The 54,599-nt window shown below is 67.1% G+C and carries 58 protein-coding genes, 1 tRNA gene and 1 riboswitch (1 of these 60 only partly in view); of the genes, 34 read left to right on the top strand and 25 right to left on the bottom strand.

The features are described from left to right. Positions 1–244 precede the first annotated feature (244 nt). The gene (locus NFL01S_RS17705) at positions 245–1,042 is read left to right on the top strand and encodes an HAD family hydrolase (protein ID WP_062976708.1); all 798 of its coding nucleotides are present in this window, start codon (positions 245–247) and stop codon (positions 1,040–1,042) included. Positions 1,043–1,549: 507 nt separating this feature from the next. Next, the gene (locus tag NFL01S_RS17700; RefSeq protein ID WP_174555697.1) at positions 1,550–1,969 is read left to right on the top strand and encodes a pyridoxamine 5'-phosphate oxidase family protein; all 420 of its coding nucleotides are present in this window, start codon (positions 1,550–1,552) and stop codon (positions 1,967–1,969) included. Positions 1,970–2,252: 283 nt separating this feature from the next. Here the strand turns inward: NFL01S_RS17700 and NFL01S_RS17695 are convergent, their stop codons facing one another. After that, positions 2,253–2,456: a hypothetical protein gene (locus NFL01S_RS17695; protein ID WP_157116624.1), complete on the bottom strand. Its 204-nt coding sequence runs from the start codon at positions 2,454–2,456 to the stop codon at positions 2,253–2,255. A gap of 98 nt (positions 2,457–2,554) precedes the next feature. Next, on the bottom strand, positions 2,555–2,818 hold the full coding sequence (locus NFL01S_RS35545) for a hypothetical protein (protein ID WP_157116623.1): 264 nt from the start codon (positions 2,816–2,818) through the stop codon (positions 2,555–2,557). Positions 2,819–3,132: 314 nt separating this feature from the next. On the opposite strand from NFL01S_RS35545, the gene NFL01S_RS17690 reads away from it, so the two are divergent. Continuing rightward, positions 3,133–4,452 carry an NsdA family TPR-like regulatory protein gene (locus tag NFL01S_RS17690; protein ID WP_503826395.1) on the top strand — a complete coding sequence of 440 codons (1,320 nt, stop codon included), beginning with the start codon at positions 3,133–3,135 and terminating at the stop codon, positions 4,450–4,452. Between the two features lie 74 nt (positions 4,453–4,526). Then, positions 4,527–4,820 carry an MTH1187 family thiamine-binding protein gene (locus NFL01S_RS17685; RefSeq protein ID WP_062976590.1) on the top strand — a complete coding sequence of 98 codons (294 nt, stop codon included), beginning with the start codon at positions 4,527–4,529 and terminating at the stop codon, positions 4,818–4,820. Between the two features lie 77 nt (positions 4,821–4,897). On the opposite strand, the gene NFL01S_RS17680 is transcribed toward NFL01S_RS17685, so the two are convergent. The 7 genes from NFL01S_RS17680 to NFL01S_RS37650 form a co-directional block, all read right to left on the bottom strand. Next, positions 4,898–5,380, bottom strand: coding sequence for an NUDIX hydrolase (locus NFL01S_RS17680; RefSeq protein ID WP_062976704.1), 483 nt, complete (start codon positions 5,378–5,380; stop codon positions 4,898–4,900). Between the two features lie 94 nt (positions 5,381–5,474). Beyond that, complete coding sequence (locus NFL01S_RS17675; protein ID WP_062976588.1) at positions 5,475–6,221, bottom strand: sirohydrochlorin chelatase; 747 nt, start codon at positions 6,219–6,221, stop codon at positions 5,475–5,477. Next, on the bottom strand, positions 6,221–7,549 hold the full coding sequence (locus NFL01S_RS17670) for a sulfate adenylyltransferase subunit 1 (protein WP_062976587.1): 1,329 nt from the start codon (positions 7,547–7,549) through the stop codon (positions 6,221–6,223). The genes NFL01S_RS17675 and NFL01S_RS17670 overlap by 1 nt, the downstream gene beginning before the upstream one ends. A gap of 1 nt (position 7,550) precedes the next feature. Next, positions 7,551–8,498 carry a sulfate adenylyltransferase subunit CysD gene (gene cysD / locus NFL01S_RS17665; protein WP_174555696.1) on the bottom strand — a complete coding sequence of 316 codons (948 nt, stop codon included), beginning with the start codon at positions 8,496–8,498 and terminating at the stop codon, positions 7,551–7,553. Next, positions 8,477–9,241 carry a phosphoadenylyl-sulfate reductase gene (locus NFL01S_RS17660; RefSeq protein ID WP_157116619.1) on the bottom strand — a complete coding sequence of 255 codons (765 nt, stop codon included), beginning with the start codon at positions 9,239–9,241 and terminating at the stop codon, positions 8,477–8,479. Before NFL01S_RS17660 ends, cysD begins: the two co-directional genes overlap by 22 nt. Beyond that, positions 9,238–10,986, bottom strand: coding sequence for a nitrite/sulfite reductase (locus tag NFL01S_RS17655; protein WP_062976583.1), 1,749 nt, complete (start codon positions 10,984–10,986; stop codon positions 9,238–9,240). The genes NFL01S_RS17660 and NFL01S_RS17655 overlap by 4 nt, the downstream gene beginning before the upstream one ends. A 134-nt stretch (positions 10,987–11,120) precedes the next feature. Beyond that, positions 11,121–11,213: an Ms4527A family Cys-rich leader peptide gene (locus NFL01S_RS37650; RefSeq protein WP_357054283.1), complete on the bottom strand. Its 93-nt coding sequence runs from the start codon at positions 11,211–11,213 to the stop codon at positions 11,121–11,123. A 188-nt stretch (positions 11,214–11,401) separates the two neighbouring features. Between NFL01S_RS37650 and NFL01S_RS17650 the strand changes: the two genes are divergently transcribed. Both NFL01S_RS17650 and hemW read left to right on the top strand, forming a co-directional pair. Continuing rightward, positions 11,402–11,830, top strand: coding sequence for an SgcJ/EcaC family oxidoreductase (locus NFL01S_RS17650; RefSeq protein WP_062976581.1), 429 nt, complete (start codon positions 11,402–11,404; stop codon positions 11,828–11,830). 24 nt (positions 11,831–11,854) lie between these two features. Next, complete coding sequence (gene hemW / locus NFL01S_RS17645) at positions 11,855–13,060, top strand: radical SAM family heme chaperone HemW (protein ID WP_084492794.1); 1,206 nt, start codon at positions 11,855–11,857, stop codon at positions 13,058–13,060. A 53-nt stretch (positions 13,061–13,113) separates the two neighbouring features. Here the strand turns inward: hemW and NFL01S_RS17640 are convergent, their stop codons facing one another. The 4 genes from NFL01S_RS17640 to NFL01S_RS17625 all read right to left on the bottom strand — a co-directional run bounded on the left by NFL01S_RS17640 (position 13,114) and on the right by NFL01S_RS17625 (position 15,838). Next, entirely contained in the window at positions 13,114–13,749 is a 636-nt protein-coding gene (locus NFL01S_RS17640) for a hypothetical protein (RefSeq protein ID WP_157116617.1), read from the bottom strand. Between the two features lie 117 nt (positions 13,750–13,866). Then, on the bottom strand, positions 13,867–14,751 hold the full coding sequence (locus NFL01S_RS17635) for a hypothetical protein (protein WP_062976572.1): 885 nt from the start codon (positions 14,749–14,751) through the stop codon (positions 13,867–13,869). Beyond that, the gene (locus NFL01S_RS17630) at positions 14,752–15,102 is read right to left on the bottom strand and encodes a type VII secretion target (RefSeq protein WP_062976570.1); all 351 of its coding nucleotides are present in this window, start codon (positions 15,100–15,102) and stop codon (positions 14,752–14,754) included. A gap of 10 nt (positions 15,103–15,112) precedes the next feature. Beyond that, entirely contained in the window at positions 15,113–15,838 is a 726-nt protein-coding gene (locus tag NFL01S_RS17625; RefSeq protein WP_169812142.1) for a YbaB/EbfC family nucleoid-associated protein, read from the bottom strand. A gap of 197 nt (positions 15,839–16,035) precedes the next feature. Between NFL01S_RS17625 and hrcA the strand changes: the two genes are divergently transcribed. The 17 genes from hrcA (at position 16,036) to NFL01S_RS17535 (ending at position 32,504) form a co-directional block, all read left to right on the top strand. Next, positions 16,036–17,067, top strand: coding sequence for a heat-inducible transcriptional repressor HrcA (gene hrcA, locus NFL01S_RS17620; RefSeq protein ID WP_062976567.1), 1,032 nt, complete (start codon positions 16,036–16,038; stop codon positions 17,065–17,067). 346 nt (positions 17,068–17,413) lie between these two features. After that, a complete protein-coding gene (dnaJ, locus tag NFL01S_RS17615; protein WP_062976566.1) occupies positions 17,414–18,571 on the top strand; it encodes a molecular chaperone DnaJ in 1,158 nt (385 codons plus the stop codon). Positions 18,572–18,575: 4 nt separating this feature from the next. Then, a complete protein-coding gene (locus NFL01S_RS17610) occupies positions 18,576–19,319 on the top strand; it encodes a 16S rRNA (uracil(1498)-N(3))-methyltransferase (protein ID WP_062976565.1) in 744 nt (247 codons plus the stop codon). Positions 19,320–19,510: 191 nt separating this feature from the next. Beyond that, positions 19,511–20,593, top strand: coding sequence for a PhoH family protein (locus NFL01S_RS17605; protein ID WP_062976699.1), 1,083 nt, complete (start codon positions 19,511–19,513; stop codon positions 20,591–20,593). A gap of 126 nt (positions 20,594–20,719) precedes the next feature. Next, complete coding sequence (gene ybeY, locus NFL01S_RS17600) at positions 20,720–21,289, top strand: rRNA maturation RNase YbeY (RefSeq protein ID WP_062976564.1); 570 nt, start codon at positions 20,720–20,722, stop codon at positions 21,287–21,289. 5 nt (positions 21,290–21,294) lie between these two features. After that, positions 21,295–22,617 (top strand): hemolysin family protein, encoded by a 1,323-nt coding sequence (locus NFL01S_RS17595; RefSeq protein WP_062976697.1) that lies wholly within the window; start codon positions 21,295–21,297, stop codon positions 22,615–22,617. Beyond that, a complete protein-coding gene (locus NFL01S_RS17590) occupies positions 22,610–22,960 on the top strand; it encodes a cytidine deaminase-like protein (protein ID WP_062976563.1) in 351 nt (116 codons plus the stop codon). Before NFL01S_RS17595 ends, NFL01S_RS17590 begins: the two co-directional genes overlap by 8 nt. Next, positions 22,953–23,867: a GTPase Era gene (gene era, locus NFL01S_RS17585; protein ID WP_062976562.1), complete on the top strand. Its 915-nt coding sequence runs from the start codon at positions 22,953–22,955 to the stop codon at positions 23,865–23,867. Before NFL01S_RS17590 ends, era begins: the two co-directional genes overlap by 8 nt. 316 nt (positions 23,868–24,183) lie before the next feature. After that, positions 24,184–25,680: a sensor histidine kinase gene (locus tag NFL01S_RS34565; RefSeq protein ID WP_245670743.1), complete on the top strand. Its 1,497-nt coding sequence runs from the start codon at positions 24,184–24,186 to the stop codon at positions 25,678–25,680. Beyond that, positions 25,680–26,099, top strand: coding sequence for a roadblock/LC7 domain-containing protein (locus NFL01S_RS17575; protein ID WP_210744730.1), 420 nt, complete (start codon positions 25,680–25,682; stop codon positions 26,097–26,099). The genes NFL01S_RS34565 and NFL01S_RS17575 overlap by 1 nt, the downstream gene beginning before the upstream one ends. Continuing rightward, complete coding sequence (locus NFL01S_RS17570) at positions 26,096–26,455, top strand: DUF742 domain-containing protein (protein ID WP_062976561.1); 360 nt, start codon at positions 26,096–26,098, stop codon at positions 26,453–26,455. Before NFL01S_RS17575 ends, NFL01S_RS17570 begins: the two co-directional genes overlap by 4 nt. Then, entirely contained in the window at positions 26,436–27,059 is a 624-nt protein-coding gene (locus NFL01S_RS17565; RefSeq protein WP_062976559.1) for a GTP-binding protein, read from the top strand. Before NFL01S_RS17570 ends, NFL01S_RS17565 begins: the two co-directional genes overlap by 20 nt. Continuing rightward, on the top strand, positions 27,056–28,339 hold the full coding sequence (locus NFL01S_RS17560; protein ID WP_062976558.1) for a cytochrome P450 family protein: 1,284 nt from the start codon (positions 27,056–27,058) through the stop codon (positions 28,337–28,339). Before NFL01S_RS17565 ends, NFL01S_RS17560 begins: the two co-directional genes overlap by 4 nt. Continuing rightward, positions 28,336–29,571: a cytochrome P450 family protein gene (locus tag NFL01S_RS17555; RefSeq protein WP_062976554.1), complete on the top strand. Its 1,236-nt coding sequence runs from the start codon at positions 28,336–28,338 to the stop codon at positions 29,569–29,571. The genes NFL01S_RS17560 and NFL01S_RS17555 overlap by 4 nt, the downstream gene beginning before the upstream one ends. Positions 29,572–30,029: 458 nt before the next feature. Next, positions 30,030–30,803: a DNA repair protein RecO gene (gene recO, locus NFL01S_RS17550; RefSeq protein WP_062976550.1), complete on the top strand. Its 774-nt coding sequence runs from the start codon at positions 30,030–30,032 to the stop codon at positions 30,801–30,803. Positions 30,804–31,272: 469 nt separating this feature from the next. Then, positions 31,273–32,082 carry an isoprenyl transferase gene (locus NFL01S_RS17540; RefSeq protein ID WP_062976546.1) on the top strand — a complete coding sequence of 270 codons (810 nt, stop codon included), beginning with the start codon at positions 31,273–31,275 and terminating at the stop codon, positions 32,080–32,082. Beyond that, entirely contained in the window at positions 32,079–32,504 is a 426-nt protein-coding gene (locus NFL01S_RS17535; RefSeq protein ID WP_062976544.1) for a hypothetical protein, read from the top strand. The genes NFL01S_RS17540 and NFL01S_RS17535 overlap by 4 nt, the downstream gene beginning before the upstream one ends. Here the strand turns inward: NFL01S_RS17535 and NFL01S_RS17530 are convergent. Beyond that, on the bottom strand, positions 32,486–33,121 hold the full coding sequence (locus NFL01S_RS17530) for a TetR/AcrR family transcriptional regulator (protein ID WP_062976542.1): 636 nt from the start codon (positions 33,119–33,121) through the stop codon (positions 32,486–32,488). The genes NFL01S_RS17535 and NFL01S_RS17530 overlap by 19 nt on opposite strands. Before the next feature lie 104 nt (positions 33,122–33,225). On the opposite strand from NFL01S_RS17530, the gene NFL01S_RS17525 reads away from it, so the two are divergent. Further along, positions 33,226–34,200, top strand: a complete 975-nt coding sequence (locus tag NFL01S_RS17525) for a hypothetical protein (protein ID WP_062976540.1) — start codon at positions 33,226–33,228, stop codon at positions 34,198–34,200. Between the two features lie 147 nt (positions 34,201–34,347). On the opposite strand, the gene NFL01S_RS17520 is transcribed toward NFL01S_RS17525, so the two are convergent. Together NFL01S_RS17520 and NFL01S_RS17515 are read right to left on the bottom strand one after the other, a co-directional pair. Further along, positions 34,348–34,788 carry a Fur family transcriptional regulator gene (locus NFL01S_RS17520; protein ID WP_245670742.1) on the bottom strand — a complete coding sequence of 147 codons (441 nt, stop codon included), beginning with the start codon at positions 34,786–34,788 and terminating at the stop codon, positions 34,348–34,350. A gap of 3 nt (positions 34,789–34,791) precedes the next feature. Then, positions 34,792–35,142 carry an ArsR/SmtB family transcription factor gene (locus tag NFL01S_RS17515; RefSeq protein ID WP_033245293.1) on the bottom strand — a complete coding sequence of 117 codons (351 nt, stop codon included), beginning with the start codon at positions 35,140–35,142 and terminating at the stop codon, positions 34,792–34,794. Between the two features lie 367 nt (positions 35,143–35,509). Between NFL01S_RS17515 and NFL01S_RS17510 the strand changes: the two genes are divergently transcribed. Next, on the top strand, positions 35,510–36,895 hold the full coding sequence (locus NFL01S_RS17510; protein ID WP_062976691.1) for a glycine--tRNA ligase: 1,386 nt from the start codon (positions 35,510–35,512) through the stop codon (positions 36,893–36,895). A 96-nt stretch (positions 36,896–36,991) separates the two neighbouring features. On the opposite strand, the gene NFL01S_RS17505 is transcribed toward NFL01S_RS17510, so the two are convergent. Beyond that, on the bottom strand, positions 36,992–37,255 hold the full coding sequence (locus NFL01S_RS17505; RefSeq protein WP_063915975.1) for a WGxxGxxG family protein: 264 nt from the start codon (positions 37,253–37,255) through the stop codon (positions 36,992–36,994). Between the two features lie 191 nt (positions 37,256–37,446). On the opposite strand from NFL01S_RS17505, the gene NFL01S_RS17500 reads away from it, so the two are divergent. Beyond that, the gene (locus tag NFL01S_RS17500) at positions 37,447–38,124 is read left to right on the top strand and encodes an MBL fold metallo-hydrolase (protein ID WP_062976536.1); all 678 of its coding nucleotides are present in this window, start codon (positions 37,447–37,449) and stop codon (positions 38,122–38,124) included. Positions 38,125–38,178: 54 nt separating this feature from the next. On the opposite strand, the gene NFL01S_RS17495 is transcribed toward NFL01S_RS17500, so the two are convergent. Together NFL01S_RS17495 and NFL01S_RS17490 are read right to left on the bottom strand one after the other, a co-directional pair. Then, positions 38,179–39,081: a cutinase family protein gene (locus tag NFL01S_RS17495; RefSeq protein WP_084492823.1), complete on the bottom strand. Its 903-nt coding sequence runs from the start codon at positions 39,079–39,081 to the stop codon at positions 38,179–38,181. 492 nt (positions 39,082–39,573) lie between these two features. Continuing rightward, positions 39,574–40,392 (bottom strand): MerR family transcriptional regulator, encoded by an 819-nt coding sequence (locus NFL01S_RS17490; protein WP_062976532.1) that lies wholly within the window; start codon positions 40,390–40,392, stop codon positions 39,574–39,576. Between the two features lie 321 nt (positions 40,393–40,713). Between NFL01S_RS17490 and NFL01S_RS17485 the strand changes: the two genes are divergently transcribed. From NFL01S_RS17485 to dnaG, 3 genes are all read left to right on the top strand, one after another. Further along, the gene (locus NFL01S_RS17485) at positions 40,714–41,412 is read left to right on the top strand and encodes a YdcF family protein (protein WP_062976530.1); all 699 of its coding nucleotides are present in this window, start codon (positions 40,714–40,716) and stop codon (positions 41,410–41,412) included. Positions 41,413–41,476: 64 nt separating this feature from the next. Beyond that, the gene (locus tag NFL01S_RS17480; RefSeq protein ID WP_062976529.1) at positions 41,477–42,721 is read left to right on the top strand and encodes a deoxyguanosinetriphosphate triphosphohydrolase; all 1,245 of its coding nucleotides are present in this window, start codon (positions 41,477–41,479) and stop codon (positions 42,719–42,721) included. A 137-nt stretch (positions 42,722–42,858) separates the two neighbouring features. Then, positions 42,859–44,781, top strand: a complete 1,923-nt coding sequence (dnaG, locus tag NFL01S_RS17475) for a DNA primase (protein ID WP_062976528.1) — start codon at positions 42,859–42,861, stop codon at positions 44,779–44,781. A gap of 25 nt (positions 44,782–44,806) precedes the next feature. On the opposite strand, the gene NFL01S_RS17470 is transcribed toward dnaG, so the two are convergent. Continuing rightward, positions 44,807–45,055 (bottom strand): hypothetical protein, encoded by a 249-nt coding sequence (locus NFL01S_RS17470; RefSeq protein WP_033244772.1) that lies wholly within the window; start codon positions 45,053–45,055, stop codon positions 44,807–44,809. Positions 45,056–45,261: 206 nt separating this feature from the next. Here NFL01S_RS17470 and NFL01S_RS17465 point away from each other — a divergent pair. Beyond that, a tRNA-Asn gene (locus NFL01S_RS17465) sits at positions 45,262–45,334 on the top strand. A gap of 435 nt (positions 45,335–45,769) precedes the next feature. Here the strand turns inward: NFL01S_RS17465 and NFL01S_RS35540 are convergent. Then, on the bottom strand, positions 45,770–46,021 hold the full coding sequence (locus NFL01S_RS35540; RefSeq protein ID WP_157116613.1) for a hypothetical protein: 252 nt from the start codon (positions 46,019–46,021) through the stop codon (positions 45,770–45,772). Here NFL01S_RS35540 and NFL01S_RS37470 point away from each other — a divergent pair. The 3 genes from NFL01S_RS37470 to NFL01S_RS17445 all read left to right on the top strand — a co-directional run bounded on the left by NFL01S_RS37470 (position 46,020) and on the right by NFL01S_RS17445 (position 48,474). Further along, positions 46,020–47,051, top strand: coding sequence for a TetR/AcrR family transcriptional regulator (locus tag NFL01S_RS37470; protein ID WP_245670741.1), 1,032 nt, complete (start codon positions 46,020–46,022; stop codon positions 47,049–47,051). The two genes, NFL01S_RS35540 and NFL01S_RS37470, sit on opposite strands and share 2 nt — an antisense overlap. Positions 47,052–47,092: 41 nt before the next feature. Then, entirely contained in the window at positions 47,093–47,593 is a 501-nt protein-coding gene (locus NFL01S_RS17450; RefSeq protein ID WP_062976687.1) for a nitroreductase family deazaflavin-dependent oxidoreductase, read from the top strand. Positions 47,594–47,931: 338 nt separating this feature from the next. Beyond that, positions 47,932–48,474, top strand: coding sequence for a TerD family protein (locus tag NFL01S_RS17445; protein WP_245670740.1), 543 nt, complete (start codon positions 47,932–47,934; stop codon positions 48,472–48,474). A gap of 17 nt (positions 48,475–48,491) precedes the next feature. Here the strand turns inward: NFL01S_RS17445 and NFL01S_RS17440 are convergent, their stop codons facing one another. The 4 genes from NFL01S_RS17440 to NFL01S_RS17425 are packed head-to-tail and all read right to left on the bottom strand — an operon-like array spanning position 48,492 to position 52,619. After that, the gene (locus NFL01S_RS17440) at positions 48,492–49,832 is read right to left on the bottom strand and encodes a bifunctional adenosylcobinamide kinase/adenosylcobinamide-phosphate guanylyltransferase (RefSeq protein ID WP_062976522.1); all 1,341 of its coding nucleotides are present in this window, start codon (positions 49,830–49,832) and stop codon (positions 48,492–48,494) included. After that, positions 49,832–50,752: an ABC transporter ATP-binding protein gene (locus tag NFL01S_RS17435; RefSeq protein ID WP_084492780.1), complete on the bottom strand. Its 921-nt coding sequence runs from the start codon at positions 50,750–50,752 to the stop codon at positions 49,832–49,834. Before NFL01S_RS17435 ends, NFL01S_RS17440 begins: the two co-directional genes overlap by 1 nt. Further along, positions 50,749–51,777, bottom strand: a complete 1,029-nt coding sequence (locus NFL01S_RS17430; RefSeq protein WP_062976520.1) for a FecCD family ABC transporter permease — start codon at positions 51,775–51,777, stop codon at positions 50,749–50,751. Before NFL01S_RS17430 ends, NFL01S_RS17435 begins: the two co-directional genes overlap by 4 nt. Next, complete coding sequence (locus NFL01S_RS17425) at positions 51,774–52,619, bottom strand: ABC transporter substrate-binding protein (protein ID WP_245670750.1); 846 nt, start codon at positions 52,617–52,619, stop codon at positions 51,774–51,776. Before NFL01S_RS17425 ends, NFL01S_RS17430 begins: the two co-directional genes overlap by 4 nt. Before the next feature lie 118 nt (positions 52,620–52,737). Then, a riboswitch (cobalamin riboswitch) is annotated at positions 52,738–52,885 on the bottom strand. A gap of 506 nt (positions 52,886–53,391) precedes the next feature. Here NFL01S_RS17425 and NFL01S_RS17420 point away from each other — a divergent pair. Beyond that, positions 53,392–54,599, top strand: partial view of a cytochrome P450 family protein gene (locus NFL01S_RS17420; RefSeq protein WP_062976515.1) — the 5' portion only. The gene runs 49 nt beyond the window's last position; the window shows 1,208 of its 1,257 coding nt (coding positions 1–1,208); the start codon lies at positions 53,392–53,394; its stop codon lies beyond the right edge, outside the window.

Genomic DNA, 54,599 nt, shown 5'->3' with positions numbered 1-54,599 from the left:
AATTCCGGAGGTTTCGGAGGGGGCGGGTTCGGCGGCTCCGACAACTGACCGCACGGCCGACGCGCGAAGAATCTGCCGGTCCCCGCGATGGAGCGGATTCATGTCGTGATCGTGGCGGTCTCACCGGCGAGCACTGCGACGCGTAACCGAGTGCAGGAAACCGGTGGTCGATCAGCGAGGTAGTTGCCGGATCGGATAACGAAATCCGGTGCCGGGGAACCCGGTCCACGGGAGAATCGAGAAGGTGGATGTAGACAGGGAGCCACCGCGGCTGATTGCACTGGATGTCGACGGTACATTGCTGAAAACCGGTGCGCCGGTGACCGATCGGGTGGCGGCAACAGTTCGGTCGGCCGTTGCGGCCGGAGCGCATGTCGTGGTGAGTACCGGGCGGACCGTGGTGAGCACCCGGCCGGTACTCGCCGAACTGGGTCTCGTACGGGGGCACGCCGTCTGCTCGAACGGGGCTGTCCATATCGATATCGAAGCGGCCGAGCCGACCGCGGTGCACACCTTCGATCCGCGGCCGGCGGTGACGGCGTTGCGGGATCTTTTCCCCGATATGATTTTCACCGCGGAGCAGGTGGGGTCGGGTTTCTGGGCGACCGGAATGAGTCCCGGCGAGTACTACGCCGGCGGGGAATACCTGGTGGTCGACCACCACACCCTGTGCAGCGTGCCCACACCCCGGCTGAACTGCTGGTGGCCCGAGGGCTCGGTCACCGAGATGCGCAGTCTCCTGGAAACCCTTGCCGTTCCGGATATCAGCTGGGTCTACGGTGAGTTCGGCCCATGGCTCACGATTTCCCGCCGCGGAGTGTCCAAAGGCTGGGCGCTGGAGCAGTTGCGCCGGGCACTGAACATTCCACGCGAAGCCACGCTGGCCATCGGGGACGGGTTCAACGACCGGGAAATGTTCGCCTGGGCCGGGCATTCCGTCGCCATGGCGAACGCCCCCGTCGAACTGCACGCAATTGTCGACGAGGTGACCGCCGATGTCACCGCCGACGGAGTGGCCGCCGTCCTGGAACGCTGGTTCTGAACAAAATCATCGGCCGACGGCGCCTCCGTGGAATCGCAGCTCGGGCTGCGATCAGTAGTTCACGAGTGGTCCGGCGCGGCGGTGGGCCCCCGGCGAAGTGGTCCAGGCTGAACCTGAGACACACTATGGCCGGTATCCCTGCGGCGCATCAATACGGTATCTGCGGCTCGGATGCCAGTTCGGCCGTATGACCATGGAGACGACGCTTGTAGACTTGCCGGAGTCGTCGCCGATGCTCTCGGCTACCACGACAAAGCCACCCGCGCCGCTGCCCACGCTGCGGCTTCTGGACCCGCTACGCCTCCGTCCCACGGGCCCGGCCCGCAAACCGTCCGGCCGGGCACCACGAACTCGCGACAGTTCATTACCAGGCCCTGCCAGTCTCGATCCGACGCGATCTCGCACGCCTGGCCGTTGATGGCCGAGACGACCGAAATCTCGGGAATATCCCGGGTACTGCTTGCGGTTACCCGGGGTCAGTATCACCGATCAGGGGAGAGCTGCCCGATGCCGACGATGACAAGAGCGGAACGAGAAGCGTTCCTGGCCGACCTCCATGTGGGGGTGATCGCGATCGAGCGTCCCGCGCGTGCGCCGCTCGCAGTACCGATTTGGTACGCGTACGAGCCCGGTGGGGAATTGCTCATCTGGATCGAAACCGGTTCGGTGAAGGCTCGGTGCATCCGGGACGCGGGACGTTTCTCGCTGACAGCGCAGGATGAGCATCCCCCCTATCGGTATGTCACGGTCGAAGGAGAGGTATCCAGCATAGAGCCCGCCAGCGCGGAGATCGCACTGCTGATCGCCGTCCGGTACCTCGGAAAAGAAGCGGGTGCGGAGTACGTCGAACAGAACCTCACCGCTGAGACAGTCGTCGTCCGGATGCGTCCGCAGCGGTGGCTGAGTTTGGATCCGTCGCGGCAGTAGCCGGTTCTACGGCCAGGTCACGTGGTCACCGATCGCGACCACCCTCCCTTCGCATCCCGTAACCGGAGACGGAATGATCGCCGTCTTCCTGCACCCGGTACGCAGATCCCACGGTGTAGTGCAGATGTCCGCTTCCGCTGGCAGCGAGCCGACCGGCCCGGTCGTGCACGTCGGGTTGTGCGTGGCCCCGTCTGCCGCAGGTGATCGTGGAAGCCGGGGTATCGTTCACATACCGAAGTCTGCCACCAAGGTTGGTTTGTACTGCCGGCTTTCAGCCACGGCATCACCGATCCTGTTGGCCGCCCTGCCGATGAATCCGGCCATCGGCCGCGATGACCTCCGCAAGTGCAATGACAGGCCGCCATTGCCGATCGTTCGCAACCATTGTGGTGAGATGCGGAATCATCAATACCTCGGCGTTGTGCTCGATAATGTGTTGCGCGGCGATCATGGCGGCGAGTTTCGATGATTCGGTGTCGGTGAGCACCGAATAGACGACCTCGAGAGCGTACCGAGTTGCCAGGCAGTGGATTTCGCGACTCGAGGTGTCCGGCCGACACAACACCACGGCGCGCCGCAGTGCCGTCATGGGCGTGCCTGCTGGGTGTAGCGGACAGCCAGGTCGTAGCGTGGGCAGCGGTGACCGCTGTGCACACCCATCACCTGATGTGCGTGCGCGTACCCATGTATCGGCTCTTGCGACCTGCACCCGGCGGGGTGGTCGAGTGCTCGGAGACCGGCAGCGATTCGCTCCATCAGCCCACGATTGCAGTTGTGCCAGATCCGGAGTGTGGTGGCCATGGCCTGGTTGTAAGGTACCCGGACGGGCAGCGGGGGTATTTCTGTCATGGGGAGACCTCGTTGTGTCGTTGATTTCATTGCGGTGGTGAGCAACAGAGCCGCACCCGGTTACCCCGGGTACGCCCCGGTTCGCAGGTTGGATCAGAAAGCTATTCGTCGCGTCGAGCCAGTTGCCGCGACCAACCGAGGTAACGGCGATGGTTTGAGATTCACACGCTGGCAGGGCTTTTCACCAGGTCGAGAAATGCCTTGTTTCCGCCCCCGCGAAATCGGGGCGTAATACGAGGGGTTGACAACCGGGCCCTCCTTGGCCGGACAATCGGTCGGCAGGGTGAGCGCATCGTGCCGAATGGTCAGGGGTGATGGAGCGAATGTCTAATTCGAGATTCGAGCGGCGTATCGGCGAATCCGGGTGGACGCAGGCTCGTCTGGCGGACCTGATCAACGATCTGGTCAGAATCAGCACCGGCAGTTCGGGCACCTACACCGAAGAATCGATCAGGAAACTGCTGCGGGGAAACCACACCTGGCCGCGCAAGCCCTACCGCGATGCTCTCTGCAATCTATTCGACTGCACGCCGTCGGAACTGGGGTTCTATAACTCCCGTGCCCGGCGCTGCGGCGGTCCCAGTGCCGCAGACGCCGAGGTCGGGCGCCAGGACTTTCTACGTGGTGTGGCAGCGCTACCTGTTGCCGCCGCATTGCTCGACATCCGTCAGTTGATAGTCGAACCAGCGTCGGAAAGTCCGCCACCGTGGGTGGGAATGGAACACGTCGAGCAGGTCACCGGATGGGCCGCGCTGTTCAGGCAGGCGGACGACGCCGGACTGGGGGCGATCGCAGGCATGGCTGCACAGATGCAGGTCGCTACTGGGTACTTGGACGCTAGGATGACGCCCCACGTGGAGATTGGGATGAGGGTGTCGGTAGCGACGTTCTACCGGGTCGCAGGGTGGGCCTATTACGACCGCGGTGACCACGTCCGTGCCCGCAGTATCTTCGACCGCGCGTTGAGTATGGTCGCGGTGGAGGGCGAGTGGTGGGTACGAGCAGCGATTCTTACCTGCATGGCCCGGCAATCCATCTACCGCGGCTATCTCGAGGACGCACTGGACAGCCTCGGTATGGCATCGATTCGCGCAGACAAACTGTCGATGTTGCGTCGCGCCGATATTGCCGCAGTGCGGGCTCGTGTGTTCGGCCGCCAAGGGAACCGACGCGAGTGCCTACGTGCGGTCGCCGAGGCCGAACAATACTTCGCTGAGGCCCGAAACGAGGACCACCCCGACACCTACCACGAGGGATTCCGGGACTACTACACCGAGAACCTGCTCGCTACCGACGTGGCGCACGGTCTTTTCGAACTGGCCTTGACTCGGGGAGTCGAGGTACCTGCCACCGTCACGCGCCTCAACAGAGCGCAAGATCTATCGAGCCGGCACGCACGATCGCGCCTGTTGAGCACCGCACAGCTCGCAGCACTTCACCTGCGTCGGGGAGATGTCGATGAGGGCGCCGCGCTTGCCACTGAAGTCGTCGACTGCGCCGGCGGAACCACTTCCCGGCGAATCGTGCAAGGCATCAGCAGAATCCACGGGCTGACGGACGACCCCAGGATCAAGAAGCTCAGCTCGGTGTCCGAACTACGTCAGAAAAGCCGCGAATTCCTGCGTACTGTGTAAATCGCGCGTCGCAGCGACAACCTCGGCGGTGCCCTGCAACACCGCCGACGAACCGGTCAGACAAGGAGACCCCCGTGCTCGCAGCCTTCTCGATTACTCCGGTCGGCGATGGAGAAAGCGTCGGCGAACAGGTTGCCGCTGCCGTTCAGGTCATCCGCGCCAGCGGGCTGCCGTCCCGAACCGCCGCATCCTTCACTGAACTGGAAGGTGAATGGGATGAGGTGATGGAGGTGATCAAGCACGCCACCGATGCGGTACTGGCCGTTTCGAACCGGGCCAGCATCATCATCAAGGCCGATATCCGTCCGGGTCACACCAACACCCTCAACGAAAAGCTTGAATCGGTGGAGCGTCACCTGATGTCATGATCCCAGCGCCGCGGATTCCGGGCTGATCTATACCGTGCAACCGGAGTCTGAAGCCTTCGGCTTCGAACACACGATGGTTAAGCCGCATACTTGCCGAAAGCCTCGATGCTATCGGGTACGAAGGGCCACTGCCGCAGCGCTTCTCTCAGCTCGGCCTCCGACAGCCAGCCATACCAACCGATCTCCGTCGGATCCGGAACTACATGCCGGTCGATGACCGCCTCGTGAACACCCAGCCAATAGGGTGCGATCGCCCCCTGGCACAGAAACTTCAGGACGAACCGGGTCCGGCCACGGACACGGAGTTCCTCGGTGAGTTCACGGCCGGCCGCTTCCTCATAGGACTCGCCGACAGCGACCGCGCCGCCGATCAACCAGTTGTAATAACCGGGAAACCGCGAACTGTCCTCCGGACGCCGATGCACAAAGACCCGCCCCTCACCATCACGGCACACCACGGTTGCCACCCGATGCAGCCATCCGGCCCGGATAGCCTCGTCCCGGTCGACTACACCGAGAACTCGGTCATGCTCGTCAACACGTTCCACCAATTCGGTCACGAACCCCACGATGCCGCATTTCCGCGACCAGAGAGCTGCCCCCAGCACGCCGAACCCGCGACAGTTGATTACGCGGCATCACCAGCCGGACCCTTCAGGCCGAGAGGGGCAGGTTTCGGGTGGCTGCGGCGTCGTAGCGGTTCCACACGACCTCGGCGAGGAGGGGCTCCGGGCCCAGTACCGCGGCGTGTGGGAGGGTGGGGGCTTCGGCGAGTAGCCGGTCGGTGAGCAGGCCGGGCGCCAGGAACCAGGGGGCCACCAGTAGGTTTTCCGCGCCGCGCGCACGTAGCCGCTGTATCGCGTCTGTCAGCGATGGCTGCGTGGTGGCGAAGCATATCTCCGTCGGGTGGCCGGTCTGCGCGGCGAATCGGCGGGCCAGGCGGGCGGTGCTGCGGTTGGCGACCGCCGAGGACGACCCGACCGCGGCGAGTGCGATTCCCACTCGGTCGTGCAGCGGGTTCCAGCCGCGGGCCGCGAATGCCGCGCGAACCCGGTTGTCCAGCACCCAGACCAGGCGTGGATCGGCGCCCAGGACATCGGCCTGGGTCGCCTGTAGTCGTGGATGCCGGGCCGTTGCCGCTGCCAGTAGGCCGGGAAGATCGACCCGAGCGTGGAAGGCACTGCCGAGCAGCAGCGGAACCACAACGGCGTGGGTTTGCCCGGATTCGGCCACCGCATCCAGTACCTGACCGACCGAGGGTGCGTTCAGGTCCAGGAACGCCAGACGCGCGGACGCCTCCGGGCGGGCCGCGCGGACCTGGTCCATGAGCGCGGCGACGGTGGCGGCGGACCGGGGATCCCGGCTGCCGTGCGCCACCGCGACCAGCGTGGGGGCCGGCATCAGGCCTCGGTTCCGACCTCTACCGCGCTGAGAACATCCCCGACCAGCCCGGCAGCGAGGGTGTTGCCGCCCGCGGGGTCGATGAGCAGGAAGCTGCCGGTGTGCCGGTTGGTGCGGTAGTCGTCGGTCGCGATCGGTTCGGCGACGCGTATCGAGATGCGACCGATATCGTTGAGGGACAACGATTCCGGGTTCGGATCGGCGATCAGGCGCTGTTCGTCGAAGCGCTCGGTGAGCGTACCCACGATGGCCTGCGTGGTCCGGGTGCCGTGTTTGAGCAGCAGCCGCGCACCGGGGCGCAGCGGTTTGTCGCCGAGCCAGCAGACGGTGGCATCGAAGGTATCGACCGGCTCCGGGGCATCGCCGGGGGAGGCGATGGTATCGCCGCGGGAGATATCGACCTCGTCGGCCAGGATCAGCGTGACACTACGCCCGGCTTGCGCGACCGCGAGCTCCCCGTCAGGAGTGTCGATCCGCTCCACGGTGGTGCGGATACCGGAGGGCAGCACTACGACCTCGTCGCCCGGTGCCACCGAACCCGCCGCGATCTGACCCGCATATCCGCGGTAGTCGGGGTATTCGGGAGTGCGCGGCCGGATCACGTATTGCACCGGAAACCGCAGGCCCACCGCGTGGCTTCCGGAGTTGTCCGCGTCCACGGGCACCGATTCGAGATGCTCGATCAGCGACGGGCCGCTGTAGTACGGGGTTTCATCGGAGCGGGTGGCGATATTGTCTCCGCGCAGCGCGGAGACCGGGATCTCCAGCACATCCTCCTCCGCCCAGCCGAGTGTGCGGGTGAGATGCGAGAACTCGGCGGAGATTTCGGCGAAAACCTTGCCGGCCGCGGCCTGCCGGGCCTGTTCGCTGGGCTCGTCGACACCGATGAGATCGATCTTGTTCACGGCCAGCACCAGTTTCGGCACCCCGAGCAGCGCCAGCACCGCGGCGTGGCGGCGGGTCTGCTCGATCACGCCTTTGCGGGCGTCCACCAGCAGGATCACCAGCTGTGCGGTGGATGCGCCGGACACGGTGTTGCGGGTGTACTGGACATGTCCGGGGGTATCGGCCAGGACGAACGAACGTTTCGGTGTCGCGAAATACCGGTAGGCGACATCGATGGTGATGCCCTGTTCGCGTTCGGCGCGCAGACCGTCCACCAGCAGCGAGAGGTCGGGGGTGGACAGACCCTTGTCCACCGACGCCCGGGTCACCGCGTCGATCTGGTCGGCGAGAACGGACTTGGTGTCGTAGAGCAGACGTCCGACCAGGGTGGACTTGCCGTCGTCGACAGAACCGGCGGTGGCCAGCCTCAATAGGTCGGACATATCAGAAATAACCCTCTCGTTTACGGTCTTCCATGGCGGCTTCCGAGACCCGGTCGTCGCCACGGGTGGCGCCGCGTTCGGTCAGCCGGGAGGCGGCGACCTCGGCCAGAATGGCCTCGTTATCGGCAGCGTCGGACAGGATGGCGCCGGTGGTGGAACCGTCGCCGACGGTGCGGTACCGCACCGAACGGGTCTCCAGGACCTCGTCCTCACGCGGGCCGCCCCAGCTACCGGGGGTCATCCACATACCGTCGCGCTGATACACCGGCCGCTGGTGCGCGTAGTAGATGGTGGCCAGTTCTACGTTCTCGCGGGCGATATAACGCCAGATATCGAGTTCGGTCCAGTTCGACAGCGGGAACACCCGCACATGTTCGCCCGGTGCGTGCCGCCCGTTGTACAGGTTCCACAGTTCGGGCCGCTGCCGTTTCGGATCCCACTGCCCGAAGGCGTTGCGCAGGGAGAAGATCCGCTCCTTGGCGCGGGAACGTTCCTCGTCGCGGCGGCCGCCGCCGAACACCGCGTCGAACCGGTTCTCGCTGATCGCGTCCAGCAGCGGGACGGTCTGCAGCGGGTTGCGGATACCATCGGCGCGTTCGGTGAGACGGCCGTCGGCGATATAGTCCTCCACGGCGGCCACATGCAGCCGCAGGCCGTACTTCTCGACCACATGATCGCGGAATTCGAGCACCTCGGGCAGGTTGTGCCCGGTGTCCACATGCAGCAGCGCGAACGGCAGCGGCGCCGGCCAGAAGGCCTTCAGCGCCAGATGCAACAGGACAGTGGAGTCCTTACCGCCGGAGAACAGGATCACCGGCCGTTCGAATTCACCCGCGACCTCACGGAAGATATGGATGGCTTCCGATTCCAGCGCGGCCAGGGTGTCGAAATCCGAGAGGCCGACAGAACGTTCGGTGATTACGTCGGTCATGATGCGTGCAACCCACATTCGGTTTTGGCGAGCCCGGCCCAGCGGCCGCTTCGCGGATCGGAACCCGGCTCCGGCTTCCGTGTGCACGGAGCGCAGCCGATGGACGGATACCCCTCCTCCACCAGGGGATTGACGAGAATCGAATGCTTTTCGATGTAGTCCTGCATCTCGTCGTCGGACCACGGCGCGATCGGGTTGATCTTCACCAGCCCGAAACCCTCGTCGAAGGAGATCAGCGGAGCGTTCGCGCGGGTGGGGGCCTCCACCCGGCGGATACCGGTGACCCAGGCGTTGTAGGGGGCCAGCGAATTACGCAGCGGCACCACCTTGCGCAGCCGGCAGCATTCCCCGGCGTCGCGGGCGAACAGGTCCTTACCCAATAGTGCGTCCTGCTCGTCGACGGTGTGTTCGGGGCGCACATTCACCACGTTCACTCCATATACCGCTTCCACCGCGTCACGGGTACCCATGGTTTCGGCGAAGTGGTAGCCGGTGTCGAGGAACAGCACATCCACGCCCGGCCGCACCTGGGCCGCCAGCTGCACCAGCACCCCGTCCTGCATATTCGACGCGACGATATAGCCGCTGCCGAAGTTCTCGTCGGTCCAGCGCAGCAGCTCCGCGGCCGTCGCGTCCGGGCCGAGTTCGGCGGCCCCGCGTTCGGCCAGCGCCCGGAGTTCGTCGGCGCCCAGTTTGGCAGGCAACTGCTTCTGCTCGGTTGTCACAGTGGGTTCTCCCGTCACCACGCTTGCGGGTTTCATCGCAGATCGGCTTCCTCGGCGCGAACAGCCCACTGCGCGAACCGTTCACCGCCCTCGCGGAGTTTGACGAAGTTGCGCACCACGCGCTCGATGTAATCGCCCAGTTCGGCGCTGGTCACCTTGTGCTGGCGTAGTTTGCGGCCGAAACTGCTGTCGAGACCGAGGCTGCCACCCAGATGAACCTGGTAGCCCTCGACCTGATTCCCGTCGCCGTCGTCCACCAACTGGCCCTTGAACCCGATATCGGCGATCTGGGACCGGCCGCAGGAGTTCGGGCAGCCGTTGATATTGATCGTGATCGGCACATCGAGTTCGGCGTTGATATCGGCGAGCCGCTGTTCGAGCTCCGGCGCCAGCACCTGCGACCGCTTCCGGGTCTCGACGAAGGACAGTTTGCAGAATTCGATGCCGCTGCAGGCCAGCAGATTGCGCCGCCACACCGAGGGCCGCGCTTGCAAGCCCAGCGGTTCCAGTTCGGCGATCAGCTGCTCGACCTTGTCGTCGGCGATATCGAGAACAACGATCTTCTGGTACGGCGTGAAGCGGATCCGGTCTGCGCCGGCCCGTTCCACCGCATCGGCAACTTTCGTGAGGATCGTGCCGGAGACCCGGCCCGCGATGGGGGAGAAGCCCACGGCGTTGAGCCCGTTGCGCAGCCTCTGCACGCCGACGTGGTCGATCGGCCGGCTCGGCTGCTCCGGCGCCGGGCCGTCGATCAGCTTCCGCTTCAGGAACTCGTCCTCGAGAACCTGCCGGAACTTCTCGATACCCCAGTCCTTGATGAGGAACTTCAGCCGTGCCTTGGTGCGCAACCGGCGGTAGCCGTAGTCGCGGAACAGGCTGACGACGGCTTCCCAGACCTCGGGCACTTCGTCCAGCGGTACCCACGCACCCACCCGCTGCGCCAGCATCGGGTTGGTGGACAGCCCGCCGCCGACCCACAGATCCAGGCCCGGCCCGTGCTCGGGATGGTTCACGCCGATGAACGCGACATCGTTGATCTCGTGCACCACGTCCTGCTGGCCGGAGATCGCGGTCTTGAACTTGCGCGGCAGGTTGGAGTACTCCGGCTTGCCGATGTAGCGGCGGACGATCTCGTCCAGCGCGGGCGTGGGGTCGATGATCTCGTCCAGCGATTCACCGGCCAGCGGGGAGCCGAGCACCACACGCGGGCAGTCGCCGCACGCTTCGGTGGTCTGCAGGCCCACCGATTCGATCCGCCGCCAGATCTCCGGAACGTTCTCGATCTCGATCCAGTGGTACTGGATGTTCTCCCGGTCCGAGATATCGGCGGTATCGCGGCCGAATTCGGTGGAAATTCCGCCGAGGGTGCGTAACTGTGCGACGTTCAGTGCGCCACCGTCGCAGCGGATCCGCATCATGAAGTATTCGGCTTCGAGCAGGTCGATGTTCTCGTCACCGGTCCAGGTGCCGTCGTAACCCTGCTCACGCTGGGTGTACAGGCCCCACCAGCGGAAACGCCCGCGGAGATCGCCCTTGTCGATGCTGTCGAACCCGTTCTTGGCGTAGATGTTCTCGATCCGGGCCCGGACGTTGAGCGGATTGTCGTCCTTCTTGGACTGCTCGTTCGGGTTCAGCGGCTCCCGGTAGCCGAGCGCCCACTGGCCTTCGGCGCGGCGGCGCACCGGTTTACCGGTGCGGGCGCGAGTGGGGCGTGCGGGCGTCTCGCCTTTTGCCGGGGTCTCGGCCTTCGCGGGGGTGGCGGCGTCGGTACTCGACGTCATGAAGTCGCTCCTGCTGGGTATGGCTTGGGTCCGTGCTGAGGGCGCGAGGGGCTGACTCGCACCCGCGGTATCAGCAGGCCGAAATCCTCGAATCGGGGAAGATCACCGGAAAACCGGGACTGGGCGCAGCTGAGCTACCGGGCGGAGCCGGGCAGACAACAGGCGCTGCAGACGCGCTTGTAGTCGACGTGGCGACGGGCCACAAGTCGAACTCCGGATGCGCGCATGCGACCCATTGTGCCATGCCGTCACGCGTATTCCGACCGCCCTACCAGTATTTCCCGTGATGTCCCGGGGAATCCCCTGGTTCCGGCCGGTTATATGTGACGGTCGTCATATTTTCTTGACGGGGTCGGGGATCCGGCAGGAAAGGAAGGGTTGACCTCGAGGTAACTCGAGGTTGCCGGCTGACGGTATGAGTACCGAAACAGGCGGGTCGGCCTACGCACCGGCCGATACCGATACCGAGATCGCAGCGATCCACGCTGTGGTCGGCGCCGTTGCGCAGGCGCAGGCAAGCGAGGACGTCGACCGGTTCGCCGCATTGTTCCGTGCGGACGCCCTGTGGACCACCGGCCACGGTAAGCGGCTGTACGGACAGCCCGCGATCGCGGAGTTCACAGCTCGGGTACTGCCGGGTTCCGCCTTGAAAGACCGGGTCACCTACGCCGTCGAGCACATCCTGTTCCTCCGGCCCGATGTGGCGACGGTCAAGGTGCGGCAGCGGTACTACACCGACGACGGCGACCTGGACAGCGAAGGCGCCCCGCTGTACGTGATGACCGAGGAGAACGGGCGCTGGATGCTCACCGCCAACCAGAACACCCCGGTTATCGCAGGCTGAGCCGCGGCCCGGCACACTGGAACGATGACTTCGCCCGCCACCGCGACCCCGCACAGCGACACCGCCCCGGTGCTGCGCGATTTCGGCGGCGGGCCGTTCGGCATCTACGTCCACGTGCCGTTCTGCGCGACCCGCTGCGGATACTGCGATTTCAACACCTACACCGCCGGTGAACTGGGCACCTCCGCCTCGCCGGAATCGTGGGCGGTCGCGCTGCGCCGGGAACTCGCGGCCGCCGCCGGGCAGTTCGCGCAGCTACCCAGCGCCACGCCGCCGGTCACCACCGTCTTCGTCGGCGGCGGCACACCGTCGCTGCTCGGCGCGGACGGACTGGCCGGCATTCTCGACGCGGTCCGGTCCGAATTCGACCTGGCCCCGGGTGCGGAGGTGACCACCGAGTCGAACCCGGAATCCACGTCCCCCGAATTCTTCGACCGCATACGGGCTGCCGGGTTCACCCGCGTCTCGCTGGGGATGCAGTCGGCGGCCTCGCATGTCCTGGCGGTCCTGGACCGCACGCACACTCCCGGGCGCGCGGTGGCCGCCGCCCGGGAGGCGCGGGCCGCCGGGTTCGACCACATCAATCTCGACCTGATCTACGGCACCCCGGGCGAACGCGACATCGATCTCGACGCCAGCCTCGACGCCGTACTGGACGCGGGTGTGGACCACGTATCGGCGTACTCGCTCATCGTCGAAGACGGCACCGCACTGGCCCGCCGGGTACGCCGCGGCGAACTCCCCGCACCCGACGACGACGTCCTCGCCGCCCGCTACGAACGTATCGACGCCCGCCTCGCCGCCGCCGGTCTCGCCTGGTACGAGGTCTCGAACTGGGCGGCCGGCGACGCCGCCCGCTGCCGCCACAACCTCGGCTACTGGGACGGCGGTGACTGGCTGGGCGCGGGTCCCGGGGCGCACAGCCACGTCGGGGGAGTCCGCTGGTGGAACGTGAAGCACCCGGCCCGCTATGCCGACCGCACTGTCACAGGCGGTCTACCAGCCGCGGGCTGGGAAGCCCCCACGGCCGAGGACCGCTACTTGGAGCGGGTCATGCTCGCCCTACGCCTGCGGACGGGCCTGCCGCTATCCGATCTCGATTCCTCGGGCGTACGCGCCGCGCGAGAGGTCGCCGCAGACGGTTTGGCGTCGATACGTGACGACCGCCTCGTCCTGACCGACCGTGGCCGCCTACTGGCAGACGGCGTGGTCCTGCAGCTGCTCGGCTGAGGTACTTGCGGACCGCCACTCGGTGTGCTGATCGCCGGCCGGCGATCGAGCAGTTATCCGAAGAGCGCCGAGTACAGAATCCCTCCCGCGATGGCGGCGAACAGTACACCGATCATGCATTGGATCACCAGGTAGAAACGGCGACCGGGAAAATGTTCCCGCGGTTGCGGACCGAGCGCGCCGGCGAAAATCTTCGACAACGGTGACTGATAGTGCGTGCGGGTCAGGTGTCGGTCGCGCACCGGGATCATGGCGTCCGCGAACCCCAGTTCCATCCACGGCGCTCCGATAACCAGGCGCATTTGCGCCCACGCCGACGGGTAGGTGCTGATCCGGACGTGATGGAGCCCCGGTGCGACGGGAATGAAATTCGCACCCCACGATGTGTCCGGGATTCGCTGCCCGTCCACCGTGATCCGCGGTTTGCAGGCCAGATAAGCGTACGGCAGAAACGTCCACCGGTAGAACGCTGCGTGGACGACGATGCCGGTCTCGCCGGTCTCCGGAACATACTCGGGCATAGGCGATTCCGGGTCATGACGGTACGGCAGGATGAAATCGGGCGGCAGCATGGTGCCGTGATAGGGCTGTCCGGGCGTGACCGGGCGGGGCACCGGCGCCCCAGGGAAGGAATGCTGCCTCGGCGGCGGAGCAAGCGGTGGCCGGTGCCGGTCTGCTGGGTTGTCCATGAGGTTCCTGTATCCGGGAGTTGCCGAAGGAGTCGGCCGAAGGGCGTCGATGCCGCCCCTCTCGCGTCCGTGCTGGGGGATGTGCCGGGGGCAGCGATGGCCGCGGACGTCCGGGCGTTACGCGGGAGCCCCTTCGGGCGCGAGCAAAGTCTCGAGAACAGAGGTGAGGGCTTCCTTGTAGGGACCCATATCTTTCAGGACGTCGAGCATCTCGGTGATCAACGTGGAGACTTTGACCGTCTCCGCGGCGATGCGGGTGGTCGCCTGAGCGGTCACCACCGGTGCCGCCATGCCGCCGGAGAGTGCCAGCTCGATGGTCCAGCTGAAGAGTGCACCGTACAGCGCGGTGAGAATGTTCTGCACCAGTGTTCGCACCGCATCGACGATTTTCGCGGTCTTCTCCATGATGGTCGCCAGCGCGGCAGCCGCACCGCCTGCCGCGCCGATCTGATCGAGCAGGGTCGTCGCGTAATTGCGGTAGGCGATCGCGGTGTGCCCCGACCAGGTCGCGATTTCGGTGTCGACAGCGGTCTGCCAGTCGCCACGGATCGCCGTGAGTTCTTTCGCGATCTCCGTCCAGGTGCCCGCGTACGCTTCGACCATATCCGGGTTGCCCATGAGCGAATCGAATGCCTTGCGCAGTGGTTCGACATGTTCGAGCATCCACGAAGCGATCTGGGTGCCGACGAAAGCCAATGGGTCGGTGCCGATTTCGGCGGCCGTCGCGCCGACCCCGATCGCCCCCAGGGCCGAGTCCAGATAGGCGTCCTTGTTGAGATCCGAGACGACTTTCCACGCGTCGTAGGCGATGGTGCCCTCGAGAATTCCCCAGGGCCCTTCCTCGCCGGCCAAGCCGACGTTGTGGTGGAGGAAGGCGTCTTCCTGGAAGTATTCTTCGCGGTAGTTCGTACCGTCGGCGATCAGTTCGTTGCCCTCCGGGGGCGCTTCGTCGTCGAACCCCGGCGTATGCGCGTTGAGCCATTCCCCGATCTCGGTGGCCATCTAGAGTCCCCCCTTCGAATCTTCGATCGCTGTCTGCAACCCCTCGAGTGTTTGCGCGAAGGTGCCGTCGGTGCCCTCGAACGAGTCCGCATCGGCGTTCAATTTCCCGGGAACCCCGGCGGCCTTCTCGGCCACCTTGCGGATCGCCGCCACGGTCGAGGCGTGGTTATCGGAAAGAATCCAATCGACGATCGGACGCGGGATGGCACCGTAGGCGTCATCGGCGGCGGCGATATAGCTCGCGGCTTCCAGGGCAGCGGTCGTCCGCGCCATCAGGCCCTGCACGCTGGTCGCATGCTTGCGCAGGCTTTCCGGGTCGACCTGCAAGGGGGGCGCTGCTTCGTTCGTCATCGTCGGCCCCTCAGACCAGCCAGGACTTGTTCCGGTAGTACTCGCCTTCTTCGTCCTCGACATCGGGGATCAGTGATGTCGGAGTCGCGGGCGGCGGAGGAGGTGGTTGGTTGCGGCCCGGAGCCGGCGGTGGGGGTGGCGGGGGCGCCGGCGCGGGGTATGTCGGCTCGGGCCGGGTACGTGCCGGGACCGGAGTCGCCGGCCGGTTCGACTGCGGTTCGTTCCAGATGGGGTCAGGATGTGCCGGCCGGTTCCAGGAGGATGCCGGATTCGGCTGGTCCGACCATATCGGTGCCGGCGCCGCGGGCCCGGGCTGCGGCGACGTGCGCTGCGAAACCGATGGCGCCGGATGGGGAAGTCCCGGGGCGGTTGCGGGGTCGGCGAGGTGGCCGGCGAACTGCTCGATGATGGTCGCGCCGATCGGGTCGTCGCCGACCACCTCGTGGACCGTCGCCGTCACTTCGCGGCCCAGTGCGGCACGGGCACGCGATAGGCAGGCCATCACCTCGGTGGACAGTGCGACCGGGCTTCTGCGCCGGATCCCGTCGGTGAAGCGGATATCGGTCGGCACACCGTTGCTGTCGACGGTGACCCGGACACTGTTGTCGCCGGAGGTCTCGGTCACCGACAGTTGGGTGAGCCGGCTCTGGAGTACTTGGAACCGCTGGGCCTTCTGCTGCATCTGCTCGGCCCACTGGGCCAGGCCGGCGGCTGTCGCCAATGGGTCGTCCGACACCGAAATCCCCCCCTGGGTACTGGATTCTGCTGTGTTCACGGGGACGTTAGCACGGTCTTTCGGCGGCTGTGCCCGGGTGGAGGACCGCTGCGGACTTAGACTGGGTGGTGAGCCCGGGCGTCCGAGCTGGGTTCGAAGGAAGACGGTGCGCCGCCGGCCGGTAGCGACGGCGTACAGCACAGCGAGGAGGTGGGTCGATGTCGAGCACCGAGGATCGGCGCTTCGAGGTCCTGCGGGCGATTGTCGCCGACTACGTCGCCACCAAGGAGCCCATCGGCTCGAAGACCCTGGTCGACCGGCACAACCTGGGTGTTTCCAGTGCAACCGTCCGCAACGATATGGCCGTTCTGGAAGCCGAGGGGTATATCGCCCAGCCGCACACCAGCTCGGGGCGGATACCCACCGACAAGGGATACCGGCAGTTCGTGGACCGTATCGCCGATGTGAAACCGCTGTCGGCCGCGGAACGCAAGGCGATCATGCAGTTCCTGGAATCGGGGGTCGATCTCGACGATGTGCTGCGCCGCGGGGTCCGGCTGCTGGCCCAGCTCACCCGTCAGGTTGCTGTCGTCCAGTATCCGACGGTATCCGCGTCGACGGTGCGCCACCTCGAGGTGGTGGCGCTGAATCCGGCACGGTTGCTGCTGGTGGTGATCACCGATACCGGCCGGGTCGATCAGCGCATCGTGGAACTGGGCACCGTCGTCGACGACGAGGACCTGGCCGCGCTGCGCGGCATGCTGGGTGCGGCCATGGACGGTAAACGCCTCGCCGCTGCCTCCGCCGCGGTGGCCGAACTGCCGGAACAGGCGCCGCCGCAGCTGCGGGATGTGCTGATCAAGGTGTCGACGGTGCTGGTGGAAACCCTGGTCGAGCATCCCGAGGAGCGGCTCGTGCTCGGCGGCACCGCCAACCTCACCCGCAACGCCGGCGATTTCGGACTGCACGGTTCGCTGCGTACCGTGCTGGAAGCGCTCGAGGAGCAGGTCGTGGTGCTCAAACTGCTGGCCGCCGCCCAGCAGCCCGGGACGGTGACGGTGCGGATCGGTGAGGAAACCCAGGTCGAGGAGATGCGGGGAACCTCGGTCGTCACCACCGGCTACGGCGCCGCGGGCGCGGTCCTGGGCGGTATGGGTGTGCTCGGCCCCACCCGGATGGACTACCCGGGAACGATCGCCTCCGTCGCGGCCGTCGCCCGCTACATCGGCGAGGTCCTCGCCGAACGGTGAGGCCGAAGATCGGCCCCGGAACTCCAACGTAACAACGGGCCGTGCCCCGCCGCGTGAGGCCTCGCGCGGACCGATACGAACCCCGACGTAACCAAGGGTGGTGCCGAGTTCAGCGAGGCCCTGCAAGGTTCTGGACCGAGGGGGGCCAAAACCCGCGGCGCCGCAAAACAAAACACAGCGCGCCGGAGGCGCGCCACCGGGCACTGTTACGCTCGGATATTCAGACGGCTAAAGTTGAGTCGACCCGACTTAGATCACGGCCGGGCGGCTACATCCGACAGGAGTCATGCGGCCGGCCGGATGAGGCCGGGGCCGTGGACAGCGACCAAGGACTAAGAGAACTCAAGTGGCACGGGATTACTACGGACTGCTCGGTGTCGGCAAGGACGCCTCCGACCAAGAGCTCAAACGCGCGTACCGGAAACTGGCTCGCGAACTGCATCCCGACGTGAACCCCGACGAGGCCGCGCAGGCCCGGTTCAAAGAGGTCTCCGCGGCGTACGAGGTGCTGACGGATCCGGAGAAACGCCGCATCGTCGATATGGGCGGCGATCCGCTGGATGCGGGCGGCGGCGCCGGTGGTTTCAGCGGCGCCGGTTTCGGCGGGCTGGGTGATGTGTTCGAGGCCTTCTTCGGCGGGATGAGCGGTGGCGCCGGGGGCGGCGCGCGCAAGGCCCGGGGGCGGGTGCAGCCCGGCGCCGATTCGCTCGTGCGCACCCGGCTCAGCCTGGCCGAATGCGCGGTCGGGGTGACCAAGCACCTCACCGTCGACACCGCCGTCCTCTGTGACCTCTGCAAGGGAGCGGGCACCAACGGCAACTCCAAGCCGGTGCGCTGCGAGACCTGCGGTGGTGCCGGTGAGGTGCAGTCGGTGCAGCGTTCTTTCCTCGGCCAGGTACTCACCTCGCGTCCCTGCCCGACCTGCCGCGGCGCCGGGGAAACCATCCCCGACCCCTGCCACAAATGTGGGGGCGACGGCCGGGTCCGGGCCCGCCGCGAGATCGCGGCCCCGATCCCGGCCGGTGTGGCCAACGGGATGCGGGTGCGGCTGGCCGCGCAGGGCGAAGTCGGTCCGGGCGGCGGTCACGCCGGGGATCTGTATGTCGAAATCGTGGAGCAACCGCACGATGTCTTCGTCCGCGACGGCGACGATCTGCACTGCACCGTCCGGGTCCCCATGGTGGACGCCGCCCTGGGCACCACCGTGGTGATCGACACCATTCTGGACGGCCCCACCGAGCTCACCATCGCTGCGGGGACTCAGCCGGGTGAGATCTCGGTGTTGCGCGGGCACGGTATGCCGCGGTTGCGGTCCAGCGCGCGGGGCGATCTGATGGCGCATCTGGATATCGTCGTGCCCACCAAACTGGACAGTAAGCAGACCGATCTGCTGCGCAAGTACAAGGGCCTGCGGGGCCGGGACAAGGCCGAGGTGATGTCGGCGCAGTCCGAGCACAACAGCGGTCTGTTCGCCCGGTTGCGCGCGTCCTTCAGCGGACGCTGACCCGATGGCCGCTCCGACCGTCTTCTATCTCGACGAGATCCCGGAGCCGGGCGGTATCGCGGTGCTGGACGGCCCGGAGGGCCGGCACGCCGCGACGGTGCGCCGGATCCGGGTCGGCGAGGCGATCAGCCTTTCCGACGGACGCGGTGTGGTCGCGGAGACCGAAGTTGTTGCCGCGCAGAAGAATCAGCTCGAACTCTTGGTGCGTGACCGGGGCCGTGCCGAACCGGCGTCCCCGGCGGTGACGGTGGTTCAGGCGCTGCCGAAATCCGAGCGCTCGGAATTGGCGGTCGAGTTGATGACCGAGGCCGGTGCCGATGTCGTCATCCCGTGGCAGGCTGCGCGCTGTGTCTCGAATTGGGAGGCCAAAGCCGACAAAGGCGTGGCGAAATGGCGGGTGGCGGCCAGGGGAGCGGCCCGGCAGTCGCGCCGCGCCTATATCCCCGAGGTAACCGCACTGCATCGCACCCCCGAGGTGGTCGACGCGGTGCGTGCGGCGGAAGCGCAGGGTGCGGTGGTCGCCGCACTGCACGAATCGGGGACCGGAAGCTTCACCGCGCTGCCGTGGGCCGCGGCGCCCGCGGTCATGCTGATCGTCGGCCCGGAGGGTGGCCTCGACGATGCGGAGTTGACGGCGCTGGCCGCCGCCGGTGCCGATGTGGTGCGGCTGGGGCCCACCGTGTTGCGCACCTCGACGGCGGCCGCGGTCGCGCTCGGTGCGCTCGGTGCACTCACGGCCCGCTGGTGAGGCCCGGATGAACTTCACGTAGCGCCGGTCGACCAGGGTGTGGGCACTCGTAATTCGGGTGGGACCTGTCGGGCCCTGGAGTTAGACTCGGGGCAGCGATACCGTTCGCGAGCAGAGCAAACAGCGCGCCTCACCGCGCCTGTCGAGACCGGAAAGCAGGCCATAGCCACTACGTGCGATCACAAGGCGATATCGGCGATCAGAATCCCTCCGCGGCCGACAATGGAGCCTCCGGGCCCGCGGCACGCACTGTCCGTTCCAGTATCGAACTCGCGCCGGAGTCGGTGTTTCCTTTCCTCGGTTCGGCCGATGCGAACCTGCGTGAGCTCGAGAACCTGTTGTCCGCCGATATCCATGTCCGCGGCAATCTCGTCACCCTCACCGGCCCGGCCGCCGAGGTGGCGCTGGCCGAACGGGTCGTCGAACAATTGGTGGCGCTGACCGGCCGTAACCGCGCCATCACCCCGGAAGCCGTGCGGCATACGGTGACAATGCTCACCGACGGCAGCGCCGAATCGCCGGCCGAGGTACTGAGCCTGGATATTCTGTCGCGGCGCGGGAAGACGATCCGCCCGAAGACGCTGAACCAGAAACGCTATGTCGATGCGATCGACGAGAACACGATCGTTTTCGGCATCGGGCCCGCCGGTACCGGCAAAACCTACCTTGCGATGGCGAAGGCCGTTCAGGCCTTGCAGTCCAAGCAGGTCAATCGCATCATCCTCACCCGCCCGGCCGTCGAGGCCGGGGAACGCCTGGGCTTTCTCCCGGGCACGCTGAACGAGAAGATCGACCCGTATCTGCGCCCGCTGTACGACGCCCTGCACGATATGATGGACCCGGAAGCCATCCCGAAGTTGATGGCCGCGGGGGTGATCGAGGTCGCACCTCTGGCGTACATGCGGGGTCGAACCTTGAACGATTCGTTCATCATTCTGGACGAGGCGCAGAACACGACCGCGGAGCAGATGAAAATGTTCCTGACGCGGCTCGGGTTCGGATCGAAGATCGTGGTGACAGGTGATGTCACGCAGGTGGACCTACCGCACGGTGCCAGGTCGGGGTTGCGGGCGGCCAGCGAGATCCTCACCCGGATCGACGATATTCATTTCGCCGAACTCACCAGCAGCGATGTGGTGCGGCACCGGCTGGTTTCCGACATCGTCGACGCCTACGAGAAGTTCGAGGCGGAAACGCGTCCGCCCGTCGGGCCGCCGCATATGTCCGGAAACCGGGCGCAACGGCGCGCGGCGGGCCGGGCAACGCGGCAGTAAGCGCTCCCGGCGGGCCCCCCTTCGGTGCGTGGTGGCGGCCGGCACCCGAATGTCATGCCGCCCTCGCACAGGTCGTGCGCGGGCGTCGGATAGGTGGCGGCCGAGGGTACCCATTAGGCTGACCAGGTGAGTATCGAGATCGCCAACGAGTCGGGTATGGACGTGCCCGAGGAAGACCTTGTCGGTGTCGCCCGCTTCGTGATCGGCCGGATGGACGTACACCCGGCGGCCGAACTGTCGATGGTGCTGGTCGATCTCGACACCATGGCCGACCTGCATATGCGCTGGATGGATCTACCGGGGCCCACCGACGTGATGTCGTTCCCGATGGACGAGCTCGAACCCGGCGGCCGTCCCGACAGCCCGGAGCCCGGACCCTCCATGCTCGGCGATATCGTGCTCTGTCCCGAGTTCGCCCTCGACCAGGCCGCCAAGGCCGGGCATTCACTCGATCACGAACTCGCCCTGCTCACCGTGCACGGGGTACTGCATCTGCTCGGTTACGACCATGCCGAACCGGCCGAGGAGAAGGAGATGTTCACCCTGCAGACCCAGCTGCTCGAGCAGTGGTACGAGCAGTTGCGCGAGGAACAACTCCGTGCCGAGCTGGCCGCGCGCGATGCCCGGCTGCTGGACAAAACGGGGTTCGTGGCACCGGAAGAGGGCCGATCGCGGCCGGGTGACGCACACGCGTGAACGAGATGATCCTCTTACTGCTCGCCGTGTTGCTCGCTGCGGTGGGCGGGGTCTTCGCCGCCGTGGATTCGGCGTTGAACACCTTGTCGGTGGCACGCCTCGACGATATGGCGCGTGGCGACCGGCCCGGGGCGGTGCGATTGAGCCGGATCGTGGACGACCGGCCGCGCTACGTGAACCTCATGGTGCTGTTGCGCATTCTGTGCGAGATCACCGCAACGGTACTGCTGGCCGCGGGGCTGACCCACTTCATGGACAGTGCCTGGGCGCTGCTGGTCACCGCCGTGGTGATGGTGCTGGTGTCCTACGTGGTGATCGGGGTGGGCCCGCGCACGCTGGGCCGCCAGCATGCGTATTCGATCGCCCTCACTGCGGGGCTGCCGCTGCAGTTCATCGGTGCGCTGCTGGGCCCGCTGAGCCGGCTGCTGATCCTGCTCGGTAATGCCATCACGCCCGGTAAAGGTTTCCGGAACGGGCCGTTCGCCTCCGAGATCGAACTCCGCGAAGTAGTCGATATGGCGCGCGAACGCGGGGTGGTCGCCGACGACGAGCGCCGGATGATCCAGTCGGTATTCGAACTCGGCGATACCACCGCCCGCGCGGTGATGGTGCCGCGCACCGAAATGGTGTGGATCGAAGCCGATAAATCGGTGGCGCAGGCGATGTCGCTGGCGGTGCGCAGCGGGCATTCCCGGATACCGGTGATCGGCGAGAACGTCGACGACATCCTCGGAGTGGTGTACCTGAAGGATCTGGTGCCCTACGCCGACCGCGGACGCAGTGTGCGGGTGCGTGAGGTCATGCGCGACGCGGTGTTCATGCCCGATTCCAAACCGCTCGACGATCTGCTCGACGAAATGCAGCGCCGACGCAACCATATGGCCCTGCTGGTGGACGAGTACGGCGGTATCGCCGGTCTGGTGAGCATCGAGGATGTGCTCGAAGAGATCGTGGGCGAGATCGCCGACGAGTACGACACCGACGAGACGCCGCCGATCGAAGAGCTGGAACCGGGACGCTACCGGGTCTCGGCGCGGTTGCCGGTCGCCGACCTGGGGGATTTGTACGGCCTGCCGATCGGTGAGGAAGAAGTGGATACCGTCGGCGGTTTGCTCGCGCACGAGCTGGGCCGGGTACCGCTGCCGGGCGCGGAGGTCGTCGCGCACGGGCTGGAATTGCGCGGTGAGGGTGGTGCGGACGCCCGAGGACGGGTCCGGGTGCACACCGTGGTGGTGTCCCGGGCGCCGGAGCAGACTACGGAAACCGATGCGGAGCCGGACCGGGACCGCCCGTCCGCCCGAAGTGACGAGGGAGCAGGCCATGACTGAACTGGATGCCGAGGACAACAAGCTGCTGGTGCTGGCGCGGGGGGCGCTGGGCCGTACGGGCGGTGCCGCGGGCGCGGCGATCCGCGATACCGACGGCCGCACCTATGCTGCCGGTGAGGTGGGATTGCAGGCGTTGCGGCTGACGGCGTTGCAGTCGGCGGTGGCCGCAGCGATCTCCAGCGGCGCGGAAGGTTTCGAGGCGGCCGTCGTGGTGGGCGGAAAGTTCGCCGACGCGGGGGTTTCGGCGGTGCGCGAGGTATCGGCGGGGGCGCGGATCATCTTCGCCGACACGTCGGGCGCGGTTTTCGATATCGCCGAGGGTTACGAGGCCACCGATGCCTGAATCCGGTGAGCGGGAGTTCCGGTCCGGTTTCGTCTGTTTTGTCGGCCGCCCGAATACGGGTAAATCGACGCTGACCAATGCGCTGGTGGGAGCGAAGATCGCGATCACCAGCTCGCGGCCGCAGACCACCCGCCACACCATCCGCGGGATCGTGCACCGGGAGCACACCCAGTTGATCCTGGTGGACACCCCGGGTCTGCACCGGCCTCGCACCCTGCTGGGCCAGCGGCTCAACGATCTTGTGCGCGATACCTATTCCGAGGTCGATGTGATCGCGCTGTGCATCCCGGCGGACGAGAAGATCGGCCCGGGTGACCGCTGGATCGTGCAGCAGGTACGGCAGATGGCGCCGAAGACCACCCTGCTCGGTGTGGTCACCAAGATCGACAAGGTCGGCCGGGAGCAGATCGCGAAACAACTGCTCGCGGTTTCCGGACTGCTCGGACCGGATTCCGATGTCATCCCGGTCTCGGCCGTCAAGGGGGAGCAGGTCGAGCTGCTGGTCGATCTGATCGCCTCGAAGATGCCGCCCGGGCCGGCGTTCTATCCCGACGGGGAACTCACCGACGAACCCGAGGAAACCCTGATGGCCGAGCTCATCCGGGAGGCCGCACTGGAGGGGGTGCGCGACGAACTGCCGCATTCGCTGGCGGTGGTGATCGAAGAGGTGCTGCCGCGCGAAGAACGCGAGGACATGCTCGATGTGCATGCGTTGCTGTATGTCGAGCGGTCGAGCCAGAAGGCGATCATCATCGGAAAGGGTGGTGCGCGCCTGAAAGAGGTCGGCACCAACGCCCGTGAACAGATCGAGCATATTCTCGGCACCCGTATCTACCTGCATCTGCATGTGAAGATCGCGAAGGACTGGCAGCGCGACCCCAAACAACTGGGCAAACTCGGCTTCTAGAGCGGACTCGGCCGGCTTCTTTCCGATACTGAGTGTTGGCTGAGGTTTGGCCTGCTCGGGTGGCGCCGGTTGGACTAGGCCGATATGCTTCGGCCCTGTACCCGAAATCATCGGAGCGAAACCATTTTTCATCCGACGATTCGGTAACGGGGCACGATGGGGTGCCGGATGCGGGCTCGGCGTGGAGTCGGCGGGACGTGGCGCGAGCGGGGGTACCCGACCTATGTACGAATCGGTGGTGGCGAGCGGTCCGGGTAGGCCTGGACCGGCGGACCGGCGGCAGTGGGTGGCTCCCGCCCTCACATTGGCGCTCTCGGTGACGATCGGTGTCGGACTGGTCGCCGCCGCCATGCTCTCGGTGGCCCCGCCCGACCGGATGCTCACGGCCGTATGGATTTCCGTCGCCGTCGTCGCGGCCTGCACCGCGGTCACCACCGCGGTGTACGTCCGGGGGTTGTTCCTGGCCGAACAGCAGCGCCGGGCGGAAACGGCGCAGCTGCTGGCCCGGGCGGAGGGCCGGGTCGCGGCCGCCGAACAGGCCGTAGCCGTGGAGAAGGAGGCCACCGCGGCCAGTGAGCGTCGCCGGTCGGCGGCCATCGCGGCGCTGGCGAACGCGTCCGGCCGGATGCAGGCGATGACCACCAGTATGCTGGCCGAACTGCAGGATCTGGAACATCGATACGCCGACCAGACCGTACTCGCCGATCTGCTGAGACTCGACCACGCCACCGCTCAGGCCGGTCGCCTCGCCGACAGTATCGCGATCCTCAGTGGTGCGCGTACCGGCCGGCGCTGGGCCAAACCGATTGTGCTGGAACGGGTGCTGCGCGCGGCCATCGGGCGGGTCGGCGGCTATCAACGCGTGCGGATGCGGGCCATCGCCGAGATCGCGATCGCCGGGCACGCGGCCGAGGGCGTTATCCACGCCCTGTCCGAACTGGTCGACAATGCCTGCCGGTTCTCGCCGCCCACCACCGAGGTGCATATCTACGCCGCGGAGATCCCGGCGGGCGTGGTGGTGACGATCGAGGACAGCGGACTGGTGATGAGCGAAACCTCGCTACGTCGCGCACAGATCACGGTGTCCGGAACCGAGGACGCGACCGAGGGCCTGTCGTCGCTCAACGGCACCCGGTTCGGGCTGGCGGTCGTCGGCCGGCTCGCCCGCAAACACGGACTCACCGTCAGCTACCGGCCGTCGGCCATCGGCGGCACCGCCGCGGTGGTGATGATCCCCCGCGACCTCACCGCCCGCATCGAACCACCGGCCACTCCGGCATTGCCCGCCGGGAATTCGATGGTGCAGCCGGGACTGCCCGCGGGCTCAGCCACCGGCTCGTTCGCAACGGTCCCGGATACCGGCTCCCGCTATCTGACCGCTCCCGCGCCCGTCGACGACGCTCCGGACACCGGCGCAAACCGCGGTACCGGTTATCCGGCGCAGTCCCCGTACACCTCGGGTCGCCATCAGGTCACGCAGTACACGTCGGGACAATTCCCGGCGCCGGTATCGCAGACCTCGGCGACCACCACAACGGTTCTGCCCAAACGGCGCCGAGGCAGCACCCTGGCCGCCGCCCACCCCGAAGGCCTGCCCGGCCGGTCCGATCCCGATCTCTTCGATCGTTGCGCACCGGAGGGCACCGCCGCGAAGCACCGATCGGCAGCTTCGGCCATGGGGGCCTTCCAACGCGCGGTCACCGGCCGGGCGGAAGAGAACTCCCAGCCTTTCGGCGGACCGATCGGGTCGCCCGGCAACGGCGCCGCGCGACCGGCGCGTCATGACACGACAACCGATTGGGAGAACGATTGATGACGATGACATCGGATCCGGCGCAACTGGATTGGCTGCTACAGCGGCTGCTGAGCGAAACCGCCGGTGCCCGGCACGCGGTTCTGCTCGCCGCCGACGGTATCCAGATGTGCCATACCGCCGGGTTGTCGACGGACCAGGCCGACCGGCTCGCCGCCATCGCCTCCGGTGTGCAGGCTCTGGCCGGCAGCGCCTCCGCGGAATTCGGCAACGGCCGCGGCGGAGTGCGGCAGTCGATGACCGAGTTCTACGGCGGAATCCTGTTCATCGTCGGCGCCGGTGCGGGCGCCCAGATCGCGGTCCTCGCCGACGACGATGCCGACGCCGGCCTGGTCGGCGCGCAGATGGCGGCGCTGATCGAACAGGTCGGGGAGTATCTGTCCGCACCGCCGCGAGGGAGTAGAGCGAGACTGCTGTGAACCGCCCCGGCCGCGATGACGAACCCGACCGTTTCTACACCCTCACCGGCGGACGTACCGCCCCCACCACCGAAGAATTCGATCCGGTCACCCTGGTGGTCAGTGAATGCGCGCCGGCACCGGCGATGCAGCGCGAACACGCGGCCATCCTGACCATGTGCCGGCAACCGACCGCGGTGGTGGAGATCGCCGCCGAACTGCGGCTGCCGATCGGCATCGCGACGGTTCTGGTCGCGGATCTGCTGCACCCCGGCAAGGTCACCGTGCGCCACCCCGAACTCGCCACGGGATCCTACGGCGACACATTCGATATCGACATGCTCGAGAAGGTGCTAGTTGGACTCCGTAGCCTTTGACGATCGCCCCACCCGTGCCCGTGCCCCGCTGGCCGGTTCGGTGCGGCACGGTCTGAAAGTCGTTGTCGTCGGCGGCTTCGGGGTGGGCAAGACGACAATGGTCCGCGCGGTGAGCGAGATCCAGCCGCTGGACACCGAGGCCGTGATGACCGATGCCGGGGTCGGTGTCGACGATCTGTCCGGGGTGACCGGCAAGTCCACCACCACGGTCGCTTTCGATTTCGGACGGATCAGCCTGTCCGACGAGTATGTGCTGTACGTGTTCGGCGCCCCGGGACAGGAACGGTTCTGGTTCCTGTGGGATCGGCTGTTCACCGGCGCGCTGGGCGCGGTGGTGCTGGTGGACCCGCGCCGGATCAGCGATTCCTGGTACGCCATCGACCGGCTCGAGTACCAGGGCACGCCGTTCGTGGTCGCGTGCAATTCGTTCGAGCCTGTCCCACCACCGCTGGACGAGGTCCGGGATGCCCTCGACCTGGATCCGCACGTTCCGCTGTTCGGCTGCGATGCGCGTTCGCCGGATTCCGGCAAACAGGTGCTGATCGGCCTGGTCGAGCACCTCATCGAGCGGCAGGCCCCGGCCGGAGTGGAGGTGCGGCCGTGACCGGTCTCGAGTACAACGCCGGCCTGCCCGCCGCGAGTTGCCCGTCGGCCTCACCCGGCTCGGTTCGCCTGGACGGTCCGGGTTTCCACACCGACCCCGCGCTGCTCTACACCCGGATGCGGTCCGGGCACGGCCCGGTGGTGGCGGTGGAACTCGTCGGCGGGATCCCCGCGTGGCTGGTGATCGGCTACCGGGAACTGCATCAGGTCACCACCGACGGTGTGTTGTTCCCGCGGGATTCGGCGCTGTGGAACCAGTGGCCGGCGATCCCACCGGATTGGCCGCTGCTGCCGATGGTGGGCCGCCCGCAACCGGGAATCTATTTCACCGCCGGCGCCGCACACGCCCGCCATGTGGCGCTGGTGGAACCCGCGCTGGAATCGGTGGATCCGTTCGCGCTGCGCAACGCCTGCGAAAAACTCGCCGACGGCCTCATCGACCGGTTCTGCGGTCGTGGACACGCGGATGTGATCACCGAATTCGCCGAACTGCTCCCGGTGCTGACCCTGGCGTGGATCCTGGGCGTACCCGAAGCCGACGGCCCCTATCTGGCGCAGACCATGCAGGTGTTGTGTGACGGCGGCCCCGAAGCCCCGGCCGCCTACCAGCGGTTCGTCGATTACATGCAGCAGTTGCTGGGACAGAAGAAACTACAGCCGGGCCAGGATCTGGTGTCCCGGATGCTCGCCGATCCCACGCCGTTCGCGGACGAAGAGTATGTGCTGAATATGCAGTCGGTCACCGCGGCCGCGCATCTGCCGACCGCCGACTGGATCGGCAATTCGATCCGCCTCATGCTGGTCGACGACCGGTTCGCCGCCGCGTTCGGAGCGGCCCGGCACAGTATCGGGCAGGCCATGACCGAAGTGCTCTGGGAAGATACGCCGACCCAGATACTGGCCGGTCGCTGGGTCGCACGCGATACCCGGCTCGGTGAGGCACTCGTGCGCCGCGGCGATATGCTGCTGCTCGGCCTGGCCGCTGCCAATTCCGATCCGCATATCCGCCAGTACACCGGCGAGGGCGCCGATCCAGCGCATTCCGGTAACGCCGCCCATTTCGCTTTCGGGCACGGCGAATACCGCTGCCCGTTCCCGGCCCAGCAGATCGCCGAGATCATCGCCCGCACCGCTATCGAGGTGCTGCTCGACCGGCTACCCGATCTGGATCTCGCGGTTCCCGCCGAGTCCCTGGTCCGCCGGCCGTCCCCGTTCCTGCGCGGGTTCACTTCTCTGCCCGTTCGTTTCACCCCTGTTCCCGCCGTTGGAGGTGGCTCGTGAGCCGGCAATGCCCGCATCCTGCGGCCCTGACCATCGACCCCATGGTCGCCGATCTCGCGGGGGAGACCCGCACCCTGTGCGAGGGTCCGGAGCTCACGAAGATCGACCTACTGGGTGCCCCGGCGTGGACCGTCACCCGGCACAACCTGGCGCGGCAGCTCCTCGGCGACACCCGTCTGGTCAAAGATCACACGCAGTGGAATCTGTGGCAGTCCGGCGCGGTGACCCGGGAATGGCCGCTGATCGGCATGATCGACGCGGGCCGTTCCATGTTCACCGTCGACGGTGCCGAACATCGCCGGCTGCGCATCAAAACCACCCGCGCGCTGGCGCCGCGCCGGCTGGGGGCACTGCGGCCGAAGATCGAACAGTTCACCGCCGAACTCCTCGACGATCTGGCGGCGGCCGGTGCCGGGGGCGTGGTGGATCTGAAGCAGGTTTTCGCCTATCCGCTGCCGATGCGGGTGATCAGTGAACTGATGGGCGTGCCGCGCACCGATCACACCTACCTGCTCGAGTCGTACAAGAAGTTCTTCTCGCTGCTCACCCCGCATGACGAGCGGATGCGGATCTATGGCGAACTCGACAACTACTACACCGGCCTGATCCGGGAGAAGACCGCGAACCCGGCGGACGATCTCACCTCCGATTTCCTCCACGATGTGGCCGCCGGCGAAACCCCGCTCGCCGAGGAAGAAGTACACGGCAACCTCAAGGCACTGGTGGCCGCCGGCCACGAGACCACCGTCAGCCTGATCGTCATGACCACCCGCGCCCTGCTCGGCCACCCGGAACAGCTGGCCGCGATACGGGCCGGGGAACGCACCTGGGAGGAAGCGATCGAGGAGACGCTGCGCTGGGACGGCCCCGTCATCCACCTGCTGATGCGTTTCGCCACCGAGGACATCACCGTCGGTGATCGCACCATCGAAAAAGGTGACGGTGTGGTCATGTCCTACCGCGCCATCGGCCGCGACCGCGGCCTGCACGGCGCCGACGCCGACACCTTCGATATCACCCGCCCCACCGCGAACCGCAATATCTCCTTCGGCTACGGCCCGCATATCTGCCCTGGCGCGGCACTGGCCCGGCTGGAGGCCGCCATCGCCCTGCCCGCCCTGTTCGACCGCTTCCCGAACCTGCGCGCCGATATCCCCCTCACCGAACACGGCAACCTCCCCGTGCTCACCCAGAACGATCCCGCGCCTTTCCCGGTCCATCTCGGAACCTAGAACCGGCGCCGAGCCACTCGGACGCCGAATTCCGGCGCGACTCTTCTGCGCAACATGCCGGGGCGGACCGGCCTACGCCGGTCCGCCGATGCGGGCGGCAGCGGGCCGGCATGCTGCGCACCGTGAGCACGTCATCCCGGCAGTCCGGAATGTTCCGGCCGGGGTGGGGGCGTTTTCAGCGCGGACGTTATCGCTTCCGGGGCCAGGCGACCAGCGGCCGTGCGGAGCCCAGCGAGCCTTTTGTATGGCCGGCCTCCGCCGGACCGAAACGGCCGGGGTGATCAGCGGGCACCCGAAGGCCGTCCCGTATTTCGCCCCGGCGGACACCTCCGGGCTTACCGGCACTTCGAAGCTGTGGCCGTCGCCGAACGTGCCGGTGCGCCGAAAACGCAGACCGGCTCCGCGTCGAACGCAGCCCGGATCCGTACCGCCGCCGGTGGCGCCAATAGACTGGGCCCGTGCAGTTGTACAGGGACCATGCGGTGGTGCTGCGCCAGCACAAGCTGGGCGAAGCCGATCGCATTGTTACGCTGCTGACCAGGCAATACGGGGTGGTGCGGGCGGTGGCGAAAGGCGTGCGCCGGACGAAGTCCAAGTTCGGTGCGCGGCTGGAACCGTTCGCCTACGTCGATATCCAGCTCTACCCCGGCCGCAACCTCGACACGGTGACCCAGGTACATACCGTGGAGGCTTTCGCGACCGCCATCGTCGCCGACTACGGTCGCTACACCACCGCCTGCGCCGTCCTGGAAACCGCCGAACGCCTGGCCGGGGAGGAACGCGCCCCCGTACCGCGGCTGCACACCCTCACCGCGGGCGCCCTGCGCGCGATCGCGGCCGGAGAACGCCCCCACGAACTCGTCCTCGACGCCTTCCTCCTGCGTGCCATGGACTACGCCGGCTGGGCCCCCGCCATCGACGAATGCGCCCGCTGCGCCACCCCCGGTCCGCATCGTGCATTCCATATCGGCGCGGGCGGCGCGGTCTGCGTGCATTGCCGGCCGGCCGGCGCCGCCACCCCGGCTCCCGCTGTCTTCGACCAACTGTTCGCGCTGCGTCACGGTCGCTGGGATCAGGTCGTGGATATTCCGGAATCGGCCCGTCGCCAGGCCAGCGGTCTTATCGCCGCCCACCTCCAATGGCATCTCGAACGCGAACTACGCACCCTTCCTCTTATCGAGCGTTCTGTCGGTGGCGCGGCCTCCGGCATCGCAGGGCCGGGACAGCACTGACGCTGAGCATGCGCCGGCCGCCGGTCGCGGTGTCCCGGCCTTCGCGGTCCGGGCCCGCATCCCGCAACACCAGCGGCTCGGCCGAATTGCCCGCGGGCCGGACCCGTGGAAATGCGGGTCGCGACGCCGGGGCCGAGTGGGTCGCGCACCGACTCGCCTGAAGGAGCGTCATGCAGTACCGCAGTGCCACCGGGCGGAAGCCCGGTCCGGGCCGGGCCCGAACTATTCGCCGAACCCATCGACTTCCTCGGTGAATTGTCGGCACTGCGGGGGCATCCGGATGTACTGGCGCCGCCGCTGGACACATTCGGGCGGTGCGGGCTCGGGCGCCGGCATGTCGCTGTGGGCGCACCGGCCCGCACGGTGACCGACTGTCGATATGCCCTTCTGCAGTCGCTGTTTACCCCAATGGTGCCCGGTATGCACCCGCTCAGGCCGGTGCGTTGCGAGCACGGTTACTCTTTGAACCGTGATCCTGCGTCGTGACTCTGCCGGTTCGGACGCGTCCGCCGGTGCTCGTACCGTCCGCCCGCCGGCACCGCATCCTTCGGGCGCGACCCCGCCCGATATTCCACGGGAACTCGTTCCCCGGCATGTCGCGCTGGTGATGGACGGTAACGGTCGCTGGGCGCAGGAGCGGGGGTTGCCGCGGACCGCCGGTCACGAGAAGGGCGAGGCCGTTCTCATGGACACCGTCGAGGGGTGTATCGAGATCGGGGTGAAGTGGCTGTCGGCGTACGCGTTCTCCACCGAGAACTGGCGGCGCAGCCCTGAAGAGGTGCGGTTCCTCATGGGCTTCAACCGGGATGTGATCCGGCGCCGGCGCGACGAGATGCACGAGATGGGGGTGCGGGTGCGCTGGGCGGGGCGGCGGCCGCGGTTGTGGCGCAGTGTGATCAAGGAACTCGAGGTCGCGCAGGAGCTCACGCAGGACAACACAGTGATGACCCTGACCATGTGCGTGAACTACGGTGGCCGCGCCGAGATCGCCGACGCCGCACGGGAAATCGCCCGGCGCGTGGCGGCTGGTGAGGTGGATCCGGAGAAGGTGACCGAGTCGATGCTGGCCCGGTATATGGACGAACCGGATATGCCCGATGTGGACCTGTTCCTGCGACCGTCGGGCGAGTACCGGAGTTCGAACTTCTTGATCTGGCAGTCCGCGTACGCGGAATTCGTTTATCAGGACACCCTGTTCCCGGATTTCGACCGCCGGAATCTGTGGGAGGCATGTATGGAGTACGCGCGGCGGGATCGCCGGTTCGGTGGTACCAAATGACGTCCGAGACCGGGTCCGGTGCGGTGGCACCGGATATAGAGCTGAAGGCGCGCGCAGGCGCCGGTCTGGGCCTGCACGATATCGATGTCCGGGTCGATACCGACGGTTCGCTGCGGTTCGATTTCCAGGGTGCGTTGTGCTCGCTGAGCGCGTTCACGTTGACCCCGGGCCTGGATGTGCTGTCGCTGACCTGTGTGCTGGCCTGGGATCGCCCGCTCAAACCGCAACTGCACAAGCGGGTGGCCGAGCGTAATGCCGCGTTGCAGTTCGGGTCGATCGCGCTGATCGCGCACGAGAAGCTCGCGGATGTGATCTTGCGCTACACCTTCCCGGCGGCGGGTCTGGACGATCAGGCGCTGACCACCATGCTGTTGCTGGTACTCAGCGGTGCGGGGGAGGCACGTCAGGGTTTGCTGCCCTGATCGGCCGGTTCGGAACGAGCCGGCGGTCCGTAGGGCAGGAGTGTGGCGACGCCGCGGATGTACTGGTTCCGGTCCACCTCCCCGATGATCAGATGTTGCAGGACGTATCCGGGTAGCAGGCCGAACAGCGCGGCGGTGACGGCGTCTAGGTCCGCGTCGGCGGGGAGCCAGCCCTGTTCGTGCATCCGCTCGACGTAGGCATGCCACATCGCCCGGATCCCGGTCATGGTCCGGCGTACGGGTTCGGCGGCGTTATCGTCGATCAATGCCAGCGACCAGGCCTGCGGTGCCAGCCGTAACCGGCCTTCCGGCCCGGCCTGGGCATCAATCCAGGCGGTCAGATGGGCCACCAGTTCCGCCGGGGGCGGGAGCGGATCGCGGCGGATGACTTCCTCCATGCGGGCCCGGATATCGCCCGCCGCGGTCGACGCCAGCGCGACAACCAGTTCGTCCTTGCCCTTGAAGTAGCGGTAGACCGCGCCCGCCGACAGCCCCGATTCGTTGAAGACGTCCTGCATGGAGGTCTGGTGGAAGCCCTTGCGGACAAAGCAGATCCGGGCGGCATCGAGGATCTGCTGCCGGCGGCGTTCCAGGTGTTCGTCACTGACTCGGGGCATACCCCAAACTAAAACGAATATTCGTTCTTGACAAGTTGCGGAGACCGGTGGGACGGTGGGTTCGTCGTTAAAAAGAACGAGCCTTCGATTTCTGGGAGAACGTCATGAACGTCATCCAGCGCGCCGTCGCCATCGGGTTGGGTGCGGCACTCCTCCAGGCGGTGATGCTGATCGCCTTCGCCTGGCCCGCCACCAACATCGCCCCGCGTGACCTCCCGCTGGCCGTCGCCGGACCGCAGGCCGAAATGGTCGAAGCGCGGCTGACCGGTCAGAGCCCGGACGCCTTCGAACTGATCACCGTGCCCGACGAAGCCGCGGCCCGCGCCGCCATCGGCGACCGCGAGGTCTACGGCGCGATCGTCACCGGGAACGGTGCACCCAGGATGCTGGTCGCCTCCGGTGCCAGTCCGGCGGTGGCCCAGCAGCTGACCCAGATCGGCCGGCAGATGTCCGGAACGCCGCCCGTGCAGGTCGAGGATGTGGTCGCCGGTGATCCCGACGATCCGCGCGGCGCCGGTTTCGGGGCTATGGCCTTGCCGCTGGTGATGGCCGGTATCGCCGGCGGAGTTCTGCTCACGCTGTTGATCCCGTCGTCCGCCGGGCGGATCGCGGGCGTGTTCACCTTCGGTATCGCGGGCGGCCTGCTGAGCATGCTGGTCACCCAGAGCTGGCTGTCCATCGTGCCCGGTCCCTATCTGGAGCTGTCGCTGGTCGCGGGACTGGTCTCGTTCGCCGTCGCCGGAACCGTCACCGGCCTGGCCACCGTGATCGGCCGCGCCGGTATCGGGATCGCGGCCCTGGTGATGCTGCTGATCGGTAACCCGTTCTCCGCCGCCACCTCGGCGCCGGAACTGCTGCCGCAGCCGTGGGGGACGATCGGCCAGTTGCTGCCCCCGGGCGCCGCAGCTTCGCTGATCCGCTCGGTCGCGTTCTTCGACTGGGCCGGGGCGCAGGGCCCGCTGCTGGTGCTGGTGGGCTGGGCAGTGCTGGCGCTGGTGTTGCTCGGCCTCGGAGTCCTGCGGGACAGCCGTCGTGCCGAACCGGTGGATGGTCCGGCGGCGGTGCCGGTGCCCGTCTGAGCCGCGCTGTTCGCGGACAAGGCAGCCCGCTACCCGATCGCCGGGTAGCGGGCTGCCTTGTGCGGGATCACCTCGCCGAGCGGGTCGGCTGCGGACCTCGGGCGATGGATAGCGGGCTGTACTGCGCGGTATCACCCGGCGGTCGGGTCAGCTCCGGACCTCGGCGCAGGAATGGCAGGTGCCGAAGATCTCGAGGGTGTGGCTGACCTCGGTGAACCCGTGGTCGGCCGCCGTACCGGCGGCCCATTTCTCGACGGTCGGCCCGGCGACCTCGACCGTCCGCCCGCAGTGCCGGCAGACGAGATGGTGATGGTGCCCGTTGGAGCACTGCCGATACACCGACTCGCCGTTGTCCGTGCGCAGCACATCCACCATTCCGGCATCGGCGAGCGATTGCAGTGTGCGGTAGACGGTGGTCAGCCCGATACCTTCACCGCGCCGTCGTAGCTCGTCGTGCAGCTCCTGGGCCGATCGGAACCTATCGATATCCTCCAGGAGCGCGGCGATCGCATTGCGTTGCCGAGTGGTGCGGATACCGACTGCTTTCCCTCTGGTGGTCCCTTTCGTGGTGACCAGGCTCTCGGACACGAATTACCCTTCTTCTTCGGCGTGCGCTACTGCGTCGACCACGATATGTGCCAGGTGGTCGTCGACGAGTTCGTAGAGGACCTCGCGGCCCGAACGCTCGCCGTGCACCACCCCGGCCGATTTCAAAATCCGTAAATGCTGGCTGACCAGCGGTTGTGTGACACCGAGGGCATCCACCAGTTCGTGCACACAGCGCGGCGACTCCCGCAGTTGTAGCACGATGGCGATGCGAACGGGGGCCGCGAGCGCGCGCAGCAGCTCACCGGCGTTCTCCAGCACCGTGCGGGCCGGAATCGGGGCCGGTGCGGGGGAGCGGTAGGGGTTGTGGGCGACGGCGGCGGTATCGGTTGTCATGGTCCACTCCTTATTGGAAACCGGTCCCATTTTGATATGCATTGATATGCATGTCAAATGTCCACGCCGATGCGGGTGCGTAATCACCGGGCGCGAGTGGATAGGCGATACCTCTGCCTCCGCTCCGGCCGTGCGCGTCCGTATGTGGACGGGCCGTCCACATCGCCGCACGGGTTGGTCCTCGGCGATACCTCTGCCTCCGCTCCGGCCGTGCGCGGACTGCGGATGGGCTGGGCCCAACGGTGCCCATTAGGCTGTAACCGATCATCGGCACATGCCCGAGCAATACCGTGGCAGCCGCGATCACGTGCGCCCGGTCCGGGCAGCGTAACTACTGGCGATTACGTAGTGGATGGAGAGTTCTCGCGTGGCACCCAAGTCGAAGGTGGACACCGTTGCCAACCTCGCCAAGCGTCGGGGGCTGGTGTACCCGTGTGGTGAGATCTACGGCGGTACCAAGTCGGCGTGGGACTACGGTCCGCTGGGCGTCGAGCTCAAGGACAACATCAAGAAGCAGTGGTGGCGCTCCATGGTCACCGGCCGCGAAGATGTGGTGGGTCTCGATTCCTCGGTGATCCTGCCCCGGCAGGTCTGGGTGGCCTCGGGCCATGTGGAGACCTTCTCCGACCCGCTGGTGGAATCCCTGCACACCCACAAGCGCTACCGTGCCGACCACCTGCTCGAGGCCTACGAGGCCAAACACGGTCATCCGCCGGCCAACGGCCTGGCCGATATCAACGATCCGGAAACCGGCCAGCCCGGCAAATGGACCGAACCGCGCAACTTCTCTGGTCTGCTCAAGACCTACCTCGGCCCGGTGGACGACGAAGAAGGCCTGCACTACCTGCGCCCCGAAACCGCGCAGGGCATCTTCGTCAACTACAAGAACGTAGAAACCACCGCGCGTAAGAAGCCGCCGTTCGGTATCGCTCAGATCGGCAAGAGCTTCCGCAACGAGATCACCCCCGGCAACTTCATCTTCCGCACTCGTGAATTCGAGCAGATGGAGATGGAGTTCTTCGTCAAACCGGGCGAAGACGCCGAATGGCACAAGTACTGGATCGATACCCGATTCTCCTGGTACACCGACCTGGGGATCGACCCGGAGAATCTGCGTCTGTTCGAGCACCCGAAAGAGAAGCTGTCGCACTACTCGGCCGGTACCACCGATATCGAGTACCGCTTCGGCTTCACCGGCGGCGAATGGGGCGAGCTGGAAGGTATCGCCAACCGCACCGATTACGATCTGTCCACCCACGCCAAACACTCGGGTGTCGACCTCAGCTACTACGACCAGACCGCCGAGGACCGCTACATCCCGTATGTGATCGAACCGGCGGCCGGTCTGACTCGTTCGCTGATGGCGTTCCTGGTCGACGCGTACGCAGAGGACGAGGCCCCGAACGCGAAGGGCGGCGTGGACAAGCGCACGGTACTGCGGCTGGACCGGCGGCTCTCCCCGGTCAAGGCCGCCGTGCTGCCGCTTTCGCGTAACGCCGATCTCACGCCGAAGGCCAAGGATCTCGCCGCACGGCTACGCCGGAACTGGAATATCGAATTCGACGACGCCGGTGCCATCGGCCGCCGCTACCGCCGGCAGGACGAAATCGGTACTCCGTTCTGCATCACCGTCGATTTCGGCACTTTGGACGACCAGGCGGTCACGGTCCGCGAACGCGACACCATGGCCCAAGAGCGGATCGCTCTCGACCAGGTCGAGGGTTACCTCGCGCAGCGCCTGCTCGGTTGCTAGAGCGCTTGAATCGGGTAGTGCCGACGCGACACGCGGACCGTACTGTGATCCGCGCTGTCGCGCCGGCCTCCAAGGAGTTGTGCCGGTATATCTGCGTTACGGGCGCCGAGGCGGTTCGGTGCTGTCGTAACGCGTGACGTTCTTGTTCTTCTTGGCCAGTCCGCCCATTCCGAGCAGGCCCAGCAGGCCGAGCAGGCCCCACAGGCCGGTCTTATCGCTCTCCTGCTCATGGTCGTTGTCCATATTGCCCTGGGCGATCGACGGTGCTTGTGGCTGCTCCAGTGGGTCGGACGCGGCAACGCCCACTCCACCGAACGTGAGAACGAGGGACGATAGAGCAACGGCAACAGTCTTGCGCATGAACCTCTCCTTTCCTCGTTGGGCGCCTGCCGCAATACCCGGTCGAGATCAGCGCAAACCGCCGGTCGAGAGCCTAGGGCCCAGCCTGAATCCGGTCCGCGAGCCGGACCTGCCGCCACATCGCAGTATCAACCGGCCGGCGAAGCGACTCGGCGTGCCGGCGCCATCGGCGTCCTCGCTAGCATCAGGGTGTGATCACCGTCGAAACGACCTATACCGGACATGTCGAATCGGGTGGCGCTCCGCAGCGCCGGGAGGTTCCGGGCGCCCGGATCACCAAGATGTCGGTCGGCCCGATGGACAACAACACCTACCTGGTGCAGTGCACGGCCACCGGCGCGACCCTCCTCATCGACGCCGCCAACGACGCGAACCGGATCATCGAACTTGTCGAACAGACCGCCCCGGACGGGATCGGCCTGATCGTCACCACCCATCAGCATCCCGACCACTGGCAGGCGCTCGGGGCTGTCGCCGAGGCAACCGGTGCGCCGACCGCCGCGCATACACTCGACGCCGAACCGCTGCCGGTCACCCCGCAGCGCCTGCTCGCCGAGGGCGACAGTGTCACCGTCGGCGACCTCACGCTCGAGATCATCCACCTGGTCGGGCACACCCCCGGCTCGGTCACGCTGGCCCTGACCGACGGATCCGGTCGCACCCACCTGTTCACCGGAGACTGCCTGTTTCCCGGTGGCATCGGAAAGACTTGGCGCCCTGAGGATTTCACCACTCTGCTCGACGACGTCACCCGCAAACTGTTCGGTCGCTACGGCGACGACACGGCCGTCTATCCCGGCCACGGTGACGACACCACCCTCGGCGCCGAACGGCCGCAGCTGGCCGAATGGAAGAGTCGCGGCTGGTGATCAGATGCCGACGGCCCGGCCGGAAGGCGGCCGGGCCGTCGGCAGGGGTGCCCGTCAGGTGAGTGCGATGAGCTGCTGCCGCAGCCAGGTCAGGGCGGTGGCACCACCCGCGACCCGGTAGTTCGGGTAACTCTGGTGGATACCGGATTTCACGAAATCGTCGATCTGCTGTTTCCGCTCCTCGTAGGCGGCGCCGTTGAGCTGGTCGTGCAGCAGGCCGACCCCGCCCGCGGCCAGCGCGTCGTTGAGCAATTCGAGACCCAGCGAATGATAGTTGCCGAACTGGGCCGGATCGGCAGTCGAAACCTGGGCGAAGAATCCGGCGATCCGGGCGGCGAAATCACCGTCGGGGGTGGAGCAATACAGATCGCCCACCGCGCAGAAGGTGTAGGTGCGATTGCTCAGCCAGCCGAAACCGGTCAGCCGGGGGCCGCCCGCGCCGGCGCCGGGCACGGCCGGACCGATCAAGTTGTCGGTGGGGGAGCGCCGCGGATCGGCGATCAGCCCGACCAGGGCGACCCTGTCGGCGGGGACAACGCCCAGGCCGGTGCCGATTTCGGAGGCCAGATCCCCGGCCGCGTCGGCTCCCTGGCTGTAGCCGAGCAGGGCGAACCGGGTGTTGGCGCAGCGCCGCGAGACATCCGAAATCAATCCGCGCGCGCCGGCGACGGCCTCGTTCTTGGAACGGCCGTAGACTTCGCCCTCCCACGGGAACGCGGTCGCCGCATAGGCGACATAGTCGGCATACGCGCCGTTGGGGAGGCCGTCCGTGACAGCGCCGAGCATCCCTTTGCCGGGATCGTCTACCGAGGTCTCCCAAGTTCCGGGAATCGCCACCACATACAGGCCGGGGCAATGCGCCGGGGCCGCATGGGCAGTCGTCGTGGCCACCGCGGGGGCAAGGACAGTGGCGAGGGTTACCGCCAGACCGGCTGCGGCGTTCTTCCATCCAGGCATCGTGTACTCCATGTGCTCACCGAGACGGCCACGGGCCGTTCACTGTTCCCAGGATTCCCAAATCAGTCCAAAGGCATGCCACATCACTGCGGCTTGACGCATAAGTAAGGGCGGATCCATGGTCACCGGGGAACGGCTGGTGACGCAGCAGATCTCGCCGATGAACAGCCAATCACAACTTGTTCGTATCGGCAGCACAATCTACCGGTGTTCGACCCCGATCCACGGGATATTCACCGTGCGGGGCGGCCTGTCGGCGAAATTGTCCGTTACTTCCGGTTTTCGGGCGGGTGGTATGCGCCCAGAACTCAGCCCACCGGCCGGCCCGGGAACTCGGTGACCTCCGGCTCGGCGCGCCCGTCGCCCGGGTTGGCGCGGGTAGCGGTCCCACCAGCTTTCGATCAGACCCGGACCGGCATCGAATTCGGGGTCGGGGATCGACCCGGAACCCGGCCTGCCGGAACCGGCATCGGCGGCTCCGGCAGCGGAGGGTCACTTCCGGGCGACAGGCTCCTGGAGTTCGGTCACCCACTTGCTGGTGTCCACATCCCAGACCAAGGTGACCTCGCGGCTGGGTCCCGCTGGGCGGTAGCCGTTGTCCTCGATCCATTGCACCAGGTCCTGGTGTGGTTCGAGGACGCCGTTCATATCGCCGCGGTAGATCTGCGTTGCGGCCAGCGGCATCTCCGGGAGATCGACGACGGTGAGATCGCCCGATTCGCCGGGGGCGATGCGCACCGGCATACCCGCGTGCGCCAGCACCGAGCCGTCGGGCCGGTGGTCGTAGTAGCAGACGGCGGGCCCGGTGAACTCGATCTGCTCCCGCTCCAGCGCCGCACACAGTTCCGTGAACAGCCGTTCCACCGCCGGCCCGATCTTCTCCGGCGTGAAATCGGCGACCACGGTGCTGCGTTCGGCGATCCGGACGGCCGGAACGGTTTTCACCACGATCTCGTCGGTAGGCATCGTGCCCTCCCTTTCGATTACCCGGAGTCTCGCCTCGATCCGGACGAGCCGCTCCCGGTCCGCGGCTATGCGCTGTTCGAGATCGGCGCGGCGCAGGGTCAGCATGCCGCGCATCTCGGCGCCGGTCACCGCGTCGTCCAGCATCCGGCCCACCTGGTCCAGCGTGAAGCCGAGTTCTTTGAGCGCGATGATGCGGTTCAGCCGCGCCAGCTGACCGACCTCGTAGAAGCGGTATCCGCTGACGGGGTCGACCCGGTGGGGCACCAGCAGGCCGATCAGGTCGTAGTGGCGCAGCATCCGTACCGACACCCGTCCGTGCCTGGCGAAATCTCCGATACTCAACATGACGCCACCTGTTCTATGGCCTGACATCGTGTCAGGGTCAAACAACGGTTCCCCAGCTCGCAGGCGCCCGTCGTGACACCCCGCGCACCGCGGTCACCTCACCCATCCGGCGAATCCGATAACGATTCGGGCGCCAACGCCTGCCCGATGTACCCGGTAGTGCAGGGATTTCGGCGCCGCGTGCGATTACCAGAAGGCTGGTAAACAGTATCGCCACCCTTCTGAACAGCGCGAACGGGATCCGGGTCCGATGGCGCGACGGTTGCCGGATCCAGGTCCGCGCTGTCCGGCACCCGGAACCTGCCTGGCAGACTTGTCGATGTGAATTGGGCGCCAGCGCGTACACGACCGGACTCGCGTACCGATTCCCGCGCACCGCGCGGGATCGGTGCCGCGATTCTGCGCTGGGCAGGCCGTCTGATCAGCGGCGCGGTGGCGCTGGGGTTGGTGCTGCTCCTCGGGACCGCGGTGCGGGTGTGGCAGGTCGCGCGGATCGAGGACTACACCCCCGCGGACGCCATCGTTGTACTCGGCGCCGCTCAGTACTCGGGCACCCCGTCGTCGGTTTTCGAGGCTCGGCTGTATCAGGCCGAGCAGCTGTACGAGCAGGGCGTTTCGGATCTGGTGATCACGGTCGGCGGGAAACAGGAAGGCGACCTCTACACCGAGGCGGCGTCCGGGAAGATGTATCTCACGGACGCCGGTATCCCCGCGGACGCCGTGCTGGCCGTGGAGACCGGATCCGACACCCTGCGCAGTGTCGAGGCCGTGGCGGCGGCGATGAAGGAGCGCGGGCTCGAATCCGCGGTCCTGGTCAGCGATCCCTGGCATTCCCTGCGCACCCGCACCATGGCCCGCGATGCCGGACTCGACGCGTGGACCGCGCCCACCCGTACCGGCCCCGCCGTGTACACCCGCGAATCGCAGGCGCACGGGATCGCCCGGGAGACCGCGGCCCTGCTCTGGTATCAGCTCACCCATTTCTCGGCCGACGATTTCAGCTACACCGCCGGTCGATAACGCTTCACCTGCCGGTGCCGCCGGACACTCCGGAACGTCACCCCCGGGTGGCAGACTTGGTGCGATGACCTATACCGAGCACGACCGGGAACGCCTGGTCACCGAGGCCCCGAAAACGGCCGGCCTGGTCGACGCCGGCGCCGGCGGCAACGGGCACCGCAGTGAATTCGCGCGCGACCGTGCCCGGGTGCTGCATTCGGCCGCGCTGCGCCGTCTGGCGGATAAAACGCAGGTCATGGGGCCCCGCGAAGGTGACACTCCGCGTACCCGGCTCACCCATTCGCTGGAGGTCGCCCAGATCGGCCGCGGTATCGCCGACGGTCTCGGTTGCGACCCGGACCTGGCCGAACTCGCCGGCTTCGCGCACGATATCGGCCACCCGCCCTACGGGCACAACGGGGAGAAGGCCCTGGACATCTTCGCTGCCGAGCACGGCGGGTTCGAGGGCAACGCCCAGAACCTGCGCATTCTGACCAGGCTCGAACCGAAGGTTCTCGACTCCTACGGTCACAGTGCCGGGCTCAACCTCACCCGTGCTGCCCTCGACGCCTGCATCAAATATCCGTGGCAGCGCACCGAACCGGGCGGCAAATTCGGCGCCTACGAGGTGGATGCCGACCGGCTGGCATGGGTGCGCAAGGACGCGCCGGAACGCCGGCCCGCGCTGGAATGCCAGGTGATGGACTGGTCCGACGATGTCGCCTACTCCGTGCACGATGTGGAGGACGGGATCATCGCCGGACGGATCGATCTGCGGGCGCTGGCCGACCCGGTGGAGCGGCTGGCGCTGGCCGAACTGGGGCATGTGCAGCATCGCGCACTGTCGGTCGACGATCTGGTGGCCGCGGCGCAGCGGCTCTCGGAACTGCCGGTGGTCGCCGATGTGTTCCATTACGACGGCACACTACGCAGTTCGGTCGCGTTGAAGCGGCTCACCAGTGAACTCGTCGGCCGGTTCGCGAACGCGGCGGTGGTCACCACCAAGGAGGCCGCGTCCGGCCCGCCGGCCCGCTACTCCGCCGATCTGCTGGTGCCACCCGTCGCCGCGGCCGAAGTCGCGATGCTGAAGACCGTCGCCCTGCGCTATGTCATGTCCGATCCCGACCACAAACTCCGGCAGGCCGCCCAGCGGGACCGGCTGATCGCCGTGGCCGAACATCTGCTGGCCACCGGGCCGGCTGCGCTCGACCCCCTCCTGCAACCGTGGTGGGACGCCGCCGCCGATGACACCGCCCGGGTGCGGGTGATCGCCGACCAGATCGCTTCCTACACCGAAAGCCGGCTCGAACGCGTCGCCGCGCAGCTGTGAACCACCGGTGAGTTCGCGCACAGGGTGCCCGGGCCTCCGGCTGTGTCCGCTGGCACCAGGTGCGCAGCGGGGCGAAGCTCCTCCTCGGACCGCGCACGGCCGGAGCGGAGGCGGAGGTATCGCCTAGACTCGTCCCCGTGACCGGACGAATACCAGCTCGCGATATCACCGCCATTCGGGAGCGCGTCCGGATCGAAGATGTGGTGGGCGAATATGTGGCCCTCAAACGTGGCGGCGCCGATTCGATGAAGGGCCTGTGCCCGTTCCACGACGAGAAATCGCCGTCTTTCCACGTCCGCCCCAACCACGGCCTGTTCCACTGTTTCGGGTGCAACGAAGGCGGTGATGTGTACGCCTTCATCCAGAAGATCGAGCACATCGGTTTCGTGGAGGCCGTCGAACAGCTCGCCGACAAGATCGGGTACCGGATCGACTACGAGGGCGGCGGTCCCTCGGTGCAGCGCGACCGTGGTACCCGTTCCCGGCTGGTCGCCGCCAATGCCGCCGCGCACGAGTTCTATATGTCGCGGCTGCGCGGACCCGACGCCACGATGGCCCGCAAATATCTCACCGACCGCAATTTCGACGAGGCTACCTGGACCCAGTTCGGTTGCGGTTACGCCCCCGACGGCTGGGACACCCTCACCAAGCACCTGCTGAACAAGGGTTTCGAATTCAAGGAGCTGGAGGCGGCGGGCCTCTCCCGGCAGGGCCGCCGCGGCCCGATCGATCGTTTCCACCGGCGGCTGCTGTGGCCCATCCGCAACCTCGGCGGCGATGTGATCGGTTTCGGCGCGCGCAAACTCTTCGACGACGACACGATGCCGGGCAAGTACGTCAACACCCCGGAAACCTTGCTGTACAAGAAGTCCCAGGTGTTGTTCGGTCTCGATCACGCCAAACGGGAGATCGCCAAGAGTCATCAGGCCGTGGTCGTCGAGGGCTACACGGATGTGATGGCCATGCACCTGGCCGGGGTGAAAACCGCCGTCGCCGCTTGCGGGACCGCATTCGGCGACGATCACCTGGGGATCCTGCGACGCCTGCTCATGGACGACAATTTCTGGCGCGGTGAGATCATCTTCACCTTCGACGGTGACCCCGCCGGCCAGGCCGCAGCCCTGAAAGCCTTCCTCGGTGATCAGAAAGTGGCCGGGCAGACCTACGTGGTGGTGTCCCCGGACGGGCAGGATCCGTGCGAGATGCGGCAGCATTCCGGCGACGCCGCCCTGCGCGATCTGGTCGCCCGCCGCGAACCGCTGTTCGATTTCGCACTGCGCCAGGAGATCGCGAAACGCGAGGACAGCCGCACCCGTGCCCTGACCTACGACAGCCAGGTCGAGGTGATGCGCTGGGCCGTACCGATCGTTGCCCAGATCAAGGACCACGGCCTGCGTAAACGCTATGCCACCCAGCTCGCCGAATGGACCGGCTGGCAGGATCCGCAGCTCGTTTACCGCCGCGTCGACGAGGAGGCCCGCAAACTACGCGGCGCCGCGGCCGCACCCGCTCGGGCGCCCCGGGTGGAGCACACCGGCCCCACACCGCCTGCCGCCCGCCCCGATCCGCGCGACCCGGTGCTGCGTTCCCAGCGCCAAGCCCTCGCCGCCGGACTCCAATACCCGGAAATCGCCGGCCCGGCGTTCGACGCCCTGGAAACCGACGCCTTCACCCACCCCGCCTATATCGCGGTACGCACTCTCATGGCCGAAGCGGGCGGTGTCTGCTGCGGTCTCGACGGCGCCGACTGGATCGCCGCCATCACCGACCACACCGACGACCTCACCCTGCGCGCACTCGTCTCGGAACTGGCAAGCGAACCACTGCCGGTGAAAACGAGCAATGATATCCCGCGCTTCATCACCGGAGTCCTCGCCAGCACTCAGGCCGCGTTGGTGGGCCGGCAGATCGCGGAACTGAAATCCCGCCTGCACCGCGTTTCCTCTACCGACGACCAGGACACCTATATGGCGCTGTTCGGTGATCTGGTGGCACTCGAGCAGTACCGCAAAAGCCTGCTCGACCAGGCCATGGGCAGCGGCGAATTCGCCGCCACCTGATATTCGCTGCTTACCGGGGCCTGCTCTAACGCCGCCGCAGCTGATCGTGCGGCACCATGACGGTGGTGCGCTCGTCCAGCGGCTCCATCGGCTCCAGTTTCGGCTGGGTGCTCAACTTCTCCGATAGCTTCTGCCGGCTCACGTTCACCAGCTTGCGGGTCACCGGGCTCCCTGCGACGGCCCGCGCACTGGCACTGATCTGCTCATAGCGCGCTCGCCCGGCCTTACTGCCCATTACATAACCGGCAGCGATACCGATGATCAACCGCAGCATTTGGGTCGAGCTCCTCCCAGTAGTCCGTGCCGCCCCATCCTGCCCGACCGCACCGACACCTGTCGATCCGACTCCACCACGGCCACGCCGCTCGCACCCACTATTTGCCCCGTCCGCCGAGCTCGACCCCGCGATTTGGGCCCGCGCCCACCGATACGCTAGAGTTTCACCTCGGTCAGCCCGGTACGGGCGAGACCGCCGAGCAATCCCCTATAGCTCAATTGGCAGAGCAGCCGACTGTTAATCGGCAGGTTACTGGTTCGAGTCCAGTTGGGGGAGCAGAAACAGCAGGTCCGTCCCGGTAGTTGGGGTTGACCTGCTTTTCTTCTTTGGCCGATCACCAAAAATGCACCAGAGTTTGCGCGTCTAACTTCCATTCAGTCGACCGATATGGCGACCATCTTCACGGGTTCGTGCCACCGGGGGTGGGTCTGCTGCCAGTCGATCCGAAACCTCTGACGGTCGAGGGCACGGTACCGAAATCCGGGTCAGGCCGGTGGGTGCAGTTGGCATGGGCTGGTGCCTGCGGGTCGACGAGCGGTGCCGGGCGCCGACGCGAAGCTCGACAGATCCTGCGCCCGCGTCCCGGGCAGATGACGCTGATATCCGGACCCGCCTTACGCTTTGGATTGTGCTCGCCGGCGCGAATTCGATGGCAGGCGCGCCCGAATCATGGCGAGGGCTGTCGGCGCGACCGCGCGACAGCGGGTTGCTTCACGCGGAATAGCCGCGCAACGCGTCGGTCGCATGAGTCAGTGCGTCCGTCGACGTGGTGACCACATCGAGGAGAACCGCCGGCGATTCGGCGTCGCGGCCTTCGAACTGCTCTTCCATCGCTCGCCCGAGGCCGGCCCCTTGTGGCTGCTGGTGATATTCGTCGGAATCCGATTCGGGGCGGGCTGGTACGAGAAACTCGGCGTGGTCCCGCTGTGGGCCGACGCGCCCGGGGCAGGTACTCGACGCCATGAACGAATCCGGCTTCCATCGGGCCGGCCGCGCGTTCTGGCCGTTCGTCTCTCCGGTAGTCGCGCCGTTGTCGCTGATCAACCTGTATCTGGCGTGGCGCACCCCTGTTGTCTTCCGGCGCTGGTGGCTGGCGTCGGCGGGCATCATGGCCGCCTACTCGCTGTCGACCTATGGCTATTTCGCTCCCCAAATGCTGATCTTCCAATCCGGGGGCGATAGCTGGACACCCGACCGGTGCTGCGAGGGTGGGGAGCTTCTGGATCGGAGTTCGGGGCGAGCTGGTCGACGGGCGCGGTGTATGAATCCCTGCCGCGTCGGGGGGCTGTCGAGCGTCATGGTGAGAGTGGGCAGGGCGCCCGCGTTGTATAGAAGTAAACATACGTTTACTATAGTGACCATGCGTTCACGCTTTGATGATCGCACCGCCCGAGCCAGGATCAGGGACGAGGCGTTGCGGCTGTTCGCCGGCCATGGCGCCGATGCGGTGACGGTCCGGGCGGTCGCGTCGGCTGCGGATGTTTCTCCGGCGCTGGTGATCCGGCACTATGGTGCGAAGGCCGGTCTGCGTGCTGCGGTGGACGAATACGTGGCAGACGTGTTCGAGTCCCTCCTTCAGCAGACGGTGCTCGCCGATGAGGTCGGTCCGTTCGCGCCCGGGGCGGTCCCGGCGCTGGCGGCGCAGATCATCGGTCGGCTACCACCCGATTCGCCGGTCCCCGCCTACCTCGGGCGCATGCTGCTGGAAGGCGGGCCCGCCGGTTCAGCGCTGTTCCGGCGCCTGTACACGGTCAGCCGCGACGTGCTGGCGGAAATGGCCGAGAAAGGGGTCGCCGACCCCGGCGGTGATCCGGCCGTTCGTGCCGCGTTTCTTCTGGTCAACGATCTCGCGGTGTTGATGCTACGTCCGCATATCGGCGCTGTTGTCGGTGTCGATCTTGCGACGGAGGAGGGAATGCGGCGCTGGGGTGTCGAGGTGTTGTCCATCTACCGGTCGGGGCTGGGAGGTGGTGCCGTAGAGGATGCCCGGTGAACGGCCCGATCCCGCCCACACCGCCCACGAGCGAGGTACTCATGTCTGTCTCAACGACTCTTCCGGCTCCGGTCGCCGACGCCCTCGTCGGTATAGCATCCCGAGCACTACGCATCCGATGGCTCATGCGCGCACCCGTGCGAATGTACCGGGCACGACTGGGCTTCCTGTTCGGTTCTCGCATGCTGATGCTCGAACACACCGGACGGAAAACCGGCGCCCGCCGCTACGTCATCCTCGAAGTCATCGACCACCCGGATCCGGATTCGTATGTGGTGGTGTCCGGTTTCGGTGCTCGCGCCCAGTGGTTCCGCAATGTACGGGCCGATCCCGGGGTCCGGGTCTGGATCGGAGGTCGGCGGCCTGCGGAGGCGTACGCGAGCTTGCTGAACCCCGACGAGTCAGCGGCTTCGCTGCACGCCTACGTCACCCGGCACCCCCGTACCTGGGCCACCATGAAACCGGCGATCGAGAGCACCCTTGGCGCGCCTACCGACGACCGTGGTACCGGGCTTCCGATGGTCCGCATCCGACTTACGTGAGGATAAGGGGACCAAGCGGCATATCGCCCACTGTGCGGACAGGTGCTCCCGGGCGCGGACATCGGCGCCGCCCCGGGCGCTCGTGACTTTTCGTTCGCTTTCGCGCAGCGGCCCGGCGCGATGGTCCTGCGTCTGGGGCCCCGGAGGCTGTCGCCGCCCACCGTGCCCTCACCGCACTGCCGTGGTTCGACGCGAACCCCGCGATCCCTGCGCTACAACGCTTGTCGGGGCCTAGCCGATATCGCACCGCTCGACAGCGCGCATAGAGTAGTGATTTCGAGTGAATCTTGTGCGGTCGGCGCCCCCGCGCGCGATTGCAGGAACGGAACGGGGACGCGGTGGATTTTCTGCCATTGATTACCGACAGCAGTGAGCGGATCGACTTCCTGATGATGGGACTCGGCTGGGATCCGGCGCGGCGCAGAGTCTTCCGGCATCGGGAGATCGATCTGAACGCGACGGCGCTGCTCTTCGGTGGGCAGCAACTGGTCGATGCGGTCTATCACGAGCAGCTGTCGTCCCGGGACGGCTCCGTGCGGCATTTGGGTGACAGCGTCACCGGTGACGGCAAGGGCGACAACGAGGTCATCTCGATCGATATCACCCGCGTTCCTGCCGTAGTCGACCGGATCATCCTGCTGGTCACCTGTTACACGGGCCAGACCCTCGCCGAAGTCGATAATCCGTTCTGCCGGTTGGTGGATGCCCGCAACGGGGTCGAACTGCTGCGGCACGACCTGAGCCCGTACACCACCAGCGGTTTCGTCCTGGCGGTGCTGGTTCGCGGCGAGCACGGGTGGCGGCTACGTGAGGTGGCGGACTCGATCAACGCCCAGCACCCGGTGGAGGCGGTGCCTCGGATGGGGGGATACCTGGCCTGATCGTGCCGGTTGTCCGGTCAGCGTAACCGCATCGGGATTCCCGCGACGACCAGGACGGCCGACTCCGACGCGGCGGCTATGCGAGAGTTGACCGTGCCCAAGAGGTCTCGGAACAATCGTCCCGAGGCAGAGGCCGGCACGACGCCGCTGCCTACTTCGTTGCTCACCGCGACCACCGGAACCTCGCAGGCCTGCCAGGCGGTGACGAGGTCCTCGATATCGGCGTGAACGGGCGCGAGATCGGCTCCGTCCCAGATCTTGTGGGCGTCGAGGCGCGCGGTCAGCCAGGTGCCGAGGCAGTCGACGAGTAGGGGCTGGGTCGAGGTGGTGAGTGCCGTGGCGACATCGTCGGTTTCCAGGGTGGTCCAGGAGGCGGGGCGGCGTTCGCGGTGCAGGGTGACGCGCCGGTCCCATTCGGCATCGCCGTCGCGGGTGCCGCCGGTGGCGACGTAGGTGACGGCCGGGTGTGCGGCGAGCAGGTCTTCGGCGTGCTGGGACTTGCCGGAGCGCACACCGCCGAGGACGAGGGTACGGTGGGCGGCCGGGCGGGGTGGTTCGCCCGCGTACAGTACTTCGCCGTCGCGGCCCGGCCGGGCGCCGTGGGTTCGCAATCGTCGCTCCAGTTCGTCGATCGGTGGATTGTGGTGGCCCAGATGCACGGCGACCACATCGGTCGCGGCGGTGACGGCCGCGGCGTCGCGCAGTCCGATGAGCAGATCGGCGAATTCGGGGAGGCCGAGGTGGTGGCCGGAAAGTTCGGAGCGGTCGCCGAAAGTCTCCTCCAGAAACACCGCGTCGTAGGCGGCGTCACGGACCGCGTCGAACCACGATGCCGGCCAAGGCCCGGTATCGCACGCCCACAGCAGGCGTGCACCGCCGGGGGCGGTGAGGTCATAGAGGACGGTGTCGCCGTCGTGGAAGACCCGGTGCCGGGCGGGCAGGACAGTGATCTCGTAGGCGCCGGCGAACAGGCGGTCCCCGGCTTGCACCGGGCGGAATCGCACCGGGTCGTCCGGGCCGACCCACGGGCGGCACGCGTCGAGTGCGGCGGTGGGGCCGATCACCTCGAGTTCGTGGCCGGTGTCGACCCAGGATCGGAACAGCAGGGCTTGCGGTCCGAGATGGTCGGGGTGGGCGTGGGTGAGCAGGATATGGCGGACCCCGGCGAGGGTGCGGCCGAGGCGCACAGCAGCGCGCGGGGCTTCGGGGCCGCAGTCGAGCAGTAGAACGTCGTCGACGAGAGCGGCGGTCTGACCGCGGATCTGTCCGCGCGCGGCGGCGTCGCGGCAGGATTCGCAGCGGCAGAAGGGGGACGGCCAGCCGTCGGCCGCGCCGGTGCCGAGCAGGACGATTTCCATCAGGGTGACTCCGTTTCCTCGGGCAGGGTTCCGTCCGGCAGCGACTCACCGGACGGAGGTCGACCCGACCACGACGCACCGGATCGAGTGTTTTCCCGCGCGGACGGCCCGAACGGTTTCCCGGTGGAAAAGTTCGCGTCGCGCAGGGGCAGGACCGCGCGGCCGTCGCGGCGGTCGAGCACTTCGACGCGTGCGCCGTAGACCTCGGCGATGCGCTGGGCGGTCAGTACCTCGGCGGGCGGGCCGTCGGCGACGATACGACCGTGGTTCAGCAGGATCAGGCGTTCGCCGTAGTGGGCGGCGGAGGTGAGATCGTGCATGGCGGCGACAACGGTCAGCCCTTCCTCCCGGCGCAGCGAGTCGACGAGGTCGAGCACCTGCTGTTGGTGCCCGATATCGAGCGCGCTGGTGGGTTCGTCGAGCAGCAGGACCTGGGGCTGCTGGGCGAGCGCGCGGGCCAGCACGACGCGCTGCAATTCGCCTCCGGACAAGTGGGTGGCCGATCGCGCCGTGAACTCTTCGAGTTCGAGGCGCGCCACAACCCGGTCCACGATCTCCCGGTCGTGCCGGGTCGCGCTGCCGAACCGGGCGATATGCGGGGTGCGGCCGAGGTGGATGAGTTCGCGCACCGTGACGCCTTCGGGGACCACGGGGCGTTGGGGCATCAACGCGACCGCGCGGGCCGTCGCGCGGCGCGACGACCGGCCCGGGCTCACGTCCGCCACCCGGATCTCGCCGGTGGCCGGCACCAGTCCGGCGAGGGCGTGCAGCAGTGTGGTCTTGCCGGAGCCGTTGGGGCCGACCAGCGACACCCACGCGCCCGCGGCGATCGACAGGTCCACCTCGTGCAGCACCTCGATGCCGCCGCGTTCGGCGCCGACGCCTGCGCAAGCCACGGCGGGCGGGTGATCCCCGGTCACGACACCCTCCGGCTTCGTCGCAGCACGAACAGGAAGAACGGCGCGCCGACAGCGGCCGTCACCACACCGATCGGCAGTTCGGCGGGGGACATGACGGTGCGGGCGAGTACATCGGCGAACACCAGGAATGCCGCACCCGTGACCAGCGACAGCGGCAGCAGCAGGCGGTGCCCGGGCCCGGCGAGCAGCCGCACGGCATGGGGCACCACGATGCCGACGAAGCCGATCAACCCGCTCGCCGAGACGACGGCGGCAGTGCCGAGCGTGGCGACGCAGACCAGCACCAGGCGCGCCCGCGCCGGAGCGATGCCCAGGCTCGCCGCCTCGATATCGCCGACCGCCATCACATCGAGGGTGCGCCGGTGCAGTGCGATAACCGCCACGCTCACGACCACATAGGGCAGTACGACGAGCACTTCGGACCAGCCATCGGTGGTCAGCCGTCCGAGCATCCAGGAATAGACCTGGCGCAGGGTGTCGTCGTCGAGCTGCATGAAGAAGGTCTGCACGGCATTGGCGAAGGCCGCTACCGCGACCCCGGCCAGGATGACCACCACTTCCGACCGGACTCCGCCGATCGTCCGGCCCAGGGTATAGGTCGCGGCGACGGCGAGCAGGCCACCGGCGAAGGCGGCGGCCGGAACGCCGGCGAATCCGGCCGCGCCGCCGACGACGAGGGCCAGCGTGGCCCCGAGCCCGGCGCCGCTGGAAACGCCGAGCAGGTAGGGGTCGGCGAGTGGATTGCGGAAAACGCCCTGGTAGGCGGCTCCGGCGATGGCGAGCATCGCGCCGACGAGGACACCGAGGACGGTGCGCGGCATCCGGATGTCCCAGAGGATCGCCTGCTGCCGCCGCGACAGACCGGATTCGACGTCCACGAACGGCAGCCGATCGGCCATATCGAGCAGCACGCCGTGTGCGGTGAGCCCCGACGGGCCGACGAGAATGCTCACCGAAACCGCGACCAGCAGCGCGAGCAGCGCGCCGGTCACCACCAGCGCGTGCCGCCGCGAGACGGCGATCAAGAGGTCGGGCGCCCGGCCGGAGTGCCGGCCGCCGCGATCGTGGCGATCTCGCGCACCAGCTCCACCACGCGCGGCCCCCACCGGCTCGCGATGTCCTCGTCCAGGACGTGCACATGACCGTCGCGGACGGCGGCGAGTTCGCCCCAGCCCGCGCGTCGCGCGACGGTCTCGGCGGTGACGCCGCAGCACTGTCCGTCGGCCAGGAAGATCACGTCGGGGTTCCGTTCGAGGATGTACTCCGGCGACAGCTGCGGATAGCCGTCGCCGCCGGTGGCGATGGAACGCAGGCCGAGCATGGCGTAGATCTCACCGAGGTAGGTGTCGTCGGTGACGGTGTAGTAGGTGTCGTCCAGCTCGTGGTAGTAGCGCAGCGGAGCAGCGCGAGCCGGCACCGTGGCGACGATCTGGTCGATATCGGTGCGCATATCGGCGACGAGTTCGGCCGCGTCGCCGATATGCCCGGTGGCGGCGCCGAGCTGTTCGATCTGGGTGTAGGTGTCGTCGAGGGTGCGTGCGGCGGGCAGGATCAGCGTTTCGACACCCGCACGCCGGAGTCCGGCGACCAGGTCGCCGGTATCGGCGTTCGCGACCACGAGCTCGGGGTCGTAGCCGAGGACGGCCTCGACGTTCGGGGTGTAGCCGGACAGATCGGTGCGGGGAGCCTCGGCCGGGTGATCGGAACGATCGTCGACCGCGACCACTTGCTCTCCCGCGCCGATCGCGAACAGCATTTCGGTGGCGGTGGGGCTCAGCGAGACGATCGCCCGGGGTTGTCCCTCCGCGCCGGTCCCACCGGTGGGCGATGCCGGATCGGAGCTGCCGCAGGCCGCGGTCAGCAGCATCAGTGCACCGAACCCGGCCGCGATCAGCCGGCGGCAGGCGCCGCCCCGGCGACCGCTGAGCTGCCGATGAGAAGTGAGTGGCACGACCATCCTCCGTCCCGCCCTTCGTCCGAGGACAAGTACGCCACCCGCGGCGCCGGCCGACCTGACTCACCCGGCACAGACGCCGAGCTCACAGTTGCGGGACAGTGCCGGATTCACACCGGCTTCACCGTGACGCCGCGGTACCCGGCCGGGTTCGGCAAGGCATTCGCAGCGTAGTTCACCTGGGAAACCGGCCCGGCGCGCCGGTCCTGGGCGCGATGGAAATCAGTGGGACCATCGGTCCTCGACCGTGGCGCGGCCTGGGGCCGGGAAGCGGGCCGGGCAGCACGGCGACCGCTCCGAGGGGCACCCACCGGCGGCGCGTGCCCCTCGGTGCAGCAGCCACAGTGCCTGCCACGCTGGTCGAACGGCGCCGGGAGCGCGGGGACTCGCTGCGAGCGAGCGGTCAGCTGATCGAGGTTTTCGCGGCGGGCGCGATGTGTTTTGGTTCTCGGGCAATGATATACCGAAGTACATTGAGTTACAGCACATTACATCTCCTATGTGAATGATCCGTTCGCTTGTGTCGCATCGACCGGTTAGGGTTGGGATCCGTCGGCAGGCAGCTGTCGCTGCCCCGGCGCCCGGGCGCGCGCATCGCTACCGGCCCGTCGAAGGGGGTGCGCAGCCGAGTACCTGCCACAGGACGCGCACCATCGACCGATCACCTCGACCGGAGCTGTAACCTTTGCCGAGCAAGCCGCACCCTCATACCGCCGAGGTCACCCCGGCCGTATCGAGTTCTCCATACGATCCGGACAGTATCCGTATCCCTCTCTACACCGAGGAATTCGCCGCCGACCCGCACCGTGCCTATCGTGAGATGCGCCGGGCTCACGGTGCGTTGGTGCCGGTGGATCTCGCTCCGGGTGTGCCGGCCACGCTGGTCGTCGGCTACGACGCTGCGCGCCGCATCCTCAACGATCCCGAACGTTTTCCGGCGGACCCGCGGATATGGCAACGCACTGTCGCACCCGACTGCCCGATACTGCCGATGCTGGAATGGCGTCCGTGTGCGATCCGCAGCGCGGGGCTCGAACATATGCGCTACCGGCAGGCGACAGTCGCTGCGGTTGCCGGGGTGGATATGTTCGCGCTACGTGCCACCGTGGAGCGGCTCGCCATCGCACAGGTGAACACGTTCTGTGCGGACGGAACCGCCGATCTTATCCAGCAGTACGCTTTCCCGCTGGCCTTTGCCGTGGTGAATGTGCTCTTCGGTTGCCCGCCCGAGATCGGGAGCCGGGTTGCGGAGAGTATGGCCAAGATCTTCGAAGGCGACGACGCGGACCAGGCGAACGCGATGCTCGGCCAGGCTTTGCTGGATCTGGTGACGCTCAGGCGCAATGAGCCCGGGAACGATATCACTACCCGGTTGATGGAGCATTCGGCCGCGCTCGACGACGACGAGATGATTCCGCAGCTGGTCAGCCTGTACGGGTCGGGTATCGAACCGCAGCAGAATCTGATCGTCAACACCATGCGGCTCATCCTCACCGACGACCGATTCGCCGGGAATGTGCTCGGTGGCAGTCAGTCGACCCGTGCCGCGCTGGACGAGGTGCTGTTCACCGACCCGCCACTGTCGAACTATTGCCTCTCCTACCCGCGGCATCCGGTTCTGATCGACGATATCTGGTTGCCGGCGCATCAACCGGTGGTGATCAGTATGGCCGGGTGCAACAATGACCCGGCGATCTCCGGCGCAGACCGGGTCGACAACAGTTCGCATCTGTCGTGGAGTATCGGCGTACATGCCTGCCCCGCTCGATCGGTGGCGTATCTGGTGGTGCAGGACGCCATCGACCAGTTGCTGGATGCTCTGCCGGAAATAGAGCTGGCCGTACCCGCGGACGAGTTGACCTGGCGTCCCGGCCCCTTTCATCGCGCGCTCAC

This window comes from Nocardia flavorosea NBRC 108225 (assembly GCF_001613385.1).
In the GTDB taxonomy this organism is placed as follows: domain Bacteria; phylum Actinomycetota; class Actinomycetes; order Mycobacteriales; family Mycobacteriaceae; genus Nocardia; species Nocardia flavorosea.
This window is presented reverse-complemented; position numbering and strand designations above follow the sequence as displayed.

Coding starts and splice junctions, on each gene's coding strand:
- NFL01S_RS17700 (WP_174555697.1), top strand. CDS start 1,550: ATGCCGACGATGACAAGAGCGGAACGAGAAGCGTTCCTGGCCGACCTC.
- NFL01S_RS35545 (WP_157116623.1), bottom strand. CDS start 2,818: ATGACAGAAATACCCCCGCTGCCCGTCCGGGTACCTTACAACCAGGCC.
- NFL01S_RS17690 (WP_503826395.1), top strand. CDS start 3,133: ATGGAGCGAATGTCTAATTCGAGATTCGAGCGGCGTATCGGCGAATCC.
- NFL01S_RS17675 (WP_062976588.1), bottom strand. CDS start 6,221: ATGCCGGCCCCCACGCTGGTCGCGGTGGCGCACGGCAGCCGGGATCCC.
- NFL01S_RS17670 (WP_062976587.1), bottom strand. CDS start 7,549: ATGTCCGACCTATTGAGGCTGGCCACCGCCGGTTCTGTCGACGACGGC.
- cysD (WP_174555696.1), bottom strand. CDS start 8,498: ATGTGGGTTGCACGCATCATGACCGACGTAATCACCGAACGTTCTGTC.
- NFL01S_RS17660 (WP_157116619.1), bottom strand. CDS start 9,241: ATGAAACCCGCAAGCGTGGTGACGGGAGAACCCACTGTGACAACCGAG.
- NFL01S_RS17655 (WP_062976583.1), bottom strand. CDS start 10,986: ATGACGTCGAGTACCGACGCCGCCACCCCCGCGAAGGCCGAGACCCCG.
- NFL01S_RS37650 (WP_357054283.1), bottom strand. CDS start 11,213: ATGCGCGCATCCGGAGTTCGACTTGTGGCCCGTCGCCACGTCGACTAC.
- NFL01S_RS17650 (WP_062976581.1), top strand. CDS start 11,402: ATGAGTACCGAAACAGGCGGGTCGGCCTACGCACCGGCCGATACCGAT.
- hemW (WP_084492794.1), top strand. CDS start 11,855: ATGACTTCGCCCGCCACCGCGACCCCGCACAGCGACACCGCCCCGGTG.
- NFL01S_RS17640 (WP_157116617.1), bottom strand. CDS start 13,749: ATGGACAACCCAGCAGACCGGCACCGGCCACCGCTTGCTCCGCCGCCG.
- NFL01S_RS17635 (WP_062976572.1), bottom strand. CDS start 14,751: ATGGCCACCGAGATCGGGGAATGGCTCAACGCGCATACGCCGGGGTTC.
- NFL01S_RS17630 (WP_062976570.1), bottom strand. CDS start 15,102: ATGACGAACGAAGCAGCGCCCCCCTTGCAGGTCGACCCGGAAAGCCTG.
- hrcA (WP_062976567.1), top strand. CDS start 16,036: ATGTCGAGCACCGAGGATCGGCGCTTCGAGGTCCTGCGGGCGATTGTC.
- NFL01S_RS17610 (WP_062976565.1), top strand. CDS start 18,576: ATGGCCGCTCCGACCGTCTTCTATCTCGACGAGATCCCGGAGCCGGGC.
- NFL01S_RS17595 (WP_062976697.1), top strand. CDS start 21,295: ATGATCCTCTTACTGCTCGCCGTGTTGCTCGCTGCGGTGGGCGGGGTC.
- NFL01S_RS17590 (WP_062976563.1), top strand. CDS start 22,610: ATGACTGAACTGGATGCCGAGGACAACAAGCTGCTGGTGCTGGCGCGG.
- era (WP_062976562.1), top strand. CDS start 22,953: ATGCCTGAATCCGGTGAGCGGGAGTTCCGGTCCGGTTTCGTCTGTTTT.
- NFL01S_RS17575 (WP_210744730.1), top strand. CDS start 25,680: ATGACGATGACATCGGATCCGGCGCAACTGGATTGGCTGCTACAGCGG.
- NFL01S_RS17535 (WP_062976544.1), top strand. CDS start 32,079: ATGACGTCCGAGACCGGGTCCGGTGCGGTGGCACCGGATATAGAGCTG.
- NFL01S_RS17530 (WP_062976542.1), bottom strand. CDS start 33,121: ATGCCCCGAGTCAGTGACGAACACCTGGAACGCCGCCGGCAGCAGATC.
- NFL01S_RS17525 (WP_062976540.1), top strand. CDS start 33,226: ATGAACGTCATCCAGCGCGCCGTCGCCATCGGGTTGGGTGCGGCACTC.
- NFL01S_RS17515 (WP_033245293.1), bottom strand. CDS start 35,142: ATGACAACCGATACCGCCGCCGTCGCCCACAACCCCTACCGCTCCCCC.
- NFL01S_RS17505 (WP_063915975.1), bottom strand. CDS start 37,255: ATGCGCAAGACTGTTGCCGTTGCTCTATCGTCCCTCGTTCTCACGTTC.
- NFL01S_RS17495 (WP_084492823.1), bottom strand. CDS start 39,081: ATGCCTGGATGGAAGAACGCCGCAGCCGGTCTGGCGGTAACCCTCGCC.
- NFL01S_RS17490 (WP_062976532.1), bottom strand. CDS start 40,392: ATGTTGAGTATCGGAGATTTCGCCAGGCACGGACGGGTGTCGGTACGG.
- NFL01S_RS17480 (WP_062976529.1), top strand. CDS start 41,477: ATGACCTATACCGAGCACGACCGGGAACGCCTGGTCACCGAGGCCCCG.
- NFL01S_RS17470 (WP_033244772.1), bottom strand. CDS start 45,055: ATGCTGCGGTTGATCATCGGTATCGCTGCCGGTTATGTAATGGGCAGT.
- NFL01S_RS37470 (WP_245670741.1), top strand. CDS start 46,020: ATGAACGAATCCGGCTTCCATCGGGCCGGCCGCGCGTTCTGGCCGTTC.
- NFL01S_RS35540 (WP_157116613.1), bottom strand. CDS start 46,021: ATGGCGTCGAGTACCTGCCCCGGGCGCGTCGGCCCACAGCGGGACCAC.
- NFL01S_RS17450 (WP_062976687.1), top strand. CDS start 47,093: ATGTCTGTCTCAACGACTCTTCCGGCTCCGGTCGCCGACGCCCTCGTC.
- NFL01S_RS17440 (WP_062976522.1), bottom strand. CDS start 49,832: ATGGAAATCGTCCTGCTCGGCACCGGCGCGGCCGACGGCTGGCCGTCC.
- NFL01S_RS17425 (WP_245670750.1), bottom strand. CDS start 52,619: ATGCTGCTGACCGCGGCCTGCGGCAGCTCCGATCCGGCATCGCCCACC.